Origin of the sequence: Streptomyces prunicolor NBRC 13075 (genome assembly GCF_000367365.1) — a bacterium.
GTDB classification, from domain to species: Bacteria; Actinomycetota; Actinomycetes; order Streptomycetales; family Streptomycetaceae; genus Streptomyces; species Streptomyces prunicolor.
In genome coordinates, this window is the sequence record NZ_BARF01000047.1 from 1 (window position 1) to 57671 (window position 57671).

Here is a 57671-nt window from a genome sequence, read left to right on the forward strand (position 1 = left end):
CCGGCACCCCGCCGAACAGCGGGGCCGCGATGTTGGCCAGGCCCTGGCCGAACAGTTCGCGGTCCGGGTCGTGCTTCTGGCCCACCGTCATGCCGTCCGCGACGGAGGCCGACAGCAGGGACTCCAGCGCAGCGAGCGCCGCGACCGCGACCGCCGGGGCGAGCAGGGAGCCCACCGCGCCGAGGTCGAGGAAGGCGAGGGAGGGCGCGGGCAGTCCGGATGGCAGGTCACCGATCGGCTTCGCCGCGTCCAGGCCGACTGCCTGGGCAACCACGGTGGCCGCGATCACCGCGAGGATGGAGAAGGGAATCGCGGGCCGCCACCGGGCGCCAATGAGCATGAGGGCGGCGACCGCGACCGCGAAGGCGACGGCGGTCCAGTTCGGGTTCTTCGCGAACTCCTCCAGGGCACGCCAGGTCACCACCAGGACCCGGTCGCCCTCCGGCTTGGGCACCCCGAGCGCGTTCGGGATCTGCTGGAGACCGATCACGCAGGCGATGCCGAGGGTGAAGCCCTCCACCACCGGCGCGGGCACGTACTGCATGTACTTCCCGGCCCTCAGCAGGGCCAGGGCGACGAGCATCAGGCCCGCCAACAGCCCCACCGTCAGCACTCCGGACGGTCCGTGCGCGGCGACGATCGGCACCAGCACCACCGTCATCGCGCCCGTCGGCCCCGACACCTGCAGATTCGAACCGCCGAACACCGCGGCCAGCGCACCGGCAACGACCGCGGTCGCCAACCCGGCCTCGGCGCCCAGCCCTGAGGAGACACCGAAGCCGAGCGCGAGCGGCAGCGCGACGACCGCCACCGTGAGACCGGCCAGCAGATCCCGGCGCGGGTCGCGGCGCGTCTCCGCCAGATCCGAACGACCCGGCAGCAGCTCGGCGATCCTGCCCCGGATCCGGGTGAAGGCGATGGTCATCGTGCGACGACCTCGGTTTCACGCAGCTCGGCGAGCAGTTCGCTGCGCCCGGACAGCAGCTCGGTCAGGATCCGGCGCGCCGCCCCCATCAGGTCCGCCACGTCCCCGCCGGCCAGCTCGTAGACGACCGCCGCCCCCTCCCGCGTCGAGGTGACGATCCCGGAGCGGCGCAACACGGCCAGCTGCTGGGAGAGGCCGGCGGGCTCCACCTCGATCGCGGCCAGCAGGTCCCGCACCGGCAACGGCCCGTCCTGCAGCAGATCCAGAACCCGTATCCGTACGGGATGTCCCAGCATCCGGAAGAACTCGGCCTTGGCCTGGTACAGCGGAACGGACACGACTCCTCGACTTCCCCGACAGCGCCCCGGCCGGGGCAGGCGAAGACTGCGCCCGCGACTACCTGCGAACACAGACAACACAGCATCTAACCAATTGCTAAATTTGGCAATTCATCACCACGCCGATGCCGGGACATTCCAGCGAACGAGGGGGTCAGCCCTTCTTGACCACGCTCGACTTGAGCTGCATCGCCCCGAAACCGTCGATCCTGCAGTCGATGTCGTGACCGTCGGCCCCGTCGACCAGCCGGATGTTGCGCACCTTCGTACCGGCCTTGATACCCGAGGGACTCCCCTTGACCTTGAGCGCCTTGACCACGACCACGGAGTCGCCGTCCTGCAGCACATTGCCGACGGAGTCCCTGACAACCCTCCCCCAGCCTTCGGCCGAGGGGACCCCCATCGCGGGAGCGCCGGAGTCCGCGCCACCTTCGGCGAGCACCCATTCATGGCCGCACTCTGGGCACACCACCAGGGCGTTCATCTCGTAGGTGTACTCACAGGAGCACTTCGGACAGGGAGGGAGAGTCTCGATCATCCCGGCAGCGTATCCGGCCCACACCACGCAGGATCCCCTCAGCCAACGCGCGGAAACGACCGCCACAGAGCTCACCAGCGGAGGAGGAGCAGGCATGAGATCCGTTGCTCACAGCCGGAGGGTGAACCAGGTGGTCTTTCCCTGGTCGGTGGGGCGGACGCCCCAGCTGTCGGCGAGGGTGTCGACGAGGATGAGACCCCGCCCGGACTCCTCGTCCTCGGCGGCCAGCCGAGGCTGGGGCAGGTGAGGGCTCAGGTCGCTGATTTCGACAGCGAGTTCGGTGGCGGTACGGCGCAGGTGCAGGACGAGGGGACCCTCCGCGTGCTGGACGGCGTTGGTGAGCACCTCGGAGACCAGGAGCCTGGCATCGTCGGCCCTGTGCACGCAGTCCCATGAGGTGAGGGTCTTGACCACGAAGGAGCGGCCCTCGGACACCGTGGGAGCGGTGGCCGGGAGTTCCGCGGTGGCGGTGGCCAGCGGGGCGGCGGGGAACTGGGCCAGCAACAGGGTGACGTCGTCGTTGTGGCCCTCGGCATCGGGCAGCAGCGTGGCCAGGACGTGGTCCGCGACGGATTCCAGACCGGTGTCGGAGGCGAAGGCGTCGCTGAGGGCTGCGGTCAGTACGTCGATCTGGTATTCGATGTCGCTGCCGGGTGTCTCGACCATGCCGTCGGTGTACAGGACGAGGACGGCGCCGGGCGGGATCGCCGCGGTTGACTGCTGGTAGAGGACGTCGCCGACACCTAGCGGTGCGTTGACGGGCGCCGGAAGCCTACGGGTGCCGGCGCCGGGGCCCGCGACGAGCGTGGGCAGATGGCCGGCCGAGCAGGTCGTCACGGAACCGGCGTCCGGGGCGATGACCAGGTAGCAGCAGGTGACCAGTTGGTCGGGGACGTCGAGGTCGGCGACGACCGCGTCCAAGGCCTGCATGAGCTGGCGGGGCTGCATCCCGGTCTTGGCCAGGGCGTGGGCGGCGGAGCGCAACTGCCCCATCACGGAGGCCGCTTCCAGGCCGCGGCCCATGACGTCGCCGATCAGGACCCCGACCCGGCCGGCCCCCAGCGGGATGAGGTCGAACCAGTCCCCGCCCACGCCCGCGCCCTGAGTGGCGGGCAGGTAGCGGCTGGCAGCGGCCAGACCGGGAATGGCCGGCGGGGTACCCATCAGACTGCGCTGCAGGGTGAGGGCGATGTGCTTCTGCTGCTCGTACAACTCGGTAAGTTCGGCCTCGGCACGTTTGCGGTCGCTGATGTCGCGGACGATGGCGCAGGCGCCGATGACCGTGCCGCTGGTGTCGCGGGTGGGCCACAGAGTGACGTCGACGTCGAGCATCCTGCCGCTGCTGGTGAGCCGGAGCGTTTCGAAGTGCTCGATCTTCGCGCCCTTGCGCAGCTCCTCCAGCAGGTGAATGATCTCGTCCCTGCGCTCCGGCGGCGCCAGCATGGACACGTGGCGGCCGATGGCCTCCTCAGCGGTGTAGCCGTACAGCCGCTGTGCGGCGGTGTTCCAGTAGGTGATGCGGCCGTCGAGGGTCTTGGCGAGGATCGCGTCCTGGGAGGACTCGACGAGAGCGGCGAGTTCGTTGATGCGGGCCTCGGCGGCCTTGCGTTCGCTGACGTCGCGGACGGCGGCGGAGACAAGGAGGCCGTCGGTGGTCTCCAGAGGACTGAGGCTGATCTCGACGGGGAACTCGCTACCGTCCTTGCGCAGCCCGTGCAGCTCCAGCCCCGCCCCCATCGGCCGCACCTGGCGATTGGTGGCGGCATAATCACCGCGGTGCAGCATGTGATGCGAGCGGAACCGCTCGGGCACCAGCAACTCCACAGGACGGCCGAGGAGTTCCTTGCGCGGGTAGCCGAAGAGAGTTTCGGTCTGTGCGTTGACCAGCTTGATCGTTCCGGCGTCGTCCACGATCACCATGGCGTCCGGAGCCGATTCCAGCAGGCTGCGAAACCTTTCCTCGGCGGCCTTGCGTTCGCTGACGTCGCGGACGGCGGCGGACACGAGCAGGCCGTCGGCGGTCTCCAGAGGACTGAGGCTGATCTCGACGGGGAACTCGCTACCGTCCTTGCGCAGCCCGTGCAGCTCCAGCCCCGCCCCCATCGGCCGCACCTGCCGGGTGCCGGTGTATCCGTCGCGGTGGACGCCGTGCTGGGCACGGAACCGGCCGGGAATGAGTATCTCCACCGGGCGGCCGAGGAGTTCTGCCCGCTGATACCCGAAGAGCGTCTCCGTCTGCGCGTTGACGAGTCTGATCGTCCCCGAGTCGTCGACGATCACCATCGCGTCCGGGGCCGCTTCCAACAGCCCCCGGAACCGGTCCTCCACCCGGGGCGACTCGTCATCACGAAGCCGTACGGCACAGTGGCGGTGTGTACACCCGTTGGTTCCGGCTCCGCCGGAGACCGCTGCTGTAATCGTGTCGCCCATATCGGCCCCAACCGGCTGGCTGCTGTGGTGAATCGGGCAATCTCACCGCATCCCGGCCACATCCACTCTCAGGTGTCGCTTACTGGCTCCGCAATGGCCCAACTCGCCCACTCGCGACCGAGTATCGGTCACCGTCTTCCGACACTCGGGACGGGCAACGCGAACCGCTGTCCAACAGCCACGGCCACGCCCTCCTGCTGGCCCTGACCGCCTTCGCCTCAGTCGTCACCAGGACCACGCACATGCTGTTGAGACCGTCCCCCGGTGGGGACGCGGCCGTCGTAGAAAACCCGTCAACGCTGCGGCTCCCCGTGCTCGGCCTCGCCGCCTGCACTGCCCTCGGCACCACCACTGGCCCGCTGGGCGACCTGCTCACCCAGGCCGCCGCCGTACGTCCGCACAGTCTCGCCCTGACTGGTCCTCGCTTAAGTCGTGCGCAGCCGTGAGATGGCTTGTTGCAGATCGTCGAAGGCGCGTTCTTCCTCCCGAGGGCTGACGCGGGAGGCGGCAAGGACGCTGTCACGCGCCCTGCGGATACGGGCATAGGCGTCGAAGCAGGTGAGGACCTCCTGGATCACGATCTCCTGCGGCATGGAAGGAGGCGGAGCGGAGGGATCGTTTCGGGATGGCATCGCCAGACTCTTGTCTCGTTGCAAAGCTACGGGTCAGGAAGAAGCGGTGTGTCCGTGAGGTGCTGCATGCCCAACTGCCGGAGAACATGCAGGCCGCGGGGCGAGGCACGGCTGATGAAGAAACGCGTGCCGGACCGGCGCGCGGTGGCTGCGGCGGCCAGGAGCAGCGCGCCGGCCTCCGGGGCGAGACAGGTGACCTCGCCGAGGTCTACTTCCAGGATGCTCGGGGCCCGGGCGAAGGCTCTCAGGAGTTTCCTCCGGACGCGAGGCGCCCTGCTGGAGGTCAGGTCTCCACGCAGCCGGACGACTGTCCGGGCACGTTGGCGGCGAGGGGGCATGAGCGGCAGGGCCAGCCTTCCGGGCGCGACGGATACGTCGCCGACCAGACTTCCCGGCACACCACCCACCCCTGAGCGGCAAGGTGAGCTGTCATCACAGTACGCGCGGCCACGGTCACCAGCACAGGATCGGGGTGGACTCAGATGAACGGCGCTACGAGCGGAGCCCACTCCTACCGGTGGCGTGGGGGATGGGGTGGTAGGGACGGCATAGTGGTGAGGCCGGGGGCCGTCTCGGGCCAGACCAGCAGAACTGGGCAGGGAGCGTGGTCGACGACGAAGCGGCTGGCGGGACCGAGGCTGTGCGGACCGAGGTGGCTGCGGTCGCCGTCGCGGGCCAGGATGAGCAGGTCGGCACCCTCCGCCGCGGCGACAACCTCGCGTTCCATGCGGCCGGTGCGCTCGCTGCGGGTACAGGGGCGGCCGAGCCGCTCGGCGGCGGCCTGGAGGAGCTGGGCGGCAGACGTGGCGGCGAGGTGCTCCAGGCGGGTGCCGGGGTCGCTCCCCCAGCCTTCGGCCGGGCGGTGCCCCCAGGGCTGGCCGCGGCCGAGCAGGCCAGCGAAGGCGCCGTACGCCGCGCCCGGGATGTCGGCCGGGGTGACGTGGAACAGGATGATGTCGGCGTCCGCCGGGGTGTGGGCGCGGGCGGCGTCCACGCAGGCGGACCAGGTGCCCTCGACGATCCAGACCACCACGGTCATGGGGTCGGCCTCCTCCGATCGCGGCCAGTGAGGCCCACAGTGCCGGCACCGCGGCGCCCAGGCTCGCCGGAACGGCATACAGGCCGAGCCGGGTGAACTCCTTCAACTCCACCTCGCCGTCGTGGGCGTGGACGATACGCCGCCACAGCAGGGTCGCCAGCGAGCCGGCGTAGGTGAGATTGGGGCCGATGTTCACCCCCACCAGCACGGCGAGGACGGCGCCGGGCCCGGACGGAGCCGTCAGTGGCAGCAGTACGAGTACCGCGGGCAGATTGTTGATCATGTTCGCCAGTACGGCGGCCAGTACGGCCAGACCGAGCAGGGCGGGCAGTGCGGTGCCGCCGGGGATGAGCTGCCCCAGGGCCGTGTCGAGCCCGTTGTCGACGACCGCCCGCACCACGATGCCCAGCGCGAGGACGAAAGCGAGGAAGGGCACCGAGGCCGAGCGCATCAGCACCTTCGGGGTGGTGCGGCGCCGAAGCAGGGCGCGTACGGCGAGGGCCAGGGCGCCTGCCAGGGCAGCCCAGGCCGGATCGATACCGAGCGCGGAGGTCAGGACGAACCCGGCCAGCGTGCAGCCCACGGTGACCAGGGCGAACAGCGGCAGTTCGGGCGGGTCAGCGGCGGGTGGGGCCTGCGCCCCGGCATCCAGGTCGGTGGTGAAGAACCGCCGGAAGACCGCGTACTCGACGCAGATCGCGGCCAGCCAGGGCAGCGCCATCAGCGTGGCGAACCTTGTGAAGCTCAGCCCGCTGGCCGCGAATGCCAGCAGGTTCGTCAGGTTGGAGACCGGCAGCAGCAGGGAGGCCGTGTTGGACAGGTGGGTGCAGGCGTACACGTGCGGTTTGGGGCGCGCGCCGAGCCTGGCCGCGGTGGCGAACACCACCGGGGTCAGCAGCACCACCGTGGCGTCGAGGCTGAGCACCGCGGTAATCAGCGAGGCGGCCAGGAACACCTGGGCCAGTAGGCGGCGTGGCCGGCCCGCGGCCGTGCGCGCCATCCAGGCCCCGCAGGCGTGGAACAGCCCCTCGTCGTCGCAGATCTGGGCGAGGACCAGGACCGCCGCCAGGAAGCCGATCACCGGCCCGAGCCGTCCGGCCTCGGCCACGGCGTCGTCCCAGGAGATCGCCCCGGTGGCGATCACCAGCACGGCGGCCGGGACGGCGACCACCGCCTCCGGCCAGCCGAAGGGGCGGACGATCGCGCAGGCCAGCACCAGCATCAGCAGCGCCACGGACAGCGTCTCCGCGAGCGAGGCGTTCAGAATCGGGTCCTTCCGTGCAGCGGCGGACGGGCCGCCGGTGAGTCACGGCGAAGGTATCCCGCCGAAGTAAGACGTTCCCGCCTTGTGCCGTCCCCGCGGCAGCGGCTGCCCGTCGTCAGGCGTGGTGCGGCAAGGCGGGCCATCGGGCTGTCCGAGAGTCAAGGGGACGTCAATTCCCTGTGGTTCAGGTGGGGTTGCAACGAAACGCGTTGACATGACCATGCTTGCGCAGCAGAGTGGCGGCGTCCTTCAGCACGTCCTGCACGACGTTCGGTTCGGCCGGGCTCCGCCCGCCCTCATGGTGCGGACGTGTACGAGGCATGCTCCCGACCCCACTTCGCGACGCACCGATGCCGGACGTGCCCCTCCGCGAAAGGGAACGGATCATGTCCCTGGCATCACTGCTCCACCGGCTGGCGAGACCCGGCCTGGTGACGGCGGCCCTCGCCGCCGGCTTGCTGGCGCTGTCGACGACCACCGCCAGCGCCGCGCCCGCTCTCACCCAGATCAGCGCCGATCCCTACACCAACTCCACCAGCCAGCACGCCACGGAGGTCGAGCCCGACACCTTCTCCTACGGCTCCACCATCGTCTCCGCCTTCCAGGTCGGCCGGTTCAACGACGGCGGCTCCTCCAACGTCGGCTTCAGCACCTCCACCGACGGCGGCGCCACCTGGACCAAGGGCTTCCTGCCCGGGATCACCACGCAGGCGGGCGGCACCTTCCAGCGGGTCAGCGACCCGGCGGTGGCCTACGACGCCAAGCACAACACCTGGCTGATCTCCACCATCCCCATCACCTCGTCCGTCACCGTCCCCGAGGTCTTCACCAGCCGCTCGACCGACGGCGGACTGACCTGGAGCAACCCCGTCATCACCGCGACCGGCTCCAGCCTCGACAAGAACTGGATCGTCTGCGACAACACCGCCACGAGCGCCTTCTACGGCAACTGCTACACCGAGTACGACAACAACGGCGACGGCGACCGTCTGAAGATGACCACGTCGAGCGACGGCGGTCTCACCTGGGGCGCCTCGAAGAACACCGGCAACAACGCCACCGGCCTGGGCGGCCAGCCCGTCGTCCAGCCCAACGGCACGGTGATCGTCCCGGCCTCCAACGCCTCCGAGACGTCGATCCTCGCCTTCCGGTCCACCAACGGCGGCAGCACCTGGACCTCGACCACCACCATCGCCACCGTCAGCACCTTCACCGTGCGCGGGAGCCTGCGCAGCGGCCCGCTGCCCTCCGCCGAGATCGACGCGGCCGGGAAGGTGTACGTCGTATGGCAGGACTGCCGCTTCCGCGCCAGCGGGGGCTCCTGCACCTCCAACGACATCGTCATGGCGACGACCACCAACGGCACCACCTGGTCAGCGGTGACCCGCATCCCGATCGACGCGACGACCAGCACCGTCGACCACTTCATCCCCGGCCTCGCCGTCGACCCGGCCACCTCGGGCACCACCGCGCACCTGGCGCTGGCGTACTACTACCACCCGGTCGCCAACTGCACCGCCGCCACCTGCCAGTTGGACGTCGGGTACGTCTCCTCGACCAACGCCGGCAGCACCTGGACGGCGCCGACCCAGCTGGCCGGTCCGATGACCCACTCCTGGCTGGCGAGCACCACGCAGGGCACCATGGTCGGCGACTACATCTCCACCTCCTTCTCCGGCGGAACCGCCCACCCCGTCTTCGCCGTCGCCTCGGCCCCCAGCGGCTCGGTCTTCAACGAGGCGATGTACACGCCGGCTTCGGGCCTGACCGCAGCGGCAGGCACCGCCGCCGCCACGACCGCCACCGCACGTGACAACGCCTTCTCTGCCCGCCTGGCCGCGATCGCCTACGCGCAGTGGCTGGCCAACGGCGGCACCGGAGGCGGCGAGGACAGCCCCTGACCGACAGCCTCCGATCGCAGCAGCCGCCCCGGCAGGACTTGCCGGGGCGGCTCCACGCCACCTCCCCTTCGTGCAGCAGGGACCTTGAGCGGGACGTGGCGTCGACGGACGTCTCACGCTCGGGGCCGTTCTGCACGAGTACCGGCAGGTCCTGCCGCCGTATCACTCGGCCCGGCCGCGACCGCGTCCTCCGGCAAGCGCCACGAGGACGACAGGACGGACGAGGACCCCGACGATCACACCGCCGACCGCCGCTTCGCCGTGGTACGGGCAACGGGCACCTCGGGCGAGACTGTCATCGCGGCGTCCTGCGCCCCGGCGAGGGCATCCGTGCCAGATGTCACTGCGGCGCGTCCTCGGCCACAGTTCGGTTCCTGGCGCGTCCGAGGTGAAGCGGAGAGCGTCAGCGGAGCCCGAGCCGAAGGGGATGGTGACGATGGTGAACCGTGGATCGCGACGGCGTCGGGCACTCGCCCGGGCAGGCGGGTGGCCGGCCGCGGTCAGCACGGGTGCCGACGGGGTACCGAACACCGATCGACTTTACGAACCCATTACGAGCCCAAGAGGTTCCGTGAGACCCCGCATCCGTACTGCTGTGGGTGCGGGTTCCGCACCGGACAGGAGACACCGTGCTCGTTTCACGGAAAGCGGCGGGGACTCTCTTCGTGGGTGGTGCGCTCAGCCTCACCCTCGGGTCGCTCCTCTACCCCGCCATGCTCGGAGTCCAGAAGGTCAGGAGTGCGCCCGAGCGGGTCATCGCCACCCCGGCGACCGGACCGCTGACGGAAGCCGACCGGGACTTCGTGGTCAAGGTGCGCTCCGCCGGGCTGTGGGAGTACCCCGTTGGCCAGACAGCGTTGAGGAAGGGCAGGACCAAGGCGGTCAAGACCGCGGGGAAGCACCTGATCGACGGGGATGCCTCGCTGGACGCCGCCGCCCGCAGAGCTGCCGGCCAGTTGGGCATCACGCTGCCCAACCAGCCGTCGCCACAACAGCAGGGCTTCGTAGCCAAGTTGAACGCGGACAGCGGCAAACAGTTCGACACCGACATGGCCACCCTCCTGCGCGCGACGGACGGCCAGATCCTCTCCACGATCGCGAGCGTCCGCACCACCACGAAGAACACGCTGGTCCGCGCCCTGGCCGACCAGGCCAACGGCATCGTCCTGGACCTCATCACGGTCCTGGAGAAGACCGGTCTGGTCGACTTCGACCAGGTCCTCTTCCAGGAGACCACCGCGCCCACGCTCCCGGCCCAGGACATAACCCCGCCGCCCCCGGCCGTGACACAGCCACAGGTCGTTCTCACGCCGCCGGCGAACAGCACGCTCTCACCGAGTCCGTCGGTGCGATAGGGACGCGGGCCGCACCTCCTACGCCAACCGGCCGTCGTGTCCGGCCTCAGCCTCCCGCCGTCCTCTGAGGTGCGCTGCTGGTCAGCGCCCTCTCCGGGCGGCAGCTCGGCCGTGCCGGAGAGGCCGGCCCGCACCTTCCAGCGAGTCAGCGACCCGTCGGTGGCCTCCGCGGTCAGTTCGGCGAGGGCGCAGCCTCTGGAGCCGAGGGCGCGTTGCCGGAGGCAGAGAAACCGGCCCAGGCCGACGGACGGGTTCGTGCCGATCATCACCACTGGTGAGCACCTCGGCGCCGGGAGCGGCCGGCGTTGGTTCCGCGAACGCGCGGTCGATAGACCCGTACCCCATGATCCCGGTTTGCGGCTCACGCCGGACCAGGCGTCAACTTCCGTACCAGTCGGGGCAGTTCTGGCGTATCAACAGGCCCCGTCGAGCCGTTGTCCGATCGTCGCGGGTCAGTCTCGAAGAGACTCCCCGCGAGTGAGGGCTGCACGCCTACGGTCCGGACACCGAGGCGGGTCGGCAGCACCGGTCCGCCGCAGTCAACGCAACACAAGAGGAGGCGCTGTGGCGAGTGTGGAAGTGTCGCTGAAGGAGATGATGGCCGGGATCGAGGGGGCGTTGGGGGCCGCCGTCGTCGACTACACCAGCGGAATGGCGCTGGGCACGCTGGGCGGCAGCAAGACCCTGGACCTGACGATCGCCGCAGCCGGCAACACGGATGTCATCCGGGCCATGGTGCGCACCATGGAGCAGCTGGGCCTCAAGGGCCAGATCGAGGACATCCTGATCACGCTGGACAGCCAGTACCACCTGATCCGTCTGATCACCGGCCGCAGCGGCAACGGCCTGTTCCTGTACCTCGTACTCGACAAGGCCCGCTCGAACCTGGCGATGGCCCGCCACCAGCTCAAACACGTGGAGGGACAGATCGAGATTTAGCTCGGCCCGGCCTCCAGAAATCACGCCTGCCCATGATGTGAAGACTTCTTCAACTCATCACATCAACATGAACGCAATATGTGGTCGTACAGGGTCCTGAGCGTGAAGGAAGGGTCGGGCATCCGAGGGCGGCCTGTGGTGCGACGCCGCCCTCGGATGCCGCCACATCCCGCGAGCCGCACTCCCACCCACTCGGCAAGCAGCGAGCATCCATACAGGTCACCCAATACGGAACCGGGGGGCGGTTTGACGAGCACGACGAACTCACCCGCGCTCACACTCGGGGTCGCGTTCTCGGCGGCGACGACCTGCGCCTCGTGCTGCCGTACCGGACGGCGACTGCGTCCGGCGCGATAACGGTGTCAACCATCGTGTCGCGTACGTCGCTTCGGGGGACGGGCGAACTCCACGGCTACCTCGGTGTCGCGTCCACGTCCACACCGGCGACGCTGCGCCGGTCCGCACGCCGACCGTATGACGCCTGTGACCGGGTCACCCACAAGTACCGGCGATGCGTGAATCGTGACATCACGTTCGGATCCACCGACGGGTCGAAGAGGGCGGCAGGCCAGCTGTCCCGCTGTCCTGCTGTGAGAAAAACGCGTTGAGCGGCGGCCCCTCGGGGCTGCCGGCGCCCGGGGCCTGCCCCCGAGTGTCGAGCAGGTAGCGGCACCCTAGACGCTGCCATCGACACTGGCCGAGCAGTGCAGCCGAGCCCTACCCGGCCGCCCCTCTCCCGCAAGCTCAGCGCTGCACAATGCGTGTGCGGACGATAACCCGCGAAGGGCCCTTCGGAGACGGCAAGGGCCTGAATCGCTGCGCAGCGACTTCACGCTCCACCCGGGGCGCCCCGCCCAAATCGAGCAGCAAACGATCCAGCTCACCAGCCGGAAGACGCTCCAGCATCCGGACCATCACCCCCATCTCGTCTCCGACCGACGTCACCGCTCACCCGCGAGGTCAAGATCCTTCTTGCTCGGCTCGGCCACACCCTCAGTACTCCGAGGACGCCGCCAGGGGTGCGCGATCGGACCGGACACGGCCCGCCACCACGCCTCCGCCGACAGCCTCCCCGCGGGCTCGAACGGCTCACCCGGCCGCGGGAACGCCACCGCCTGGCCTGCCTCCTCCGCCTCGTACTTCGTCCACTCCCCCGGCTCCGCCCACGCGTGCAGGGACAGGTTGAAGGTCCCCCAGTGGATCGGCAACAGCACCCCAGCCGGACCACCTCCCTGCAGGTCAAGATGGGCCTGCACCCCCTGGGCCGGCGACATGTGAATGTCTGGCCACGCCCCAGGAAGCGGCGTATAGTCCGTGTGATTCTTGGGCCAGAACTCGCTGTACGCGCCGATCTGGATCATCGTGGCGTCGAACGGGCCGTGTGCGGCACCGATGTCCTTGAAGCCCTCGAAGTAGCCGGTGTCGCCGCTGTGGTAGATCCGGTGCTCGTCACCGGCGACCACCCAGGAGGCCCAGAGGGTGTGCTGGGTGTTGCGCAGGCCGCGGCCGCAGAAGTGGCGGGCCGGGGTGGCGGTCAGGGTGAGGCCGCCGACCTTGGTCTCCTCGTGCCAGTCCAGCTCGCGCAGCCGGTCGGCGGACACGCCCCAGTGCTCCAGGTGGGCGCCGACGCCCAGCGGCACGGCGAACAGGGTGTCCGTGTCGGCCAGCGCCTTGATCGTGGGCATGTCCAGGTGGTCGTAGTGGTCGTGCGAGATGACCACGACGTCGACCGGGCCGAGCGCGGCGATCGGCAGGGGCACCGGGTGCAGCCGCTTGGGTCCGGCGAACGGGAACGGGGAGCAGCGCTCGCCCCAGACCGGGTCGAAGAGGACCCGGTGGCCGTCGATCTCCGCCAGCACGCTGGAGTGCCCCATCCAGGTCAGCCGCAGCCCGGTGGCGGCTGGCTTGGCCAGGTCGGCGAGGGTGGTGGCGTGTACCGGCAGCACACCGTTGGGGGCGCGGAGGGCGCGCTGCTCCTTGTCGAGATAGGACTTGCCCATCTCGCGCATCGTGCCCCCGGAGGGGCGGACGTTCGTATTGCCCCCGGGGTTCTGGAAGACCCCGTCCTTGAAGTGGGGTGATCTGCGGATGCGCGCCAGGCGCTCGCCGCTCGGGTCCGCGCCGAAGGCCGCGGGCCGCAGCTCACGGAGCCCGGAGCTCAGGGTACGGATTCCGGTCACGATTCCTCCAGGTGGAGTCGGTCAGGCTTCCATTATGGTCGACCCCTCTGACAACGCCGGTGGATCGGCATCCCGGAGCCCGCATTCCAAGGAAAGACCAAAGTTGCGCCCCGGAGGTTGACACCACGGGGTGGCGGTCCTCAGCACGGGCCGGGACTCGATCTTCCGTTGACAGGACGCGACACCGCTTCCGATACTGACTCGCCGTTCAGTACCCGGCCTTCCGGCCGACGCCGCGAGGAGTCCCCATGACCGCCCCCTTGATGTCGCTCACCTGGACCGACCACGTCACCGGCCGCCAGGGCTTCCTGGTCGTCGACCGGCTGGTGCGCGGGGTGTCCAGCGGCGGACTGCGGATGCGGCCGGGCTGCACGCTCGACGAGGTGGCGGGGCTGGCCCGCGGCATGACCATGAAAGAGGCCCTGCACTACGACCCGGAGGGCCGCTACGTCCCCCTCGGCGGCGCCAAGGGCGGCATCGACTGCGATCCCCGCGACCCGGTGTCGTACGGCCTCCTCGTGCGCTACCTGCGCGCCATGCGGCCGTACATCGAGAGCTTCTGGACGACGGGTGAGGATCTCGGGCTCAGTCAGGACCTGGTCGACAGGGCCGCCGTGGAAGCCGGGCTCGTGTCGACGATCCAGGCCGTGTATCCCTTGCTCGACGACGAGACGGAGGCGCGGCGGCGGCTCGCGGACGCCTTCGCGGTCGAGGTGGACGGCATCGGTCTCGACGAGCTGGTCGGCGGCTGCGGGGTCGCCGAGTCGGTGCTCGCCGCACTGGACCGGGCGGGCGTGCCGTACGCGGGGACGCGGGTCTCCGTGCAGGGGCTGGGCACCATGGGCGGGGCCACGGCATGGTTCCTCACGCGCGCGGGGCTGACGATCGTCGCCGTCGCCGACGTCAAGGGCACGATCGTGAACCCGGCCGGACTCGACGTGGACGCGCTGCTCGCGGCCCGGGACGGGTACGGCACCGTGGACCGTTCCGCGCTGCGCCCCGGCGATCGCGAACTCCCCGGCGAGGACTGGCTGTCCGTAGAGGCGGAGGTGCTGGTTCCGGCGGCGGTGTCGTACGCGATCGACACCACGAACCAGCAGGGGATCACCGCCCGTTGGATCGTCGAGGCGGCCAACATGCCTGTACTGCCCGAGGCGGAGGAACTGCTCTCCGCGCGGGGGGTGACCGTGCTGCCGGACGTGGTCGTGAACTCCGGGACGAACGCCTGGTGGTGGTGGACCCTGTTCGGCGACATCGGCCCGGACGCGGACGAGGCGTTCGCCCACACCCGGCGTGCGATGCGTGCCCTGATCGACCGGATGCTGGCCCGCGCGGAGGCCGACGGCACCACACCGCGTGCCGCAGCGCACGCCATCGTCGCGGAGCGGCTCCCGGTCATCGCGGAACGGTTCGGCTGGTACCGGTGACGTACGGGACAACGCCCCTATGGGCAACGGCTTAGGGTGACCGCGTGGCGAGAGTGCGGTTGGGCGTGGCGGAGCGGCGGGCGGAGTTGCTGCGGGCCGCCGTCGAGCAGATCGAGGCGCGAGGGGTCGCTGCGGTCAGGATCGCCGACGTGGCCTCGGCGCTCGGGGTGAGCAACGCGCTGGTGCTCTATCACTTCTCGACCAAGGAGAAACTGGTCGCCGCCGCGTTCACGTTCGCCGCCGAGGACGACCTCGCCCATCTGCGCAAGCTGCTCGACCGCCGCACGACCGCGCTGCGCCGACTGCGGGCCGCGCTGCGCTGGTACGCGCCGACCGGGCAGGCCAAGGGCTGGCGGCTGTGGATCGAGGGCTGGGCGGCGGCACTGCGCGAACCCGCCCTCCTGGACGTCACCCTCGATCTCGACCGCCAGTGGAAGCAGGCCCTCTCCGAGGTCATCGCCGAGGGAGTGACCGCGGGCGAGTTCCACTGCCCGGACCCGGCCGGCACCGCCCTGCGCCTGACAGCCCTGCTCGACGGACTCGCCGTACAGATGACCGCCTACGGGGGCGCGGTGTCGCGGGCGCGGGCCCTGGAGTGGGTCGACGAGGCGCTCGCACGGGAACTCGGCCTGGAGCGGGCGGCGTTGACCGCTCTCTGAGCCGTTCCGGAAAAGGCCGTCTCTTCGAGGAGACGCCTCCCGAAAAAGCCGCCTCTCCGAGGGGTCACCCCCTCACCCAGCACCTCGGCACCCGTCACCGCGTCGTCCCGTCAGGCCACCCGCTCGATCCGCATCTTGATGTCGTCCGGAGACAGCGCGCCCTTCGCCTCCACATGGTCCCCCGAGGACTCGCCCCGCAGTCGGCGCCCGATCCACGGCACCAGGTACTCGCGCGCCCAGTGCACATCGTCGCGCCGGACGTCGAGCGTGCCGCGCGGCGGCAGCGGGGGCCAGGGCTGGTCCGGGTCGGCCGGGACCTCGACGCCGAGGACCTGGCCGGCGCGGAGCGCCACGCGCGTGTGCCCCTCGGGAGAGAGGTGGAGCCGGTCGCCGTCCCAGGCCCGCCGGTCCTGGACCGTCTTGAGGGACCACAGGTCGAGCACCGGGCAGCCGTAGCGGTCGGCGATGGCCCGCACATGTCCGTTGTAGGTGGCGATCTTGCCGCGCAGATGCTTGAGCACGGGCACGCCGCGGGTGTCGAAGCCGGTCGTCACCATGACGGTGCCGACGGCGGCGGTGAGGTCGGCGACCGCGCGTTCGAAGCGCTCGGCGACCTCGTCGGGGTCGGTGCCCGGACGGATGATGTCGTTGCCGCCCGCGGCCAGGGAGACCAGGTCGGGCCCGATCTCCTTGGCCCGCGTGAGCTGGTCCTCCACGATCTGGTCGAGCAGCTTCCCGCGCACGGCCAGGTTGGTGTACTCGAAGTCGCCCTCGGGCCGCCGGTCCGCGAGCAGTACCGCGAACCGGTCGGCCCAGCCGACCATCGCCCCGTCGGGCCCAGGATCGCCGACGCCCTCGGTGAAGCTGTCCCCCACCGCCACGTACGACCCGATCACTGATCTGTTGTCACTCTTCGAATCGTTAGCCACGGCAACCATAATTCACCCTGAGCTGTGACCTACGCGATCGTATTTAGGGGTTGACGGGCGGTGATATAAGCCACTCGTAAAGGGTTGTCCAAAGTCGGAATAACCCTCTGATCAGGGGCGTTGACCCCGGAACTGCCCGGCGCCGGGCTCCGGTGTCAGCCGACGGTGACGCCGTGCGAGCGCAGGTAGGCGACCGGGTCCACGTCCGAGCCGTAATACGGCGTGGTCCGGATCTCGAAGTGCAGGTGCGGGCCGGTCACGTTGCCGGTCGCGCCGGAGAGGCCGATCTGCTGGCCCTCGGTCACCGTCTGACCGGCCGAGACCGACAGCTGCGACATATGGGCGTACTGCGAGTACTCGCCGTCCGCGTGTCGGATGACGACCTCGTTGCCGTAGGCGCCGTCGTAGGCCGCCGAGACGACCGTGCCCGCGGCGACCGCCTTGACGGTGGTGCCGGTCGGGACGACGAAGTCGACGCCGGTGTGATAGCCGCTGGACCACATGCTGCCCGCGACGTGATAGCCGGTGCCGATGGTGCCTCCGGTCACGGGAAGCGTGTAACCGGTGGAGGTACTGGTGCTGTTGTCGCTCTGCGCGGCCGAGCTGCTCTTCGACGAGGACGAGGAGGCGGAGGACGACGAGGACGAGGAAGACGAAGTACCGGACGACTTGGACGAAGTGCCGGTGTCCGTCCCGCCCGTCGAGGCCTTCTTACCGAGGGAGAGCTTCAGGCCCGGGTGGATCAGCGACGGGTCCCCGCCGATGACCTCGCGGTTGTCCTGGTAGATCTTCTTCCAACCGCCGGTGACGTCCTGCTCCTCGGCGATCTTCGCGAGCCAGTCGCCCGCCTTCACCGAATACGTCTTGACGCCCGCGGTTTTGGCGGTCGCCACCTTCTCCGTCGCCGCCTTCTCCACCGCCGGAACGGACTGAACGGCCTTTTCCGGAGCGGAAGTCGAAGGGGCGGCATGAGCGCCTGCGGCCCCCACGAGCGGAAGGGCGAGCGCGGCACCGCCGGTTCCGGCTACGGCTATCGAGCGGGTGAGGCGCTGGGCCTTCGGGCGGCGGTGCTTACCCTTCGCGGGCATGACGAATTCCTCTCCGGCGCCTGCGAGGTGAGCTGTCGGGTGCGAGCTGGAGATGCCCGGCCGCGCGCTGGTCGCGGCTTTACCCCAAGCCCGTTCCGGAGACCGGAACAGGCGTCTTACCTGTGGGTCCCCCGCTCCTGCCGCTTTCGGGTGGGTGGGTACGGAGTCCGGTCGGCGGCAGGATTGGGCGTCCGTCCGGATTGGTGGCGAACGTAAGCGAGGAAGACGCAAAGGGACAAGCAGGAGGTTCCACGGATTTGCGTTTCTTGTGATTGCCTGTGGGAATTCACAGTCACCCTCCGTGAATTCCCCGGGCCTCGACTCCTCAATTCCCCAGCAAAAGCACGTCAATTACGTGAACATGACGAACGACCCACGGTCACGAATATGACGCTGCTCACGTACACGCCCCTCAGGTCCCCTTATTCCAGAGCGAGTTGGAACGAAGGCTGCAATTAGGACAGAAGGATCAGATGCGACGCAGCCGGAGAACCGTCGCATCAAGGTCACCGCGCAGCCCGGTGCGCAGACCGTGGTGCAACAGCACGGCCCCTCGGTGGACTTCACCCGTTTCGAGGCATTCGTACGACGCTGTCGGGTCGAGCCCGCGCAGCCGGAGCGCCGGCAGCGGCTCGCCGTAGTGCTGCGCCTGGAGCAGGGCGAGGACGACGGTCTCGTCGCCGCGCACGTACTGCACGGCGCTGAGTCCGCCGCTCGGCGGGCGCAGCCGGTGGAGGTCACCGTGCTGCACGAGCGGCCGGATCTCCTTGTAGAGATCCACCCACCGGCGGGCCTCGGCGAGCTCCTCCTCGGTCCACTCCGAGAGGTCGCCGCCCACCCCGAGCACCCCGGCCATGGCGCTCACGAACCGGAAACGCAGGCTGCTGACCCGGTCGTTGAGCTGGGTGTTGGGGCTGTCGGTGACCCAGGCGGCCATCACGCGCGCGGGGTGGATCTGGCTGAACCCGTGCTGGATGGCGAGCCGGTCGAGCGGGTCGGTGTTGTCCGAGGTCCACACCTGGTCCGTACGGCTCATGATGCCGAGGTCGATCCGGCCGCCGCCGCCGGAGCAGGACTCGAAGGCGACGCCCGGGTGGGCCGCCCGCAGCCGGTCCAACAGGCCGTACAGGGCGTGCACATGGTCGACCCAGAGGCGCTGCGGATAGGCGTCACCGGGCCACCCGGCATCCGTGAAGCAGCGGTTGAAGTCCCACTTCACATAGTCGATCGGGGCGCTGGAGAGCAGCCCGTCGAGCTGCTCCCAGAGATACTCCTGGACGTCCTCGCGGGCCAGGTTGAGGACGAGCTGATTGCGGAACTCCGTCCGCTTTCGTCCCTCTTGGTACTGCACCCACTCCGGGTGCGCGCGGTACAGGTCGCTGTTCGGGTTGACCATCTCGGGCTCGACCCAGATGCCGAACTGCATGCCGTGCGCGTGGACACGGTCGGCGAGCGGCTTGAGGCCGGCGGGGAAGCGGTCCGGGTTGGGGGTCCAGTCACCGAGCCCCGCGCGGTCGCTGGTGCGGGCGCCGAACCAGCCGTCGTCGACCACGAACAGCTCGACCCCGACCGCCGCCGCACGCTGCGCGAGCGCCTCCTGCTGCTCCTCGGAGATGTCGAACTGCGTGGCCTCCCAGGAGTTGTAGAGCACCGGCCGGTCCTGGTCCGCGTCCGGGATGACGTACGTCCGCTGGTAGTCGTGCCAGGTGCGGCTGGCGCCGCCGAAGCCGGCGTCGCTCCACAGTCCGGCGAAGACGGGGGTCGTGAAGGACTCCCCCGGCGCCAGGAGGAGCAGCCCGGAGTCATCGTACCCGGCACCGCCGCCGATCTGCACGCGCGCGTCCGGGAGTTGGGCCACGGCGATCCGCCAGGACCCCGACCAGCCGAGGGCGCAGCCGTAGACCTCGCCGCGCTCCTCGGTGGCGTCGAGGTCGAGCGCGACCCAGGGCAGATGCTGGTGCCCGGTGTGTCCGCGCCGACTGCCGATGACCTTCTCACCGTAGGCGAGGTCGGAACGCACCAGCCGCGACTCGGCGGCCCACCGCCCGTGCAACTGCGACAGCCGCCACCCCTCCCGCTCGGGCAACGTCCACACGGCGGAGTCGGCGCGCAGCAGCTCCAGTGCCTCGTCCCCGTCGTTGTCGAGGCTCGTCCAGCGCTCTACGACGTCACCGCGCGTCCGGTAGTGCAGCGTGATCGCGAGGCCGGTGTCCCGGAAGCGCAGCCGCAGTTCGTCGCCCTCGGTGTCGTACCGCTCGAAGGTCCACTCCGTGCCGCGGCGCTCGGGGGTGCGCACGGACAGGGCGGGGCGTGCGAAGCGGGGGCCGCCCTCGACGGGGTACTCCTCGCGTCCGTCGAGCGGGGACTCGAAGGAGGAGCCCACGGGCAGTGGGCGGGCGGCGAGTTCCTCGGCGTCGGCGAGCGCGATCACCGGCCCCCAGTGCAGGTGGAGCAGCTCGTCGTGCTCGGTGAGATGGACGGCGTAGCTGCTTGTGGGGCCCGACAGCACCCACGTACGGCCGTTCTCGGCGATCTCCAGCATCAGGCCCCTCACAGATTCGAACAAGTCCACTCAAGCAGCAACATCATCAATGGCCGGGGCCTGCGAGGCAACGCCTGTGGACAACTCAGAGCCTGTGGAATCGATGTCGTATCGTCGGAAGCGTGCCCGCCGGTGAGCCGCGTCGTCGGGCCGAGTGGGAGGAGTCCTCGTGACGCAGCAGATTCCGTCGACCGAGCCGGAGTTGTCCGGAGTGCGCAATTTCCGGGATGTGGGCGGACTGCCGACGGTGGACGGACGGCGGGTGCGGCACGGGGTGCTGTTCCGCAGCGGTCATCTGGCGCACGCGACCGACGAGGACGCGGCGTTCCTCACCTCCCTCGGGCTGCACACGATCTTCGACTTCCGCAACGCGTCGGACCAGAAGCTGGAGGGTCCCGACGTCGAGCTGCCCGGCGTGCGCAATGTGAATCTGCCGCTGTCCGACCCGGCGGACGGCTCCGAGTTCTGGAAGATGGTCCGCGACGGCGAGACAGACCAGCTGCGCGGGATCCTCGGCGACGGCAAGGGCGCCCACCGGATGATCACCTCGTACCGCACGATCGTCACGGAGCGCACCGCCGAGCACTCCCAGGTGCTGCACTCGCTCGCGGAGGACAGCGTTCCCGCGCTGATGCACTGCGCGGCGGGCAAGGACCGCGCGGGCCTGTCGATAGCCGTGACGCTGCTCGCCGTGGGCGTGGAGCGCGAGGCGATCGTGGCCGACTACCTGGAGTCGAACGCGAAGCACCGTCGCTACAAGGTGCGCCGCAGCGGCTCCTCCGCCTCGGCCTACTCCCCCGAGGTGATGGAGCTCCTCAGCCCCCTCTTCGACGCCCGCGCCGAGTATCTGACGGCGGCCTTCGAGACCGTCGAGGAGACCTGGGGCGGTGTGGACGCCTATCTGGAGCAGGGGTTGGGGATCACCCCGGAGACCCGGGAGCTGCTGCGCGAGCGCCTGCTCGACTGAACCGGCCGCTGCGGCGGGCTACTTGGCGCCCACGGAGAACAGCAGGTAGATGAAGGCCGCGAAAACGTGGCCGACGGCGATGTAGATGATGAGCCGTACCCATAGGGCGCGCGGGAACTTGTCCTCGATGTTGTTGCCGCTCATGGCGTCTCTCCGGTGATCGGGCCCAGGCACAGGGTGGCCGTGGGGCTCTGCAGCAGGGTGTGGACGAACAGGACCTCGACACCGGTCTCGTCGGCGGCGGCGAGCCGGTGCGGGGTGAGCGAGTCGAAGTGCGCGCTGTCGCCCGGTGCGAGGACGTGCGCGGTGTCCCCGAGGCGCAGCCGCAGTCGGCCCTTGAGGACGTACAGCCACTCCTCGCCGGGGTGCACGCGCACGATGTCGCCCTGGGAGCCGTGCGGGATGCGCACGCGCAGCGACTGCATCCCGCGACCGGGCGCCCCGGCCTGCCAGTAGGTCCAGCCGCCCGCCCGGGTCGGTTCCATGTCGGCGGCGCGTACGACCGCGTCCCGGTCGGTGACCGTCTCGCCGAGCAGATCCGAGACTGTCGTACCGTAGATACGGGCCAGCGCGAGCAGCATCGGCAGCGAGGGCTGGCGCAGCCCGGTCTCCAGCCGGGAGAGATGAGCGGGCGAGAGTCCGGCGGAGCGGGCGGCGACCTCCAGGGTGAGGGAGGCGCGGCGACGCAGGGCGCGGAGCTGCGGAGCGACGGTGGCCGACAGGTCGTCGGCCGGTCCGATCTGCGATTCTGGCCCGGTCGGCGATTCCGGCTCGGTCTCGGAAGAGCTCATGCCTCCATTGAGCCGCAGGCTTGCCTCTGCGGCAAATTTCTTGCCCCAGAGGCAAAAGCCCACGACGCCCGGCCGAGACCTCGGCTACCGGTCGGCGATCCCCGTACCGGTTGACCGCCCCTACCTGTTCGCCACCGCCTGCTTCACCAGCGTCTTGCTGAAGTCCCACATCAGCCCGCCACCACTGTGCGCGTCGTCCATCACAGCGGTGAAGGCGTCCACGAACCGGTCCACCTCACGCTCGCCGATGATCAGCGGCGGGATCAGCTTGATGACCTCCAGATGGTCGCCGGAGACCTGGGTGAGGATCCGGTGCCGCTGGAGCAACGGCACGACCACCATCTGCGCGAACAGGCCCTTGCGCGCGGCCTGGAGCATGGTCCAACGGCTGCGCAGCTTCAGCGACTTGGGCCTGCCGAACTCGATGCCGATCATCAGGCCCCGGCCGCGCACATCGGCGAGCAGCTCGTACTTGTCGACCAGCGCGGCGAGCCGGGTCCTCAACTGGTCCCCGGTGGCACGGGCGTTGGCGACGATCTGCTCGTTCTCCATGACCGAGAGCACGGCGAGCCCGGCTGCCATGGCCTGCGCGTTGGACCCGAAGCTCGCCGAGTGGACCAGCACCCGGTCCATGGACGAGTAGACCTTCTTGAAGATCCAGTCCTTGCCGAGGGTCGCGCCGACCGGCACATAGCCGCCGGACAACGCCTTCGCCACACACACCAGATCCGGCTCCACGCCCTCCTCGTGCTGGTAGGCGTAGAAGTCACCGGTGCGCCCCAGACCCGTCTGCACCTCGTCGGCGATGAGCAACGCCTTGTGCTGATGCAGGAGTTCCTGCGCGGCGCGCAGATAGCCGGGCGGGGCCTCGTGCACGCCCTTGCCCTGGATCGGTTCGACGACGAGGGCGGCGACATCGCCCTTTTTCAACTCCCGTGCCAGGGCGTCGAGATCACCGAGCGGTACGGCCGTGTCCGGCAGCAGCGGGGCAAAGCCGTCCCGGAAGCCGTCCTCGCCGTTGACCGACAAGGAGCCGGTGGTCAGGCCGTGGAAGGCGTGGTCGCAGTACAGGACACGGGGTTTCCCGGTGGCGTACCGGGCGAACTTCAGCGCGGTCTCGACCGCCTCCGTACCGCTGTTGCCGAAGAACACCCGGTCCAAGTGCGGGCTGTGGGTGAGGAGTTGCTCGGCGAGCAGGCCGGGCAGCGGCTGGCAGTCGAAACGGGTGAGGTCGGCGAGCTGGGCATCCAGGACGTCGTGCACCGCTTTGCGGACGACGGGGTGGTGGCGGCCCAGGCCCATCACCCCGAACCCGGCGAGCATGTCGAGGTAGTCGTTGCCGTCCGCGTCCCAGAAGTAGGCGCCCTCGCCCCGCTCGTAGACCTTGTCGAAGCCGATGGTGTGCAGCATGCGCGGGAGCTGGTGGTTCAGGTACTTGGCGTGCAGCTCGTAGCGCTCGGCTCCGCGCTCGGCCAGCAGCGCGGTGAGGTCGAACTCCTTGGTCATTCGGGTTTCTCCTTGGCTGTGCCGGCGTTCGCGTCCTTGACCGCCAGGCTTGCGCTGATCCGTCCGGCGACCTCGACGGGTGTGAGGCCGATGTCGGCGAGCACCTCGCCGCGTTTGGCGTGCGCGAGGAACTGCTCCGGGATGCCGAACCGCCGTACGGGGACGTCGACTTCGGCGTCACCGAGCGCCAGCGCCACCGCGGCGCCGACGCCGGAGGCGCGGCTGTTGTCCTCCACGACGGCCACCAGGCGGTGTTCGGCGGCGAGGCCGGGCAGCGCCGGGTCGACGGGTTTGACCCAACGGGGGTCCACCACCGTGCAGTTGATGCCCCGGGCTTCGAGGAGCTCGGCGGCCTGGAGGCAGACGGGCGCCATCACGCCCACCGCGACGAGCAGTACCTCGGGGGTCTCCGAGCCCCGGTGCAGGACGTCGAGGCCGCCCACACGGTCGATCGCCGGGATCTCCGGTCCGACCGACTCCTTCGGGAAGCGGACCAGGGTAGGCGCGTCGTCGACCGCGACCGCTTCCCGTAGCTGGGCCCGGAGTTGGTCGGCATCACGCGGGGCGGCGATCCGCAGGCCGGGCACGACCTGGAGGATGGACATGTCCCACATACCGTTGTGTGACGCACCGTCAACTCCCGTCACCCCGGCGCGGTCCAGGACGAACGTCACCCCGCAGCGGTGCAACGCCACGTCCATCAGGAGTTGGTCGAAGGCACGGTTGAGGAAGGTGGCGTAGACGGCGACGACGGGATGCAGACCGCCGGTCGCGAGGCCCGCCGCCGAGACGGCCGCGTGCTGCTCGGCGATGCCGACGTCCCACACCCGGTCCGGGAACCTCGCGGCGAACTTGCCGAGGCCGACCGGGTGCAGCATGGCCGCCGTGATGGCCACGACGTCATCCCGCTCCTCCCCGATGCGCAGGATCTCGTCGCCGAACACACTGGTCCAGGAAGGGCCGTTGGAGGGTACGAGGGGTGCGCAGGTGAGCGGGTCCATCACGCCGACGGTGTGGAAGTGGTCCTCCTCGTGGGCGAGGGCGGGTTCGTAGCCGCGGCCCTTCTCCGTGAGGCAGTGGACGAGGACCGGGCCGTGGAAGCGTTTCGCGCGGCGCAGTGCCGACTCGACGGCGCCGATGTCGTGTCCGTCGATCGGGCCGACGTACTTGAGGCCCAGGTCCTCGAACATGCCCTGCGGGGCGAACGCGTCCTTGAAGCCCTTCTTCGCGCCGTGCAGCGACTCGTAGATCGTGTTGCCGACGACCGGGGTGCGCAGCAGGACACTCTTGCCCCAGGCGAGGACCTGCTCGTAGCTGTCGGTCGTGCGCAGGGTGGCCAGGTGGTTGGCGAGGCCGCCGATGGTGGGCGAGTAGGAGCGTTCGTTGTCGTTGACGACGATGATCAGCGGCCGGTCCTTCGCGGCGGCGATGTTGTTGAGCGCCTCCCACGCCATGCCGCCGGTGAGCGCGCCGTCGCCGATGACCGCGACGACATGACCCTTCTCGCCCTGCACCTGGCGGGCCTTGGCGAGTCCGTCGGCCCAGCCGAGCGCGGTGGAGGCGTGGCTGTTCTCGATGACGTCGTGCTCGGACTCCTCGCGCGAGGGGTAGCCGGACAGGCCACCCTTGCTGCGCAGCTTCGAGAAATCCTGACGACCCGTCAGGATCTTGTGTACGTAGCTCTGGTGGCCGGTGTCCCAGAGGATGCGGTCAGTTGGAGACTCGAAGACCCGGTGGAGGGCGATGGTCAGTTCCACCACGCCCAGGTTGGGCCCGAGGTGTCCGCCGGTCCTGGCCACCGCATGGACCAGGAACTCCCTTATTTCTTCGGACAGTTCGCCGAGTTCCGCCTCGGACAGCGACTTCAGGTCGCGTGGTTGCCGGATGCTCTCCAGGATCGTCACGTCGGGCCCCCTTCGGTCCGTGCTGTTTCAGCTCACGGTGACGGCCGGCTCCCCCGCCGCGACGCCGTCCTGCTCCATCTGTTCGGCGATCTTCATCGCCTCCTCGATGAGGGTCTCCACGATCTTCGACTCGGGCACGGTCTTGATGACCTCGCCCTTGACGAAGATCTGACCCTTGCCGTTGCCGGAGGCGACTCCCAGGTCCGCCTCCCGCGCCTCACCGGGTCCGTTGACGACGCAGCCCATGACCGCGACGCGCAACGGCACCTCCATGCCTTCCAGGCCCGCCGTGACCTCGTCGGCGAGCTTGTAGACGTCCACCTGGGCACGCCCGCAGGACGGGCACGACACGATCTCCAGCCGCCGGGGCTTGAGGTTCAGCGACTCCAGGATCTGGAGGCCGACCTTGACCTCCTCCACCGGCGGGGCGGACAGCGACACCCGGATCGTGTCGCCGATGCCCTCGCTGAGCAGTGCCCCGAAGGCGACCGCCGACTTGATCGTGCCCTGGAAGGCGGGACCGGCCTCGGTGACCCCGAGGTGCAGCGGATAGTCGCTCTGCGCGGCCAGCTGCCGGTAGGCGTTGACCATGATGACCGGGTCGTTGTGCTTCACCGAGATCTTGATGTCGCGGAAGCCGTGCTCCTCGAAGAGCGACGCCTCCCACAGGGCCGACTCGACGAGCGCCTCGGGCGTCGCCTTGCCGTACTTCTGGAGCAGACGACGGTCCAGGGAACCGGCGTTGACCCCGATCCGGATCGGCGTGCCGTGGTCCTTGGCGGCCCGCGCGATCTCCTTGACCTTGTCGTCGAACTGCTTGATGTTGCCGGGATTGACGCGAACCGCCGCGCAGCCGGCCTCGATTGCGGCGAACACGTACTTGGGCTGGAAGTGGATGTCCGCGATCACCGGGATCTGCGACTTGCGCGCGATGGTCGCCAGCGCGTCCGCGTCGTCCTGCGTGGGGCAGGCGACGCGGACGATCTGGCAGCCGGACGCGGTGAGTTCGGCGATCTGCTGGAGGGTGGCGCCGATGTCCGACGTACGGGTCGTGGTCATCGACTGGACCGAGACGGGGGCCCCGCCCCCGACCGCCACCGATCCGACCTCGATGCGTCGCGACACACGTCGCTCGGCGATCGGCCGGACCGGCATCTCGGGGACGCCCAGGGATACGGCGGTCATGACGTCAGTCGCGGTTTCCGGCGACGGTCTCGCGCATGGCCCGCAGGGACTCCTTGAGGGAACCCATGGTGGCGAGGACGGCGGTGGGCTCGTAGCCGCAGTGCGCCATGCAGTTGGCGCAGCGCGGGTCCTTGCCGCGGCCGTACTTGTCCCAGTCGGTCTCCTCGATCAGCTCCCGGTACGTCGGGACGTACCCGTCGCTCATCAGGTAGCAGGGGCGCTGCCAGCCGAAGAGCGAGTAGTTCGGGATCGCCCAGGCCGTGCACGGGAAGTCGACCTTGCCCTCCAGGAAGTCCAGGAAGAGCGGGGAGTGGTTGAGCCGCCACTTGCGCCGGTTGCCGCCCGCGAAGGCCTTCTTGAACAACTCGCGGGTCTGTTCCACGCCCAGGAAGTGCTCCTGGTCGGGCGCCTTCTCGTAGGCGTAGGCGGGCGAGATCATCATCTCGTCGACCTTGAGGTCGTCGTTGAGGAAGTTGAGCACCTCGATGATGGTCTGCGGGGTGTCGGTGTTGAAGAAGGTCGAGTTGGTGGTGACCCGGAAGCCGCGTTTCTTCGCCTCCTTGATCGCCTCGACGGCCTCGTCGAACACGCCCTCCTTCGCCACGGACTCGTCGTGCCGCTCGCGCAGCCCGTCGATGTGCACCGCGAAGGCGAAGTACGGGGAGGGCTTGAACTTGTCCATCTTCTTGCGCAGCAACATGGCGTTGGTGCAGAGGAAGACGTACTTCCTCTTCGCCACCAACTGCCGCACGATCTCGTCGATCTGAGGGTGCATCAGCGGCTCACCGCCGGCGATGGACACCATCGGCGCACCGGACTCCAGCACCGCCCCGACGGCCTGGGCCACCGGCATGCGCTGCTTGAGCACCCCGGCGGGGTGCTGGATCTTGCCGCAGCCCTCGCACGCGAGGTTGCACGCGAAGAGGGGTTCAAGCTCCACGATCAACGGGAACTTGTCCCGCTTGCGGATCTTCTGTTCGGCCAAGTATGTAGCGACCTTGATGGTCTGGCGCAGCGGCATGGCCATCTGGCTCACCTCCGAGGGAGCAGCAAAGAACGGTGCCATTCGAAAAAAGCGGGAAGAACGGAACGAAGAACGCGGAAAGCCGATATTCCACCGCGCACCGTGCCGATCCGGACGAGTTCATGTTCAGGAGCGTCCACGACCACCCGTACGGCCGCAACCGGGCGCGCGCCCGTACGCACGGCGCTCAGCAGCGTGGCCGCCGACTCCATGTCGACCGCGATCGCGCCGGTCGCGAGCAGATCCGACCGTTCCTGACCGCGGACGATGTGATCGGAGCCGGTCAGCGGGCCGGTGTGGACGGTGCGTCCGGGCAGGGCCCGCACCAGTTCCTTGACGAGCAGCTCGGTACCGACGCACGGAACGGTTCCGCGCGCCTGTCTGGTCTCCTCGGCGACCACGAGGTCACCGGGATGCATACCGGGGGCCAGGCCGGCGCAGAAGCCCGTGGCCAGTACGGCGGCCCCGTCCAGCGCCGGATCGGCGAGGCGCCGCGTGACGGCCTCCTCGGCCGCCTGGGGCCCCATCCCCGTCCTGAGGAAGGTGACCGGCCCGTCGGCGCCGGAGCGATCGCCCGCGCGCAGGGCGAGGTGCTCGATGCCGAGCGCGCAGGCGATCAACAGCGGCGGTCCGGCGGGCTGTGTGCTCATCAGCCCCCCTTGGTCGGAGAGAACGGCGTCTGAGAGAACGGTTCTCCGTGCACGAAGCGCCCGAGCGCGGTGAGCGGGAACACCTGCCGGTAGAGGTGGTAGTTGATGGAGAAGTCCCACGGGAAGCCCGTTCCCGTGAAGTAGGGCTCGTCCCAGGACCCGTCCTCCCGCTGGGTCGTCGCGAGCCACTCGATGCCGCGCTCTACGGCCTTGGAGTCGCGCTCCCCCGCCGCGAGCAGGGCCATCAGGGCCCAGGCCGTCTGCGAGGCGGTGGAGGCGCCCCGGCCGCTCCATTCCTTGGCGTACTTGTAGGAGCGCAGGTCCTCGCCCCAGCCGCCGTCGTCGTTCTGTACCGTCTCCAGCCAGGTGACCGCGCGCCGGATCGCCGGGTGCGAGCCGGGGATCCCGGCCGCGGCGAGCGCGGGCACCACGGACCCTGTGCCGTATACGTAGTTGACGCCCCAGCGGCCGAACCACGAGCCGTCCGGCTCCTGTTCGGCGAGCAGCCACTCGATGCCGCGCCGGGTGCGCGGGTCGTGGGCGAGGCCCTCGACGGCGAGCATCTCGACGACGTGCGCGGTGACGTCCGCCGACGGCGGGTCGATGACCTCGCCGAAGTCGCAGAACGGCAGCCGGTTGGGGAAGGGGCTGGTGTTGTCGACGTCGAAGGCGCCCCAACCGCCGTTCTTGGACTGCATTCCGAGGTTCCAGCGGACCGCGCGTCCTGCGGCCCGGTCCAGGCGTTCCGGGTCGTGATGTCTGACCCGGCGCAGCGCGAGCACGACCTCGGCGGTGTCGTCGATGTCGGGGTAGTTGTCGTTGTGGAACTCGAACGCCCAGCCGCCCGGCGGCAGTTGGGGTCGCTTGACCGCCCAGTCGCCGGGGCGGACGATCTCCTCCCCGAGCATCCAGTCGGCCGCCTTGACCAGTTGGGGGTGGTCGGCGGGCACGCCCGCGTCGGCGAGCGCGATGGTGGCGAGGCAGGTGTCCCACACCGGGGACTGGCAGGCCTCGATCATCCGGGCCCCGTCCTCGCGCCAGACCGCGAACCGGTCCAGCGACTCAAGTCCCGCGCGCATCACGGGGTGTTCGAGGTCGTAGCCGAGCAGGTGCAGGGCGATCACCGAGTACACGGCCGGCGGCTGGATGCCGCCCCAGCAGCCGTCGTTCTCCTGCCGCTCGATGATCCAGCGCGCGGCCGATTTCATGGCCGCCCCGCGCAGCTTGCGCGGCGCGACCTTGCGGTAGAGGTGCAGCGCCTTGTCGAGCCGCTGGAAGGCGCCGTCCCAACTCGCCACCCGGGCAAGGGGCTTGACCGGGTTCGGGTTGTCCGCGTCGGTGTGCAGCTCGTCGAGCGGGAAGGGCGCTGGCCGTACCGGCCGCTTCGCGGAGACCACCGTCAGCGGCACGATGGTCTGGCGGGCCCAGCATCCGAAGTCGTAGATGTTGAGCGGCACCCAGGTGGGGAAGTACAGGAGTTCCGGCGGGAGTTCGGGCAGGTCGTCCCACTTCCACCAGCCGAACAGCGCGAGCCAGATCCGGGTGAAGACCCGGGCCGCGGCGATCCCGCCCCGCTCACGGACCCACGCGGACGCCTTCGCCATGTACGGGGCGTCCGGCGCGTCCCCGGCCAGCCGGAGGGCGACGTACGCCTCGATGGTGGTGGAGAGTTCACCGGGTCCGCCGTAGAAACTGGCCCAGGCGCCGTCCTCGCGCTGCTCGCCCCGGATGAAGAGTGCGGAGGCCTGGGTCGTCGACTCGTCGCGGATACCCAGGAACTGACGGAGCAGCAGATCCTCGGCGTCCATCGTGACGTTCGTCTCGAGGTCGCCCTTCCACCAGCCCTGGGCGTCCTGCTGCGAGAGGAGGAAGTCGGTGGCGCGTTGTACGGCGAGTACGGCGGCGTCGTGCACCCCGGCCGCCACGGGGGTGTTGATGTCGGTTTCGCTGGCCGCGGCAACCCGGGGCTGCATGGCCCCGGTGCTTCCGTCGGTCGTCGCTGTCATGGCTTCCCCTTCGTGCAGTGGCATGTCTCTGCTGTGGGTCCGCCGTCGGCCGGTACTCGTATCTCCGCAGCACCGGCCGGCGACTACGCGAGGGTTATTCGACCGATAGTGATCATCTCTTTCGTACGACGACGAAGTCGGCGAGCGCCGTGAACTGCGCCCGAACGCGGTCGGGCATGTCGATGGCGTCGAGGGCCTCGATGGCGATGGTGTGCTGACGGCGTGCCTCTTCGGCGGTCCACTCGCGGCCGCCGGCCTCCTCGATGAGCGCGGCGCGGGCCGCGAACTCCTCCTCGGAGAAGTTCTCGAAGTCGCTGCTCTTGGCGTCGGCGGCGAGGATCTCACCGAGCCGCTCGGAGGCGGGTCCGCCCGCCGCGAGCGCCGCCACCACGGGCAGGGACTTCTTGCGCTGGCGCAGATCGCTCCAGGTCTGCTTTCCGGTCGCCTCCGGGTCGCCCCAGATGCCGAGGAGGTCGTCGACGGCCTGGAACGCCAGGCCGAGGTGGTGGCCGTACTTCTCCAGGACGTCGGCGGTGCGGTCGTCCGCACCACCGAGCACGGCCCCGATGGAGGAGGCGCAGGCGAGCAGGGCGCCGGTCTTGTTGCCCTCCATCTCCAGGCACTCCTCGACGCTGACGCGGTCGCGGTGCTCGTAGGAGATGTCCTGCGCCTGGCCGTCGATGAGGGCGCGGGTCGCGGTGGTGAGGCGGCGGGTGGCGCGGCCGGCCTCGACGGTGCCGAGCTCCAGCAGCACCTCGTTGGCCAGCGCGAACAAAGCGTCGCCGACCAGGATGGCCTGGGAGGGGCCGTGCACCTTCCACACGGTGTCGCGGTGCCGGCGCTGCTCGTCGCCGTCCATCAGGTCGTCGTGCAGCAGCGAGAAGTTGTGGACCAGCTCGACGGCGACGGCGCCGGGGATGCCGGTCTCGGGCGAGGCGCCGGTGACCTCGGCGGAGAGCACGGCGAGCGCGGGGCGTACGGCCTTGCCTCCGTCGCCGGCCGCCGGGTTGCCCTCGGCGTCGATCCAGCCGAAGTGGTAGGCGGAAACGGTGTCCATGGGGGAAGCCAGCCGGTCCACGGCCGCCCGCAGTACCGGTGTGGCAAGGGTCCGGCCGCGCTCCAGGAGCGCGGACACGTCCACCGCGTCGGCAGCCGTCTCGGCCGGGGGCACAGTGGGCACAGTCTCTCCTCTTGTCGCGGTACCGAAGGTGCGGGGGTCGCCTGCCGCCTGCTGATCGAGCATCACGCCGCCTCCTCGAAGCCGAAGAGATGACGGGGGCGGGGCCGGCCCAGGGCGGTGAGTGCGGCGTCCGCCGCGCTCACCCCACTGCGGACCGCACTCTCCATGGTCGCGGGCCACCCTGTGGCGGTCCACGCTCCGGCCAGGTACAGGCCGGGGGCTTTGGTGCGGGCGCCGGGCCGCAGCCGTCCGACGCCGGGGGCGGGAGCGAACGTCGCCGTGCGCTCCCTGGTCACGAAGAAGTCCCTCACCTCGGCGCCGCGCGCGCCGGGCAGCAGCCGCTCCAGCTCGGGGAGGTAGCGCTCCCGCAGCTCGGCCACGGGCGCGTCGATCTCGTCGTGCACGGCGGACTGGGACAGCGCCAGGTACTGGCCGTCCTTCAGCCCGGACGCGTCGGTCCGGTCGAACACCCACTGCACCGGGCTGCCCAGCGCCGCGAAGAACGGCCGGGTGAGCACCGTGCGGTCGTAGACGACATGGACGTTGAGGATCGGCGAGTAGTCGATCGCCAGCAGCCGCTCAGGGTCGTCGAGGGCGCCGTCGGGCAGCAGATCGTGGGCCTCGCGCTGCGGTACGGCGAGGACGACGGTGTCGGCCTCGATGGCCTCGCCGGGAACCTGAACGCTCCAACGCCCGTTTTCGTCAGTAGAGATGGAGGTGACGCGTGTACGGACTTCGGTGCGCACGCCCGCGGAGTCGAGCGCCTTGCGGGCGAGCCGGTCGTGCAGTTCACCCAGCGGGACGTGTGCCCAGCCGATGTCGGCCGCGCCCGGGTCGGAGAGCAGACCGGTCTTGAACACCATCGCGGCCAGCGCCAGCGAGGAATCGCCCGCGACCGCGTTGAGGGTGGCGACCCCCACCAGGTCCCACAGTGCCTCGACGGCACGCGCCGACTGACCGTGTTCGGTCAGCCAGCTGCCGAAGTTCTGGGCGTCCAGCGCGGGGTCGGCGAGGTCGAGCGCTTTGAGCGCGAGCGCGGCACGTCCTACTTTGGCGCGCTCCGCGAGCGAGAGATGCGGGTACGTCGCGAGGCTGCGCCCCAGATGCAGGGGCACCGGCAGCGGGTCGCGCCGCAGTCTGCCGAGCCGGCGCCCCTCGGGGCGGTTCGCGTCGAGTACCGGCACGTCGAGACGATCCTGCAGCGGAGCAAGCGCCGCGCCCTCGATGCGGTCGAGGAACCAGCGGTAGGCGGTGCAGCAGCGCAGATAGACGTGCTGGCCGTTGTCGACGGTGAGGTCGCCGCGCTGGAAGGAGAAGGCGAGCCCGCCCAGGCGCGGGCGGCCTTCGAGCAACGTCACGCGGACTCCGGCGTCGGCGAGCGCGAGCGCGGTGGTGATGCCGGCGAGCCCGCCGCCGATCACGACGGCATGCCGTCCGGCCGGTCCTGTCGCCGGCTCGGCGGGCAGCCCTTCGGGCCGCGTCCCGTCGCTCATCGTGCACTCCCCCCTGCGCGCCCGCCGCGGCGCTCCAACCAGCCACGGCAGACCGTTGCAGTCAGGGACGCCGCTTCGCACCGGAGGGTTGCGTGCCGCATTTCTCCGGCGCCATCGCCTTGGCCCACTTCGTCCATCAGGTGCGCCTCCTGAGGGTGCTCCGCGCGACATGCCGGGCGTCCAGGCCGGACAGGCCGCGCACCGCGACGTAGGCCTTCTCGCGGCCGGGCAGGGAGACGCGGCCGCGCAGGACGGCCTCCGGCTCGCGCTCGATGCGGTCCAGCAGACGGCGGTAGATGCCGGCCATGGCGGCGACGCAGGCGCCGCTGCGGCGGTCGAGCATGGGCAGCAGCCGGTAGCCCTCGGCGAAAAGAGTGCGGGCCCGGCGCACCTCGAAGTGCACGAGACCCGCGAAGTCGGAACCCTCCGGCGGCGTCGGCCCGTTGAACCCGGCCGAGCAGCCGAATTTCGCGAGGTCGTCGGCGGGCAGATAGGTACGGCCGTCCTCGGCGTCCTCGCGGACGTCCCGCAGGATGTTGGTGAGCTGGAGCGCGAGCCCCAGCGTGTCGGCGTACTCCGAGGCGCGCTCGACTCCGCGCGCCCCCGGCTCGGTGCCGAACACGCCGAGCGAGAGCCGTCCGATCGCGCCCGCGACACACCGGCAGTAGACCTTCAGGTCGTCCCAGGTCTCGTAGGTCTCGCCCTGTACGTCCTTCAGGACGCCGTCGATCAGCTCGTCCAGGCCGTCGAGCGGGACCGGAAAGGCCTCCGCCGTGTGGGCGAGGGCGACCGCGACCGGGTCGGTGTCGTCCTCCTCGACCTTGCCTTCGCGAACCCGGGTGAGCAGCGCCCGGGTGTCCTCCAGACGCGCCGACTTGACCTCGGTCGGCAGTGTGCCGTCGCCGATGTCGTCGACGCGTCGGGAGAACGCGTACAGCGCCGACATGGCGCGGCGCTTGGGCGTAGGCAGCAGTCTGATGCCGTACGCGAAGTTACGTGCCTGCTGACCGGTGACGGCCTCGCAGTAGCTGTAGGCGGCGAGTACCGGTGCGGACATGTGCGGTGCAGACTCCACGCTGCGGATCACCCCTCTCCTCGCAGAGTCACGCCCACCTCACGCAGCAACTGGATCTTGCCGGGTTTGGGCGGGCCGGGAAGTACGTCGTATTCAGCGGCGACGATCGCTCGGATCGCCGCCCTTCCCCCCGCCACGAACCCCGCGAGCAGCAGCCTCAACCTGCCGTGGACGCTACCCACCAGGGGGGCGCCTTCATTCAGGAGATCGCGGGCGCGTTCTGCTTCGTATGCAACCAGCGCGCGCACCGATGCGCCCGCGGAGGGCGTGGCGAGATCCGCTTCCTGGACGTGAAAGCGCTTCATGTCCTGGGCGGGCAGGTAGATGCGGTCGCGGCCGAGGTCCTCGGCGACGTCCTGCAGGTGTTCGACGATCTGAAGTGCGGTACAGATCGCGTCGGAGTGCCGGACCCGCTCGGGGGTCTCGGTGCCGGTGACGCCGAGAACCAGGCGGCCGACCGGGTTCGCGGACAGTTCGCAGTAGGCGACGAGATCGTCGTAGGTCTCGTAGCGCGTGACGAGCTGGTCCTGGCGGTTCGCGGCGATCAGGCCGAGGAAGGGCTCGGGGGTCAGCGCGCACCGGCGGACGGTCGGCTGAAGGCGGCGCAGCAGCGGGTGGCTCGGAGTGCCGTCGAAGACGCGGTGCAGGTCGGCCTCGAAGGCGTCGAGGAGGAGCAGGCGGTCCTCGGCGTCCTCCGGTGACACGCCGAGGAGGCGGGCGTCGGCGCCGCCGGGGGCCAGATCGCCGTCTCCGATGTCGTCGACGAGGCGGGCGAATCCGTACACCGCCATGAGATCGGTGCGCCAGGCCCTGGGCAGGAAGAAAGGCGCCACGGGGAAGTTCTCACCCGCGGCCTTGTCGAGTGTGCCGCGCTCCGGATCACCGGTGGCGGCGGAGCCGGTTCCCGTCACCGCTCACTGCCAGGGGCGGGGACGGCGCATGCTTCGGTGAGCTGGGGAGTTTCCGTAGCCATTGCCGTCACATCTCCCGTTCTACACTGCCGACCCAATACACACTATTTCGGACACGCCGCCCAGTCGTCCGCACGGTTAAACGCAGGCTTACCCGTAGAAGGGTGTCGCGCACTATCGCCCCACTTGCCGCTATTCGGCACCGGTACAGCTTACGTTGTACAACGCAGCGAGGTTCCTCGGGGTGTCCTGCACATCACAACAACACACCGATTGGCGTCAAGATTCCTTGGGCCGGGCCGAGTTGACGTTTCCTTTGCAGACGCGGAGCCCCGCCGGAACAGTTCCGGCGGGGCCCGGGGAAGCGTTCTGGGCTTTTGCGCCCGTATGCGAGTGGACTACTTGCCCGTGAACTTCTCGTACTCCTTGAGGACCTCGTCGGTCGGGCCGTCCATCCGGAGTTCGCCGCGTTCCAGCCACAGCACGCGGTCGCAGGTGTCGCGGATCGACTTGTTGTTGTGACTGACGAGAAACACCGTGCCCGCGGACTTGCGCAGTTCGCGGATGCGCTCCTCGGAGCGGACCTGGAACTTGCGGTCGCCGGTGGCCAGCGCCTCGTCGATCATCAGGACATCGTGGTCCTTGGCGGCGGCGATGGAGAAGCGCAGCCGGGCCGCCATGCCGGAGGAGTAGGTGCGCATCGGGAGGGTGATGAAGTCGCCCTTCTCGTTGATGCCGGAGAAGTCGACGATCTCCTGGTAGCGCTCCCTGACCTGCTCGCGGGACATGCCCATGGCGAGCCCGCCCAGGATGACGTTGCGCTCGCCGGTGAGGTCGTTCATCAGGGCCGCGTTCACGCCCAGCAGCGAGGGCTGGCCGTTGGTGTAGACCCGGCCCTTCTCGGCCGGGAGGAGGCCGGCGATGGCGCGCAGCAGGGTCGACTTGCCGGAGCCGTTCGAGCCGATCAGGCCGACGGCCTCGCCGCGGTAGGCGACGAAGGAGACGCCCTTGACGGCGTGCACCTTGCGCACCCCGCGCTCCTCGCCGCGCTTGACTATGCGGCTGAGGGCGGAGGTGGCGCTCCCCTTGCCGGTCTTGGCGCCGTGCACCCGGTAGACGATGTGCAGTTCGTCCGCGATGACGGTGGGGACCAGGTCCCTCGGGGTCTGCTCCAGGTTCTGCTCAGCCACGGCCGTACCTCTCCTCCGCCTGCCAGAAGTACACGAAGCCGCCGACGAACAGGACCACGGCCCAGAAGGCGGCGATGGCCCACACGTGCGGCGGCAGGTTCGACGCGCCGTAGCCGTCGATGATCGCGAAGCGCATCAGGTCCATGTAGACGGCGGCCGGGTTCACCTGCAGCAGGCGGACGAACACCTCGGAGCGGCCCTCCATCATCGTGCTGATGGAGAACATGACGCCCGACGCGTACATCCAGGTGCGCAGCATGAACGGCATCAGCTGGGCGAGGTCCGGGGTCTTGGCGCCCATCCGCGCCACGATCAGCGCGAGCCCGGTGTTGAAGAGGAACTGGAGCACCAGGATCGGGACGATCAGCAGCCAGGACAGGCTGGGGTAGCTGCCGAAGCCGACGACGATGATGAACAGCACGATCATCGAGAACAGCAGCTGCTGGAGCTGCTGGAGCGCGAAGGAGATCGGCAGCGAGGCGCGCGGGAAGTGCAGCGCGCGCACCAGGCCGAGGTTGCCGGAGATCGCGCGGACGCCCGCCATGATCGAGCTCTGCGTGAAGGTGAAGACGAAGACGCCCGTGACCAGGAACGGGATGTACACGTCCCGGGACATGCCGCGGCTGGCCTTCAGGATGACGCCGAAGATGAAGAAGTACACGGCCGCGTTCAGCAGCGGTGTGGCCACCTGCCAGAGCTGGCCGAGCTTCGCCTGGCTGTACTGGGCCGTCAGCTTCGCCTGGGAGAAGGCCAGGATGAAGTGCCGGCGTCCCCACAACTGGCGGATGTACTCGGCGAGTCCGGGACGGGCACCGCTCACCGTCAGCCCGTACTTGGCGGACAGCTGCGCCGCCGTGAGGCCTTCGTCGGGCGACGGACGCGGGCTCACCGCGACTCCGCCGTCATGCGTTGTCTCACTCAAGGGTGGATGCCTTCATTTTCGGATTCGTCTTACGACTGTCTTGCGTTCGTCTTACGGAATTGTGCTACAGGAACTGACACGTATCCGCCGCCGGGTACGGTCCGAGGGGTCGTCCGCGCGTCCCGAGCTTGTCAGATGACCGGAGGACGGCCCAGTCGCGTCAGGCGCCACACCGTACGCCACCGCATGGGCCGGCGCGGTCCGCACGGAGTGGTCCAGCCCTCCTTGAAGCCGCCGAACCAGGCCTGCAGGGCCGGGCGCGAGGGCCGGCGCAGGAGGGTGAGCAGCAGCCATACCCCGAGGTAGACGGGGACGAGGGGCGCGGGGAGGTTGCGGCGGGCCAGCCAGACCCGGTTGCGGGCGACCATGCGGTGGTAGACCGCGTGCCGCGAGGGCGCGGTCGTCGGGTGGTACAGGACCATGTCGGACCGGTAGTCGATCATCCAGCCCGCGTCGAGGGCCCGCCAGGCGAGGTCGGTCTCCTCGTGGGCGTAGAAGAACTCGTCCGGGAGTCCGCCGACCTCGGCGAAGACCTTCGTGCGGACGGCGTTGGCGCCGCCGAGGAAGGTGGTGACCCGGGAGGAGCGCATCGGGTCGGAGGCCCGCAGCCGCGGGACGTGGCGGCGCTGGGTGACGCCGGTCTCCGGGTCGGCGATGCGGAAGCTGATGATGCCGAGTTCGGGGTCGGCGGCGAAGGCCTGCCGGCACAGCTCGGCGGTGTCGTGCTGGGCGAGGAGCCCGTCGTCGTCGAGGAACATCACTATGTCGACATCGCGACCGCCCGGCCCGAAGGCGTCCAGGCCGATGTTGCGGCCACCGGGGATGCCCAGGTTCTCGGGCAGTTCGACGGTCCGGACGCCCGCGGGGACGTCCGGGACGGGCGAGCCGTTGCCGACGACGACCGCCTCGACCCGGTCGCCGTCCTGCTTGGCGACCGAGTCGAGCAACGCCCGCAGTTCGTCGGGGCGGTTGCCCATGGTGATGATCACCGCGCCGACCTTCATGCCGTTCACTTCAGCCTGCTCGACGCGAGGATCGACACCAGGTGCAGCAGGGTCTGGAGCAGCGCGATGCCGGCCAGTACGGCGACGCCGAGCCGTGAGTAGACCAGGTCGCCGCGCATCTGGTCCACGATCGCCAGGACCAGGATCAGCAGGGTCGCCTCGATGCCGAGGATCAGCCGGTGGAACTTGAAGGCGGCGGCGGCCCGACGGGCCAGCGCCATCCCGGAGGAGCGCATCTCGGCGGCGGACTCCTGGACCGGTGCCTTGCCGGTCTGGTGGCGGGCGACGCCGACCAGGTCGGTCTCGGCCTTGATCAGGATCGCGCCGAGCGCGGCCAGCGTCCCGAGGAACGCCCACAGCCAGTCGATGCGGCCGCTGCCGAACAGGTCGGCGGCGCGCAGCCCGAAGCCGACGAGCACGGCGGCGTCGGTGAGATAGGCGCCCACCCGGTCGAGGTAGACCCCGGCGAGGGAGTACTGCTTGCGCCAGCGGGCGATCTCGCCGTCGACGCAGTCCAGCAGCAGGTACATCTGGACGCACACCACGCCGAGCACGGCGCCCGTGATCCCCGGCACCAGCAGCGCCGGGGCCGCGAGCACCCCGAAGACGGTCATCAGGTACGTGAGCTGGTTGGGCGAGACCCTGGTGTTCACCAGGTAGCGGTCCACCCGCAGGGACACCTCACGCATGTAGAGGCGTCCCATCCAGTGCTCACCGCTGCGCCGGTCCTTCACCCCTGCGGGGTGGACGACGGGACGGAGTTCAGCTACCGATGGCCTTGACATAGTCGGCGTAGATGTCCTTGATCTGGTCGGTTTTCAGGTCGAGGTGTTCGAGGATGGTGTAGCGGCCGGGGCGGGTCTCCGGAGCGAACTCCACGGCGCGGACGAACTCGTCCACGGTGAAGCCGATCTCCTCCGGCAGCACGGGCAGTCCGTGCCGGCGCAGTACCTCGGCCATGTAGGCCGATTCCTCGTGGGCTCCGCGCAGGTACATCGCGAAGGCCGCGCCCAGTCCGCACTGCTCGCCGTGGGCGGCGGCGCGTTTGGGGAAGAGCAGGTCGAAGGCGTGATTGATCTCGTGGCAGGCGCCGGAGGACGGGCGGGAGTCGCCCGACACCGACATGGCGATACCGCTGAGGACGAGCGCCTCGGCGAGCACCTGGAGGAAGGCGTTGTCGCCGACCCCGCCCGGGTGCCGCAGCACGGCCTCGCCGGCCTGACGGGCCATGGCCGCGGCGAGACCGTCGATCTTCTCGCCCTTGACGCGGTTGGCGAGCTCCCAGTCCGCGATCGCGGAGATGTTGGAGATCGCGTCCCCGATGCCCGCCCGCACGAAGCGGACCGGTGCCTCGCGGATGACGTCCAGGTCGATGACGACGGCGATCGGGTTCGGCACGCCGTAGGAGCCGCGGCCCGCGTCGTTGTCGAGGGTGGCGACCGGTGAGCACAGGCCGTCGTGCGCGAGGTTCGTCGGTACGGCGACCAGGGGCAGGCCGATGCGTGCCGCGGCGAACTTGGCGCAGTCGATGATCTTGCCGCCGCCGAGGCCCACGACCGCGTCGTAGTGACCGGCCTTCATGTCGCCGGCCAGCTGGATCGCGTCGTCGAGGGTGCCGCCGCCGACCTCGTACCAGGTGGCACCGGGCAGGCTCGGCTCCAGGCGGGCGCGCAGCCGGGCGCCGGAGCCGCCGCTGACCGCGACCGCGAGCCGGCCGGAGTGCGAGATCCGCTGGTCGGCGAGGACACCGGCCAGGTCGTCGAGGGCACCCGGGCGGATGTCCACGACGACGGGCGAGGGAATCAGCCGGGTCAGTACAGGCACGCGATCTCACGCCCCTTGGCCAGATCGTCGTGGTTGTCGATCTCGACCCACTTGATGTCGCCGATCGGGGCCACGTCGATCCGGAAGCCGCGGTTCACGAGCTCCTGGTAGCCGTGCTCGTAGAACTGCTGGGGGTCGGTCTCCCACACCGTCTTGAGCGCGTCGGCCAGCTCGGACATGGCGTCGCCCTCGATGAGGGTGACGCCGATGTACTCGCCGGTCGCCTCGGCGGGGTCCATCAGCTTGGTGATCTTCGTCATGCCCCTGGCGGGGTCGACGACGACCTTCATCTCCTCGTCGGCAAGGGACTTGACGGTGTCGAGGGCGAGGATGATCCGCTTGCCCTCGCCGCGCGCCGCGAGCAGCGTGCGCTCGACGGAGACCGGGTGGACGGTGTCGCCGTTGGCGAGGATCACGCCGTCCTTGAGGGCGTCACGTCCGCACCACAGGGAGTAGGCGTTGTTCCACTCCTCGGCCTTGTCGTTGTCGATGAGGGTGAGCTTGAGGCCGTACTTCGCCTCAAGGGCCGCCTTGCGCTCGTACACGGCTTCCTTGCGGTAGCCGACGATGATCGCGACCTCGGCCAGACCGATCTCGGCGAAGTTGCCGAGGGTGAGGTCCAGGACCGTCGGTTCGCCCTCTATGCCCGCGGGCCCCACCGGCACCAGCGCCTTGGGAAGGCTGTCGGTGTAGGGGCGCAGACGCCGTCCGGCGCCGGCCGCCAGCACGAGGCCGATCATGCGGGTTCTCCTTCATCGTGTACGGCGGGTGCCCCTGCGGACACCCAGAAGCGGATGCTCTCGACGAGCACCAGCAGGGCCACTGCCACGGCGAGGACCGTGAGCGCGACCGGGAACTGCGACGCGGTGAGCGCGGCGGCGAGAACGGTGACGAGCAGCGTCCGCCCTTCGTGCCCCCCGATGGCGCGCACCAGCCAGGCCGGGGACGCCCCGGCGTTGCCGCGGATGCGGTACACCGTGTCGTAGTGATGGTAGGCGACGGCGGCCACCAGGCCGAAAGCCGCCGGAAGCGCTCCGTTTACCTCTGCTTCAGCCGCGAGGATCAGGACGGTGCAGTATTCCGCCGCCCGGAAGAGCGGAGGGACCAGCCAGTCGAGGGCGCCCTTGAGGGGGCGGGACAGGGCCTGGCCGGCGGCGATCGCGTAGACGAAGGCGCCCGCCACGGGGGCCCAGGCGGCCCCGGAGAAGAGGGTCGCCACGAGAACCGCCGTACCGGCGAGCGCGATCAGGAACGGTGCGCCGAGGCGGGCGGGGCTCACGCGGGCCACGAACGACGCGATCGGCCCGTTGTCCGCGAGGTCCGCCAGTGCCCGCGCCGCCCGGTCCGTCCGGGTCGCCTTGCGGGTCAGCGAGCGCAGCACCCGGCCCGCCGTCGTGTACGTCGCCGCGAAGGCGCAGCCGACGAGGAGGACGTAGAAGGTGATCCGGGGGGTGGTCACGGCCGTGAGGACGGCGATCATCGCCCATCGTTCGCCGATGGGCAGCACTATCATCCGGCGCACCCAGACCGTCCAGCCGACGCTGTCGAGCTTGTCGGAGAGGGCGGCGGTGGGGCTGGTGTTGGCGGTGGCGTCGTGGTTGGCCTCGTTGAAGGAGAAGTCCACGACGTGCCGGCAGGTCTGCAGGATCATCGCGCCGAGCGCGAGCGCCCACACGTCGTCGCCGCCGCGGGCCGCTCCCAGCGCGAGGCCGGCGTAGTAGGCGTACTCCTTGGCGCGGTCGAAGGTGGCGTCGAGCCAGGCGCCGAGCGTGGAGTACTTCAGGGCGTAGCGGGCGATCTGTCCGTCGACGCAGTCGAGGACGAAGGAGAAGAGGAGCAGCACGCCGGCCGCGACGAATCCGACGCGGGTGCCGGTGGCCGCGCAGCCCGCCGCGACGATCGCGGTGAGCAGGGAGGCGGTGGTGACCTGGTTCGGGGTGAGGCCGCGACGGGCGCACCAGCGCGCGATGTAGCGGGAGTACGGGCTGATGAAGTGGGTGGTGAAGAAGCCGTCGCGGGACTTCACGGCCGACTTCAGGCGTACGGCCTCGTCGTCGACGGCGGCGACGGCCTGGCGTGCCTCGTTGCGGGTCTGCGGGTCGGTGGGGACGGTGGCGACGAGGCTGCCCAGTTCGGGGCGGTGCACGGCGCAGCCGTCGGCGTCGAGGGCGGTGACGACGCGGTCGGCGAGGTTGTCGAGGAGGGTCGTGCCGCCGCCGGCCGAGTGTTCGCGGGCGACCGCTCGGGTCAGCGCCTGGCGGCCGGCGGGCTGGGCAGTGACGGCGCCCGGTACCGCGGCGAGCGGGAAGCGGGGGTCGGTGAGGCCGAGGCGCAGGGCGTGCGGGTGGCCCACGAAGCGGGCGTCCACGACGGCGACGCGCTGGTCACCGGGGACCGCCGCGAGGAGCGTCTCCGCCTCGGTGGTGTCGGCGGCGGTCCGGACGTCGAAGCCGAGCGACCGCAGGTCGCCCTCGATCGACGATCCGGGGACCGGCTGACCGGTGAGGATGGCGGTCGGCAACCGAACTCACTCCCTGGGTCCGGCGCTCGGGCGCCGGTCATGTGCATGGTGGTGGCGCCCTTCGGGTGGCACCCGGGCGGCATGTCGGCAGAGGCTATCGGATGCTCTCAAGCCCGTGTTCACCGGCCGTTCATGGGCTGATCAACAGGGTCTGAGGCGCCTCCGCCGAGATCATCATCGGGGATTCGGGCCCCGGCCGACAAACCGCACCTGCCAGACCGGGCATCACGGGACATTGCGGAGGCGTACTCCGTGTCGGCATAGGGTCAATGCCCATGACGTGGCTGATCACCGGCGGAGCCGGATACATCGGGGCCCATGTGGCACGGGCGATGGCGGACGCCGGGGAGCGTGTCGTCGCCCTCGACGACCTCTCGGCGGGAAACCCCGCGCGCCTCCCGGCGGACGTCCCGCTCGTCAACGGCTCCTCACTCGACGGTGACCTGCTGAAGCGGGTGTTCGCCGAGCACGGGGTGACCGGGGTCGTGCATCTCGCGGCGCGCAAGCAGGTCGCCGAGTCCGTGGCGCGGCCGACGTACTACTACCGGGAGAACGTCGGCGGCCTCGCGACCCTCCTGGACGCGGTCGCCGGCGCGGGCATCGAACGGTTCGTGTTCTCGTCCTCGGCTGCGGTCTACGGCGACCCGGGCGTCGACCTGATCACCGAGGACACCCCGTGTGCGCCGGTGAACCCGTACGGCGAGACCAAGCTCACCGGCGAGTGGCTGGTCCGGGCGGTGGGCGCGGCGCACGGCATCGACACCGTGTGCCTGCGCTACTTCAACGTGGCGGGCGCCGCCGCGCCGGAACTGGCCGACACCGGGGTCTTCAACATCGTCCCCATGGTCTTCGACCGGCTCACCCGCGACGAGGCCCCGCGGATCTTCGGCGACGACTATCCGACGCCGGACGGCACCTGTATCCGCGACTACATCCATGTCGCGGACCTGGCCGAGGCGCACCTGTCGGCGGCCCGGCGGCTGTCCGACGGCGGCGCGAGCGGCGATCTGACGGTCAACATCGGCCGTGGGGAGGGGGTTTCGGTGCGCGAGCTGGTCACGGTGATCGGCGAGGTCACCGGGGACCGGCGGCCGGCCGTCGTCGAGGGGCGGCGTCCCGGGGACGCGCCGCGCGCGGTCGCCTCCGCCGAGCGGGCCGCCGTGGAGCTGGGGTGGACGGCTCGGCGCGGGGTGCGGGAGATGGTGGACTCGGCGTGGCAGGGGTGGCGGCTGCACCACTCCAGGTGAACTTAGGCTGCCCTGACCTGCGATTTGTTTGCGCAGGTCAGGGCACATGACAACGGTGTTCAGTGCCGCGTTGCCCGATACCCCCCACCCGTAGTTCACTGGGGTTCCGGGCAGTCATCAGGAGGGCGGCGTTTCATGGGGGCAGGGCACGACCACGGGCACTCGCACGGCGCTCCCGTCACCGGTACGGCGACGGCCGCGTACCGGGGCAGGCTGCGGGTCGCGCTGGGGATCACGATCACCGTGATGGTGGTCGAGGTCGTCGGCGGACTGCTCGCGGACTCCCTCGCGCTCATCGCGGACGCGGCCCACATGGCGACGGACGCGCTGGGCCTCGGCATGGCGCTGCTCGCGATCAGCTTCGCGAACCGCCCCGCGACCGGCAACCGCACCTTCGGCTACGCCCGCGGGGAGATCCTCGCCGCGCTCGCCAACTGTCTGCTGCTGCTCGGCGTCGGCGGGTACGTCCTGTACGAGGCGATCCAGCGGTTCGTCACGCCGGCCGACACCGAGGGCGGGCTGACCATCGTGTTCGGCCTGATCGGCCTGGTCGCGAACATGATCTCCCTCACGCTGCTGGTGCGCGGCCAGAAGGACAGCCTGAACGTGCGCGGCGCGTTCCTGGAGGTGGCCGCGGACGCGCTGGGCTCCCTGGCGGTGATCATCGCGGCCGTGGTGATCCTGACCACGGGCTGGCAGGCGGCCGACCCGATCGCCTCGCTCGCCATCGGCCTGATGATCGTGCCGCGCACGCTGAAGCTGCTGCGCGAGACCCTGGACGTGCTGCTGGAGTCGGCCCCCAAGGACGTCGACATGCAGGACGTGCGCGCCCACATCCTGGGCCTGGACGGGGTCGAGGACGTCCACGATCTGCACGCCTGGACGATCACCTCGGGCATGCCGGTGCTCTCCGCGCACGTGGTCGTCCGCACGGACGTGCTCAACGCCATCGGCAACGAGAAGATGCTCCACGAACTCCAGGGCTGCCTCGGCGACCACTTCGACGTCGAGCACTGCACCTTCCAGCTGGAGCCCCGCGGTCACGCGGAGCACGAGGCGAAGCTCTGTCACTGAGGACTGAGGACCGACGACTGACGGAAGCCGGGACGACTGACGGAAGCCGACGGAATCTGAGGGAAATCGACCAGGTCGGACGGAACGCAACCGTCCGGCGCACACTCATGTCCACACTCGCGCGACCCCACCCCCGGGCGGTTCCGCCGTCGCCGCGCCGGGCACGATGAACTGCCGGGAGTGCCGGATTCGTACGGCAGACTTGGCTCGTAGACCGAAGTGAAGGATGGGTATGCCGATCACACCTGCCACCGCGACGCACAGCTCGTCGAACGGCACCGCTGAAGCGATCTTGCTCGAACTGGTCGACGAGAACGGCGTGACGATCGGTACCGCGGAGAAGCTCGCCGCCCATCAGCCGCCGGGGCAGCTGCACCGCGCCTTCTCCGTCTTCCTCTTCGACGAGCAGGGCCGACTGCTGCTCCAGCAGCGGGCGCTCGGCAAGTACCACTCCCCCGGTGTGTGGTCCAACACCTGCTGCGGTCACCCCTACCCCGGCGAGGCGCCCTTCGCGGCGGCGGCCCGGCGGACGTACGAGGAGCTGGGGGTCTCCCCGTCGCTGCTCGCCGAGGCGGGCACGGTGCGCTACAACCACCCGGATCCGGACTCGGGCCTGGTGGAGCAGGAGTACAACCACCTCTTCGTCGGCATGGTGCAGTCGCCGCTGCGGCCGGACCCGGAGGAGGTGGGCACGACCGCGTTCGTGACCCCCGCCGAGCTGACGGAGCGGCACGCGAAGGACACCTTCTCGTCCTGGTTCATGACGGTGCTGGACGCGGCCCGTCCGGCGGTCAGGGAGCTGACGGGCCCGTCCGCGGGCTGGTGACCTCCTCGCCTACGGCACCTGCGCGGGCTTGAGCGGCAGGGCGGCCCAGATCACCTTGCCGCCGCTCGCCGTGTGCTCGACGTCGCAGACGCCACCCGCCTCCCGGGCCACCTCGCGCACCAGGAGCAGTCCCCGGCCGCCGGTCTCGTCGTGGTCGGCCACCAGGGCGGTCGGGCGGTAGGGGTGGTTGTCCTCGACGGACACCCGCACCCACTCGGCGCCGACGGCGACCTCCACGGCGAGGGTCGGCGACAGCAGCACCGCGTGCCGGACCACGTTGGTGACCAGCTCGGAGACGATCAGCAACAGCCCCTGCAGCAGCTCGTCCGAGAGGGGCACGCCCTGCCGGAAGAGCAGGTCCCGTACGGCGTGTCGCGCCTGCGGGACGGAGGCGTCGACGGCGGAGGCGGTGAACCGCCAGACTCCCTCGTACGGCAGCGGATCCGGCGGGGCGGGGGCGGGGAGGGGATCCGGGGGATCGTCCCTGCCGCCTTCTGGGCGGGGGCCTGACCCACGCCCGTGGTTCTCCATCGTCCGGTCGCCACCCTTGCGCTCGATTGTCACCACCCCACGAGTGTTGGCAACGACCCGCGCCACCCCGGACTACTGAACAGAAGTCAGCAGTTATCGGACGCTTTCCGATCGTTGCCGCACGGCCCGGTCGACAGTGGGATCGCCCCTGTTCCCCTTGTGCCGACTTCGCGAACACTTCGGCTTGTCCGTAGCATCCGGCGCATGGAGCCCCGCCTGCTGCACGGCGTCACCGACGCGGTCGCCACCGTCACCGTCCACCACCCCGGCAAGCGCAACGCGATGACCGCCGAGATGTGGCGCTCGCTGCCGCCGCTGCTCGACACCCTGGCCGCCGATCCGGGCGTACGGTCGCTCGTGCTGACCGGTGCGGGCGGGACGTTCTGTGCCGGGGCCGACATCTCGACGCTGCGGGAGTCGCCGGGTGAGGCGCAGGGACTCGCGGTACTCGCGGAGGAGGCGCTGGCCGCGTTCCCGAAGCCGACGCTGGCGGCGATCCGGGGTCATTGTGTGGGCGGCGGGGCGCAGTTGGCGGCGGCCTGCGATCTGCGGTTCGCGGAGGAGGGCGCGCTGTTCGGGGTGACTCCGGCGAAGCTCGGCATCATGTATCCGGCGTCCGCCACCCGGCGGTTGGTGTCGCTGGTGGGACCGGGGACCGCCAAGTACCTGCTGTTCTCCGGCGAGTTGATCGACGCGGAGCGGGCGCTGCGCACCGGTTTCGTCGACGAGCTGCTGCCCGAGGGCGAACTCACCAAGCGGGTCGCGGAGTTCACCCGGGTACTGGTCTCCCGCTCGCAGTTGACGCAGGCCGCAGCGAAGGAGTTCGCCAACGGCCGTACGAACAGGGACGGTTACTGGGCCGAGCAGATGCGCGGCAGCGGCGACACCGCGGAGGGCGTCACCGCGTTCCTGGAGCGCCGGGCACCGCACTTCACGTGGACTGCGTCAGGGGCTGCTTCTACTGATTCAGGATGAAGCGGCTGCTCGCGCGGAACTGGGCCTGGTTTTCCGGTCGGCGCAGGAATGCGGTCGTTTCCTCGCGCTGCGCACGATGGCCGCGATGACGGCACCCCGCCTTTCCCGCCCATCCGGCGCCCACCCCTGGAGCCCGTACCAACCAGTCGGTAACGTGACCGTCATGACTACTGCCGCCGTCGATCCCCGTGCCGGGCGCCGCTGCTACAACGCGCTCAACTCCCTGCACTCCACGCTCTACTTCTCGCCCGACCTGGGGAGGGAACTGACGGCCCTCGGGGTCAAGGACTCCCAGGCCATCAACTTCGCCGTGCGGGCGGCGGCGATGGGGCCGGTCGGTCCTGGCACGGTGACGGCGACCTTCTACAACTACAAGTACGACCTCGTGGCCCGGCATGTGCCCGCCGTGTGGGAGATCGTCTCCCCGGAGCAGGTCCTGCACGCACGCACGCGTGCCGTCGACGCGACCCTGCGGCGCCTGTTGGACGACGCCGTGGTGGAGTCGGAGGAGATGGCGGAGGCGGCGCGGCTGGCGCTGCGGGCCGCCGAGGCGTGTGCGCGCCCCGCCCGGCCGCTGTACGCCGCCCACGCCGATCTGCCGCTCCCCGAGGAGCCGCATCTCGCCTATTTCCACGCGGCCACGCTGCTGCGCGAGCACCGGGGTGACGGTCACCTGGCCGTCCTGATGTCCGCCGGGCTCGACGGCCTGGAGGCCGTGGTCACCCACACCGCGACCGGCAAGGGCATGACCCCGAAGTGGGTGTTCGGCACGCGCGGCTGGAACCAGGAGGAATGGGACGCCGCCTCGGGACGGCTCCAGGAGCGCGGGCTGCTCGACGGGGACGGCGAGCTGACGGAGGCGGGTGTCGCGCTGCGCGCCGAGATCGAGACGGAGACCGACCGGCTGGACCGGGCCCCGTACGAGCATCTGGGCGCCGAAGGGGTCGTACGTCTGACCGAACTGGGGACCGGGTTCGCGCGGCTCGCGCTCGCGGCCGGGGCGTTTCCGCGGGATCTGCTCGGGAAGCGGTAGCCGGCGGACCCGCAGGACAGCGCCCTGATCCCCGGTTGTCGGTGTCACCTGCCACAATTGCCGCGCAACCTCAGTGGAGAAGGCGGTACGGGCGTGACGACACCCCTCGTAGGGTCCATCGAAGGCAGGATCGCCGAGGAGCTCGGCGTACGGGAGCGGCAGGTGAAGGCTGCCGTCGAGCTGCTCGACGGCGGTTCGACGGTGCCCTTCATCGCCCGCTACCGCAAGGAAGCGACCGAGATGCTCGACGACGCGCAGCTGCGCACGCTCGAGGAACGGCTGCGCTATCTGCGGGAGTTGGAGGAGCGGCGGACCGCGATCCTCGAATCGGTGCGTGAGCAGGGCAAGCTCACCGAGGAGTTGGAGGCGCAGATCCGGGCCGCCGAGACCAAGGCGCGCCTTGAGGACATCTACCTGCCCTACAAGCCCAAGCGGCGGACGAAGGCCCAGATCGCGCGCGAGGCCGGCCTGGAGCCGCTCGCGGAGGGCCTGTTGGGCGACCCGTCCGTGGCACCGCTGGCCGCGGCCGCCGCGTTCGTCGACGCCGACAAGGGTGTCGCCGATCCGCAGGCCGCCCTCGACGGCGCCCGGGCGATCCTCACCGAGCGGTTCTCGGAGGACGCCGACCTGATCGGCGAGCTGCGCGAGCGGATGTGGGGGCGCGGGCGCCTCGCCGCGAAGGTGCGGGACGGCAAGGAGGAGGCGGGCGCCAAGTTCGCCGACTACTTCGACTTCTCGGAGCCGTTCACCGCACTGCCCTCGCACCGCATCCTCGCGATGCTGCGCGGCGAGAAGGAGGACGTCCTCGACCTCGTCCTGGAGCCCGAGGAGGACACCGAGGGGCCTTCCTCCTACGAGGGGATGGTCGCCCACCGCTTCCAGATCCTCGACCGGGGCCGTCCGGGCGACAAGTGGCTTCAGGACACGGTCCGTTGGGCCTGGCGCACCCGCATTCTCGTGCACCTCGGCATCGACCTGCGGCTGCGGCTGCGTACGGCGGCCGAGGACGAGGCGGTCAACGTCTTCGCCTCGAACCTGCGGGACCTGCTGCTCGCCGCACCGGCCGGCACCCGCTCGACGCTGGGCCTCGACCCCGGTTTCCGTACGGGTGTGAAGGTGGCCGTCGTCGACGCCACCGGCAAGGTCGTCGCCACGGACGTGATCTACCCGCACGTCCCGGCCAACAAGTGGGACGACGCCCTCGCCAAGCTGGCCCGCCTCTCCGCGCAGCACTCGGTCGAGCTGATCGCGATCGGCAACGGCACGGCGTCCCGCGAGACCGACAAGCTCGCCGGTGAACTCATCACCAAGCACCCGGAATTGAACCTCACCAAGGTGATGGTGTCCGAGGCCGGCGCGTCCGTGTACTCGGCGTCCGCGTTCGCCTCCGCGGAACTGCCCGACATGGACGTGTCGTTGCGCGGCGCCGTCTCCATCGCGCGCCGACTCCAGGACCCGCTCGCCGAGTTGGTGAAGATCGACCCCAAGTCGATCGGTGTCGGCCAGTACCAGCACGACCTGTCCGAGGTGAAGCTGTCCCGTTCGCTGGACGCGGTGGTCGAGGACTGTGTGAACGGCGTCGGTGTCGACGTCAACACGGCCTCCGCGCCGCTGCTTTCACGCGTCTCCGGCATCACCTCCGGCCTCGCGGAGAACATCGTGTCGCACCGCGACACCAACGGCCCGTTCAAGTCGCGCACGCAGCTGAAGAACGTGGCGCGGCTCGGCCCCAAGGCGTACGAGCAGTGCGCGGGCTTCCTGCGCATCCGGGGTGGCGACGACCCGCTCGACTCGTCCAGCGTGCACCCCGAGGCGTATCCGGTGGTGCGGCGGATGGTGAAGACGGCGGGCAGCGAGGTGGCCTCGCTGATCGGCAACACGTCCGTGCTGCGCTCGTTGAAGCCGACGGAGTTCGTGGACGAGACGTTCGGTCTGCCGACGGTGACCGACATCCTCAAGGAGCTGGAGAAGCCGGGGCGTGACCCGCGGCCCGCGTTCAAGACGGCCACGTTCAAGGACGGCGTCGAGAAGATCTCCGACCTCGCCTCCGGGATGGTTCTGGAGGGGGTCGTCACGAACGTCGCCGCGTTCGGGGCGTTCATCGACATCGGGGTCCACCAGGACGGTCTGGCACACGTCTCCGCCCTGTCGAAGACGTTCGTCAAGGACCCGCGCGATGTGGTGAAGCCGGGTGACATCGTCAAGGTGAAGGTCCTCGACGTGGACATCCCCCGGAAGCGGATCTCGTTGACGCTGCGGCTCGACGACGAGGCGGTGGCCTCCGGCGGGGAGCGGCGGCAGCAGGGTGGGGGCGGCGAGCGTCGGCAGCAGGGCGGGGGGCGTCCGCCGCAGCAACGTCAGCAGCGGCAGGGTGGCCAGGGCCAGGGTGGTGGATCGCGGCAGGCGGCTCCGCCGCCGGGGAACAGTGCGATGGCTGATGCTCTGCGGAAGGCGGGGTTGCTGGACCCGGGCAAGAAGGGCAAGCGCTGACGGCTTCGCCGGTCAGGTTGTGGGGAGCTGCGGGCCGGTGGGGGCCGGTCGCGCAGTTCCCCGCGCCCCTGGGGTGTGGAGGCTGGGCGGCAGAAATCGGTGGACGTGGATCGTCTCGCCGACAGACTGGGCGGATGATCTCACCGGACTTCAAAGCCGACCTGCGCGTCTTCCTTCAGGACTCCCGTGACGCACTGCTGTGGAAGCTCGACGGGCTGTCGGAGTACGACATCCGGCGGCCTATGACGCCGACCGGCACCAATCTGCTGGGGCTGGTCAAGCATCTTGCCGGGGCCGAGGCGTTCTACTTCGGGACGGTCTTCGGGCGACCGGTCGACGGGCCGGGGTTGTGGATCGCGGGGGACGCCGAGCCGAACGCGGATCTGTGGGCGACCCCGGACGAGACACGCGAGCAGATCGTCGGCGACTATCGGCGGATCTGCGGGCACTCGGACGCGACGATCGAGGCACTCCCCCTGGACGCGGTCGGCCGGATGCCCGGTGAAGAGGGCCACGAACTCACCCTGCACCGCACCCTCGTCCACATGACGTACGAGACATCCCGGCACGCCGGCCACGCCGACGTCGTACGGGAACTCATCGACGGGACGGTGGGGCAACGGGCCGGGGGCACCAACATGGCTCCGGGCAACGCGAGTTGGTGGGCGCAACACCGGGACCGGGTAGAGCAGGTCGCAAAAGAGGCCGAGCGCCTCAACTCCGGTGCGAACAACGCCCCTTAAGGGGCGCGGGGAACTGCGCGACCAGGCACAACGGACCCGCAGTGAACGAACGACCCAAACCTCACCGCTGCTCAGTCACCTTCCCGTCCGCCACCTCCAACCGCCGAGTCACCTGAACCGCATCCAACATCCGCCGATCATGAGTGACCAACAGCAGCGTGCCCTCGTAGGCGTCCAGCGCCGACTCCAGTTGCTCGATGGCAGGCAGGTCAAGGTGGTTCGTAGGCTCGTCCAGGACGAGGAGATTCACCCCGCGCCCCTGAAGCAGCGCCAGTGCGGAACGGGTCCGCTCCCCCGGTGACAGCGTCCCCGCCGGCCTCATCACGTGGTGAGCCTTCAGCCCGAACTTGGCCAGCAGCGTGCGGACTTCGGCCGGCTCCGTGTCCGGCACGGCCGCGCAGAACGCGTCGAGCAGGGACTCCGTACCGTGGAACAGCTGCCGGGCCTGGTCGACCTCGCCCACCAGGACACCCGAGCCGAGCGCCGCATGCCCCGCGTCCAACGGGATACGCCCGAGCAGCGCGCCGAGCAGCGTCGACTTGCCCGCACCGTTCGCGCCGGTCACCGCGACCCGGTCCGCCCAGTCGATCTGGAGGGACACCGGCCCGAAGCTGAAGTCGCCGCGTCGTACCTCGGCGTCCCTCAGGGTCGCCACAACCGCACCCGAGCGCGGCGCGGACGCGATCTCCATCCGCAGCTCCCACTCCTTGCGGGGCTCCTCGACGACATCGAGGCGTTCGATCATCCGCTGCGTCTGCCGCGCCTTCGCCGCCTGCTTCTCGCTCGCCTCGCTGCGGAACTTGCGGCCGATCTTGTCGTTGTCGTTGTTCGCCTTGCGGCGGGCGTTCTTGACGCCCTTGTCCATCCAGCCGCGCTGCATCTGCGCACGGTCCTGGAGCGCGGAGCGCTTGTCGGCGTACTCCTCGAAGTCGTCGCGGGCGTGCCGACGTGCCACGTCCCGCTCCTCCAGGTACGCCTCGTAGCCGCCGCCGTAGAGGTTGATCTGGTTCTGGGCCAGGTCGAGTTCGAGGACCTTGGTGACCGTGCGGGTGAGGAACTCGCGGTCGTGCGACACGACGACCGTGCCCGCGCGCAGGCCGGAGACGAAGCGTTCGAGGCGCTCCAGGCCGTCGAGGTCCAGGTCGTTGGTGGGCTCGTCGAGGAGGAAGACGTCGTAGCGGGAGAGGAGGAGGGAGGCCAGTCCCGCGCGTGCCGCCTGGCCGCCGGACAGGGACGTCATCGGCTGGTCGAGGTCGATCGCCAGGCCCAGCGAGTCGGCGATCTCCTCGGCCCGTTCGTCGAGGTCCGCGCCGCCGAGGTCGAGCCAGCGTTCCAGGCTCGTCGAGTACGCGTCGTCGGCGCCGGGTGCGCCGTCCACCAGGGCCTGGGTGGCCTCGTCCATCGTGCGTTGCGCCTCGGCGACTCCCGTGCGGCGGGCCAGGAACTCGCGCACGCTCTCGCCCGGGCGCCGCTCGGGCTCCTGGGGGAGGTGACCTACGGTCGCTGTCGGCGGAGAGAGGCGCAGTTCGCCCTCTTCCGGTGCGAGCAGGCCGGCGAGCATGCGGAGCAGGGTGGACTTGCCCGCGCCGTTGGCACCGACAAGGCCGATCACATCGCCGGGGGCGACGACGAGGTCGAGCCCGGTGAACAGGGCGCGGTCGCCGTGTCCGGCGGCGAGATTCTTGGCGACGAGAGTGGCAGTCATCAGACCGTCGATCCTAATCGGTCCCCTTCGCCGTCCGCGCCGCGGATTTCCCCCGCCCGCGCCACGGTTTTCAGCGCGCCATCGCCTCCACCAGCACGCTCCCGGTCGTCCGGGCCACGACGAAGGACTCGCCCCTGACCGCCTTCGCGTCCAGGGAGATGCGGTGGCTGCCGGGTTCCAGGACGCCGTCGAAGACGTCCTGCGTGTGGCTGCGGTAGAGGCGGTCGAGACGGTACGCCGTGACGCGCACCCGGCACGGTGAGGTGACCTCGATGCCCGCCTCGCCGTCGGCGGCGACCAGGCGGGTCAGCCGGTGCTGCTCGGCGGGGCGGCGGTCCAGGGCGTGTTCGATCTGGGCGACGAGGAGCGGGACGATGGGGGCGAGGCCGTCGACGTACGCCACATCGACGCCCGCGCGGTCGAACGCGGCCTGTACGGCGGCCCGTTCGGCCTGGGTGACGGCCCGGCCGAAGGCCACGGCGCCGTAGCCGCGCAGTTCGTCGGCGGGGACGTGGGTCGCGTCGCCGGTGATGTCAGCGCCGATGCCGATGGCGCGCAGAGCGGCGGCGAGCTTGGCGAGGACCGCTACGCGGGCGCCGATCAGCAGGACCCGGCGTTTGGCGACGGGGGCCTCAGTGCCGTCGATGAGGGAGTCGAGGGCCGCGCGGTACTCGGCTCCGGCGAAGCGGAAGGGGCCTATGCCGTGGTAGCCGTTGCGCTCCAGGTCGGCGTGTTCGTCGGTCTGCCAGGCGAAGTCGCGCCAGATGAAGTCGGCGCCGTCCCGCTGGATGACGGCGGTGACGGCGCCGCAGGCCAGGTCCTCGCACTCGGGGCAGCCGTAGATGACGTAGCGGCCGCCCTCCAGTGGGGCGTCCGTCTCCAGGAGGAGGCTGCGGATCTGGGCGGTGAAGATCGCGGGCGGGACGTCGGAGGCGAGCGGGGAGACGGCGTCCAGGTCGGTGAGCTGGAACAGCAGCGGGCGGCCGTCGACGATGAAGTCGACGAAGTCGCGGTGCACCTGGTAGCCGCCGTCCGCGAGGACTTCACCGGCACGCATCGCCGGTGCCAGGCCGAAGGCCGCGTATTCGGCAGACATGCTGTGAGTATCCCCAGCGCGAGGGCGATGTGAGCACGGCATGGGGTATTCCGCTACCGTCCGCGCATGGAGACCGGTGTGAACGGCGATGTGATCGTGGTCGGCGGGGGCGTCATCGGGTTGACGACGGCCGTCGTGCTGGCGGAGCGCGGTGCCCGGGTGCGGGTGTGGACGCGGGAGCCTGTCGAGCTGACGACCTCGGCGGTCGCGGGCGCGCTGTGGTGGCCGTACCGGATCGAGCCGGAGGCGCTCGTCGGTGAGTGGGCGCTCCAATCGCTCGCCGTGTACGAGGAGTTGGCGGCGCGGCCCGAGGAGACCGGCGTACGCATGGTCGAGGGTGTACAGGGCGAGACGCGGCTGGACGAGCTGGGGCCGTGGGCGGCCCGGGTACCGGGGCTGCGGGAGGCGCGGGTCGAGGAGTACGCGGGCGGTGGGCTGTGGGCGCGGTTGCCGCTGATCGACATGGCGGCCCATCTGCCGTGGCTGCGCGGGCGGTTCCTGGAGTTGGGCGGGACCGTCGAGGAGCGGTCGGTGGTGGATCTCACGGAGGTACCGGCGTCCGTCGTGGTCAACTGCACGGGGCTCGACTCGCTGGACCTCGTGCCCGATCCCTCGGTGCGGCCGGTGCGCGGGCAGTTGGTCGTCGTGGAGAACCCGGGGATCACGACCTGGCTGACGTCGGTCGGCCACTCGGCGGACACGTCCACGTACTTCTTCCCGCAGCCGGACCGGCTGATCCTGGGCGGTACGGCCGAGGAGGACGCCTGGTCGACGACGCCCGACCCCGCGACCGCCGAGGCGATCATCGCCCGCTGCGCGGCGATCCGACCGGAGATCGCCGGGGCACGCGTACTGGCACACCGGGTCGGGCTGCGGCCGTCACGGCCTTCGGTGCGGCTGGAGCGTCAAGTACTGCGGGACGGGCGGGTGTTGGTGCACAACTACGGTCACGGTGGGGCGGGGATCACGGTGGCGTGGGGGTGTGCGCGGGAGGCGGCGGGGCTGGTGGGAGCGGCTTGAGGAGTTCGGCCGCCTTCCCGGCCTGGGCGACGTGGGCAATGTGCAAATTTCGACCTCCTCGCCCCGCCTGCGCGACGGAGGCGGCCAGAGGAGTTCAGCCTCCCCAGCCCGTCTACCCGACGGGGGCGGCGGAGCCCACTCGCTCCGTCGCCCCCGTCGAGCCGTCAATCGACGGTCAGTTGCCCGGTACCCGCTGAGTGGATCGCGGTGACCGTACGCCGTCGAGAGTCGTGACCGACGGTGTCCTGGCACCGGCACCCGCCGTGGCCTTCGTGAACGCCGACGCGCCGCCGACGAGCGGGAGTTGGGCCGAGGTGCGGGACAGGTCCAGGGTGAGGGTCGGGGTGCTGGACGGCGGATCGATGAGGTCCTTGTCCGTGCCCGCGACGATCAGGGCTAGGCGGTGCCCGGCCGGGACGACGTGGTCGGTCGCCGCCAGGTCGAGGGTGATGGTGTACGCCTTGTCCGGGGTGAGCGGTACGCCCTTCGTGGCGGAGGCGTAGTTGCCGAGGTCGGCCCAGCCGCGGCTGACGACGTTGTAGTCAACTGCCTTGGTCTTGGCCTGGGTTGCCAGGAAGCAGGCGCTGTCGCCGACCGTGCTCTCGCCCCAGCAGGTGCGGTTCGTGAGCGTGGTGATGCCTTCGGCCGAGTCGGCGTAGTCGCGGATGGTGTCGGGGCCGACGTCGACAAGCACGGCCGAGAGATGGGCCGTTGACGTGGTGGGGGTCGCGGTGATCGTCACCTTCGAGGAGCCCGACAGGCGCAGGTCCTTCGTGAGGGGTCCGGTGACGAAACCGGCCTTGTCCGCGGTCGACTTGTCGATCGCGGCGGCCCAATCGGTGTCGCTCTCCTGCGGGTTGTCCGTGAACGTCTCGGTGCCCGCGCCGGTGCGGAGGCCGAGCGTGCCCACGCCCGCCTGGGTGCCCTGCGCCGGGTGGAGGGTGGTCGTCGCGGTGCCGCTCGGCGGCCAGGTCGCCGACGTGACCCACTGGTCGGGGTGGCGTTCGACGTCGGCCATCGGCTGCCGGTCGATTCCGTTGTCGTAGCCGAGGAGTTCGTGGTCGAACCAGCGGTGCAGGGTGTCCACGAAGTCGGCGCGACGGTAGTCGAAGGGGTCGACGTGGCCGGTCTGGGAGAGCCAGATCTTGCGCTCGACGCCGTTCTTCGCGAGGGCGTCCCACCACTGGCCGAAGTTCTTGGTGCGGACGTTGAGGTCCTGCATGCCGTGCACCAGGAACACGCTGGCCTTGACCTTGCTCGCGTCCTTGACGTAGTCGCGCTCGGTCCAGAACGGTGTCCAGTCGCCGGTGCGCGGGGCTCCGTCGACGATCTTCTGCTGGACGGCGGCGCACTTGGCCTGCGCGTCGGGGCTGTCGACGTAGCCGGAGAGCCAGTCCGGGCCGGAGTCGTAGAGCGGGGCGCCCTTGGCGAAGTAGTAGTCGTACCAGGAGGAGATGGCGCTGATCGGGACGATCGTCTTCAGGCCCTTCACACCGGTGGCGGCGACGCCGTTGGCGATGGTGCCGTCCCAGCTCTTGCCGATCATTCCGGTCTTGCCGTTGGTCCAACTCGCTTGTGTGCGTGCGGTTCCGGTGCGTGTCGTGTACGCCTTGGCGCGTCCGTTGAGCCAGTCGACGACGGCCTTCGCGGACTGGATGTCGGAGCGGCCGCCGACGTCGATGCAGCCGTCGGAGCGGTTGGTGCCGGCGACGTCGACGCCGACGAAGGCGTAGCCGCGCGGCACGAAGTAGTTGTCGTAGAAGAGCGGCATCTGGACAACGTTGCCGCTCGCGTCGTACGTCTTCAGCTGGCTCTCGTTGCCGCGGCCGCAGCAGGAGTAGTAGGGGCTGGCGTCCATGATGACGGGGACTTTGCGGCCCTGTCGGGCGGGTTCGCTCGGCCGGACGATGTCGACGGCGACCCGGTCGGTCTTTCCGTCACCGTCGCCGTCGAGTCCGGTGTCCACCCAGACGGCCTCGTGGATGGCCTTCGCGTAGGAGTAGACCGGTTGGCTCTCCTGCGGGGCGCTCTGGGCCGCTGTCGGGGTGAGGAAGGCGGCCAGGAGGGCGGTGATCCCCGCGGTCGCGAGCGATCTCCAGATCGTGAAGCGCGTGCGTTTCGGCATGCGCGGACGGTACATCGGTCAACTCCCGTGCTGGAAGAGGCACTCGGGGTCCTTCGGGGGGCATGACGGCCGAATGGCGATCGTGTGACAGGAGGGGCCGTGGACAGGCGCGGGGCCACAGGGGGTGAATAGGCTCCGTACAGACTTCGTGGACCGACCCCTACGGCTCTTCGACCTTCGTGGACCCCCACGGCTCTCCGAACTTCTCGTGGAGCCCTACGACTTGGAGTTCTCGTGCACCGCAGAATCATCGCGCCGGGCGCACTCGCGGCGGCCTCGCTCATGCTGGCGATCCCGGCGTCGGCGGCAAGCTACTCCCCCGGCGCTCCGGGCATCGGCGACCCCTACTACCCGGCGTACGGCAACGGCGGATACGACGTCTCGCACTACGACCTCAGGCTTCAATACCAGCCCACCACCGACGAGTTGGCGGGCACGGCGACGATCCTCGCGAAGACCACGCAGGA

At 70.0% G+C, this 57671-nt stretch carries 50 protein-coding genes, 1 pseudogene and 1 riboswitch (1 of these 52 running past the window's edge); of the genes and pseudogenes, 15 read left to right on the top strand and 36 right to left on the bottom strand.

Features of this window, described 5'->3' with window-relative positions; all coding sequences use genetic code 11:
* From SPR02S_RS20200 to SPR02S_RS60310, 8 genes and pseudogenes are all read right to left on the bottom strand, one after another.
* Window positions 1-925 (bottom strand): SulP family inorganic anion transporter (locus SPR02S_RS20200; RefSeq protein ID WP_019058805.1); only part of this gene is annotated, 925 nt, incomplete at its 3' end.
* Complete coding sequence (locus tag SPR02S_RS20205; RefSeq protein WP_019058806.1) at window positions 922-1263, bottom strand: ArsR/SmtB family transcription factor; 342 nt, start codon at window positions 1261-1263, stop codon at window positions 922-924. The genes SPR02S_RS20205 and SPR02S_RS20200, both read right to left, overlap by 4 nt.
* 154 nt (window positions 1264-1417) lie before the next feature.
* Window positions 1418-1801, bottom strand: a complete 384-nt coding sequence (locus SPR02S_RS20210) for a zinc ribbon domain-containing protein YjdM (RefSeq protein ID WP_019058807.1) — start codon at window positions 1799-1801, stop codon at window positions 1418-1420.
* A gap of 108 nt (window positions 1802-1909) precedes the next feature.
* Window positions 1910-4231: a SpoIIE family protein phosphatase gene (locus SPR02S_RS60305; protein WP_078622947.1), complete on the bottom strand. Its 2322-nt coding sequence runs from the start codon at window positions 4229-4231 to the stop codon at window positions 1910-1912.
* A gap of 425 nt (window positions 4232-4656) precedes the next feature.
* Window positions 4657-4824, bottom strand: a complete 168-nt coding sequence (locus SPR02S_RS63160; protein WP_019058809.1) for a hypothetical protein — start codon at window positions 4822-4824, stop codon at window positions 4657-4659.
* 65 nt (window positions 4825-4889) lie between these two features.
* Window positions 4890-5261, bottom strand: coding sequence for an STAS domain-containing protein (locus tag SPR02S_RS56010; protein WP_158697847.1), 372 nt, complete (start codon window positions 5259-5261; stop codon window positions 4890-4892).
* Between the two features lie 113 nt (window positions 5262-5374).
* Entirely contained in the window at window positions 5375-5902 is a 528-nt protein-coding gene (locus SPR02S_RS20235) for a universal stress protein (RefSeq protein ID WP_019058811.1), read from the bottom strand.
* A 7-nt stretch (window positions 5903-5909) separates the two neighbouring features.
* A pseudogene (locus SPR02S_RS60310) lies at window positions 5910-7124 on the bottom strand (SLC13 family permease); the annotation flags it as partial.
* Window positions 7125-7552: 428 nt separating this feature from the next.
* Here SPR02S_RS60310 and SPR02S_RS20245 point away from each other — a divergent pair.
* The 3 genes from SPR02S_RS20245 to SPR02S_RS20255 all read left to right on the top strand — a co-directional run bounded on the left by SPR02S_RS20245 (window position 7553) and on the right by SPR02S_RS20255 (window position 11361).
* Window positions 7553-9067, top strand: coding sequence for a sialidase family protein (locus SPR02S_RS20245; RefSeq protein WP_106436985.1), 1515 nt, complete (start codon window positions 7553-7555; stop codon window positions 9065-9067).
* 665 nt (window positions 9068-9732) lie between these two features.
* On the top strand, window positions 9733-10422 hold the full coding sequence (locus SPR02S_RS20250) for a DUF4142 domain-containing protein (protein WP_019058814.1): 690 nt from the start codon (window positions 9733-9735) through the stop codon (window positions 10420-10422).
* A 564-nt stretch (window positions 10423-10986) separates the two neighbouring features.
* Window positions 10987-11361, top strand: a complete 375-nt coding sequence (locus SPR02S_RS20255; protein ID WP_019058815.1) for a roadblock/LC7 domain-containing protein — start codon at window positions 10987-10989, stop codon at window positions 11359-11361.
* A gap of 941 nt (window positions 11362-12302) precedes the next feature.
* On the opposite strand, the gene SPR02S_RS20265 is transcribed toward SPR02S_RS20255, so the two are convergent.
* Window positions 12303-13541 carry an MBL fold metallo-hydrolase gene (locus SPR02S_RS20265; protein WP_019058817.1) on the bottom strand — a complete coding sequence of 413 codons (1239 nt, stop codon included), beginning with the start codon at window positions 13539-13541 and terminating at the stop codon, window positions 12303-12305.
* A gap of 248 nt (window positions 13542-13789) precedes the next feature.
* Here SPR02S_RS20265 and SPR02S_RS20270 point away from each other — a divergent pair, with 248 nt between their 5' ends.
* Window positions 13790-14968 (top strand): glutamate dehydrogenase, encoded by a 1179-nt coding sequence (locus tag SPR02S_RS20270; protein WP_019058818.1) that lies wholly within the window; start codon window positions 13790-13792, stop codon window positions 14966-14968.
* A 44-nt stretch (window positions 14969-15012) separates the two neighbouring features.
* Window positions 15013-15627 (top strand): TetR/AcrR family transcriptional regulator, encoded by a 615-nt coding sequence (locus SPR02S_RS20275; protein WP_026150715.1) that lies wholly within the window; start codon window positions 15013-15015, stop codon window positions 15625-15627.
* A 110-nt stretch (window positions 15628-15737) separates the two neighbouring features.
* Here SPR02S_RS20275 and SPR02S_RS20280 read toward each other — a convergent pair whose 3' ends face one another.
* The 3 genes from SPR02S_RS20280 to SPR02S_RS20290 form a co-directional block, all read right to left on the bottom strand.
* Entirely contained in the window at window positions 15738-16523 is a 786-nt protein-coding gene (locus SPR02S_RS20280; protein ID WP_019058820.1) for an SGNH/GDSL hydrolase family protein, read from the bottom strand.
* Between the two features lie 188 nt (window positions 16524-16711).
* Window positions 16712-17644 (bottom strand): M23 family metallopeptidase, encoded by a 933-nt coding sequence (locus SPR02S_RS20285; RefSeq protein WP_019058821.1) that lies wholly within the window; start codon window positions 17642-17644, stop codon window positions 16712-16714.
* A 4-nt stretch (window positions 17645-17648) separates the two neighbouring features.
* Window positions 17649-17811: riboswitch (cyclic di-AMP (ydaO/yuaA leader) on the bottom strand.
* 302 nt (window positions 17812-18113) lie between these two features.
* Complete coding sequence (locus tag SPR02S_RS20290; protein WP_019058822.1) at window positions 18114-20186, bottom strand: alpha-galactosidase; 2073 nt, start codon at window positions 20184-20186, stop codon at window positions 18114-18116.
* A 169-nt stretch (window positions 20187-20355) separates the two neighbouring features.
* On the opposite strand from SPR02S_RS20290, the gene SPR02S_RS20295 reads away from it, so the two are divergent.
* Window positions 20356-21153, top strand: coding sequence for a tyrosine-protein phosphatase (locus SPR02S_RS20295; RefSeq protein ID WP_019058823.1), 798 nt, complete (start codon window positions 20356-20358; stop codon window positions 21151-21153).
* 18 nt (window positions 21154-21171) lie between these two features.
* On the opposite strand, the gene SPR02S_RS56015 is transcribed toward SPR02S_RS20295, so the two are convergent.
* The 20 genes from SPR02S_RS56015 to SPR02S_RS20390 form a co-directional block, all read right to left on the bottom strand.
* The gene (locus tag SPR02S_RS56015) at window positions 21172-21297 is read right to left on the bottom strand and encodes a DUF6126 family protein (protein WP_019058824.1); all 126 of its coding nucleotides are present in this window, start codon (window positions 21295-21297) and stop codon (window positions 21172-21174) included.
* Entirely contained in the window at window positions 21294-21944 is a 651-nt protein-coding gene (locus tag SPR02S_RS20305; protein ID WP_019058825.1) for a helix-turn-helix domain-containing protein, read from the bottom strand. The genes SPR02S_RS56015 and SPR02S_RS20305 overlap by 4 nt, the downstream gene beginning before the upstream one ends.
* 120 nt (window positions 21945-22064) lie before the next feature.
* Window positions 22065-23450, bottom strand: coding sequence for an aspartate aminotransferase family protein (locus SPR02S_RS20310; protein ID WP_019058826.1), 1386 nt, complete (start codon window positions 23448-23450; stop codon window positions 22065-22067).
* Window positions 23447-25354, bottom strand: coding sequence for a 1-deoxy-D-xylulose-5-phosphate synthase (gene dxs / locus SPR02S_RS20315; RefSeq protein WP_019058827.1), 1908 nt, complete (start codon window positions 25352-25354; stop codon window positions 23447-23449). The genes SPR02S_RS20310 and dxs overlap by 4 nt, the downstream gene beginning before the upstream one ends.
* A gap of 27 nt (window positions 25355-25381) precedes the next feature.
* The gene (gene ispG, locus SPR02S_RS20320; RefSeq protein ID WP_019058828.1) at window positions 25382-26539 is read right to left on the bottom strand and encodes a flavodoxin-dependent (E)-4-hydroxy-3-methylbut-2-enyl-diphosphate synthase; all 1158 of its coding nucleotides are present in this window, start codon (window positions 26537-26539) and stop codon (window positions 25382-25384) included.
* Window positions 26540-26543: 4 nt separating this feature from the next.
* Entirely contained in the window at window positions 26544-27566 is a 1023-nt protein-coding gene (hpnH, locus tag SPR02S_RS20325) for an adenosyl-hopene transferase HpnH (protein ID WP_019058829.1), read from the bottom strand.
* A gap of 5 nt (window positions 27567-27571) precedes the next feature.
* Window positions 27572-28213, bottom strand: coding sequence for a 5'-methylthioadenosine/S-adenosylhomocysteine nucleosidase family protein (locus tag SPR02S_RS20330; RefSeq protein WP_019058830.1), 642 nt, complete (start codon window positions 28211-28213; stop codon window positions 27572-27574).
* The gene (shc, locus tag SPR02S_RS20335; protein ID WP_019058831.1) at window positions 28213-30219 is read right to left on the bottom strand and encodes a squalene--hopene cyclase; all 2007 of its coding nucleotides are present in this window, start codon (window positions 30217-30219) and stop codon (window positions 28213-28215) included. The genes SPR02S_RS20330 and shc overlap by 1 nt, the downstream gene beginning before the upstream one ends.
* 112 nt (window positions 30220-30331) lie before the next feature.
* Window positions 30332-31399, bottom strand: coding sequence for a polyprenyl synthetase family protein (locus SPR02S_RS20340; RefSeq protein WP_043258396.1), 1068 nt, complete (start codon window positions 31397-31399; stop codon window positions 30332-30334).
* Window positions 31400-31461: 62 nt separating this feature from the next.
* Window positions 31462-32892, bottom strand: a complete 1431-nt coding sequence (gene hpnE / locus SPR02S_RS20345) for a hydroxysqualene dehydroxylase HpnE (protein WP_019058833.1) — start codon at window positions 32890-32892, stop codon at window positions 31462-31464.
* Window positions 32889-33029 carry a DUF6380 family protein gene (locus SPR02S_RS66160; protein ID WP_373283330.1) on the bottom strand — a complete coding sequence of 47 codons (141 nt, stop codon included), beginning with the start codon at window positions 33027-33029 and terminating at the stop codon, window positions 32889-32891. The genes hpnE and SPR02S_RS66160 overlap by 4 nt, the downstream gene beginning before the upstream one ends.
* Complete coding sequence (hpnD, locus tag SPR02S_RS20350) at window positions 33029-33979, bottom strand: presqualene diphosphate synthase HpnD (protein WP_026150716.1); 951 nt, start codon at window positions 33977-33979, stop codon at window positions 33029-33031. The genes SPR02S_RS66160 and hpnD overlap by 1 nt, the downstream gene beginning before the upstream one ends.
* Window positions 33976-34878, bottom strand: a complete 903-nt coding sequence (hpnC, locus tag SPR02S_RS20355; protein WP_019058835.1) for a squalene synthase HpnC — start codon at window positions 34876-34878, stop codon at window positions 33976-33978. The genes hpnD and hpnC overlap by 4 nt, the downstream gene beginning before the upstream one ends.
* A 398-nt stretch (window positions 34879-35276) precedes the next feature.
* Window positions 35277-36068: an ABC transporter ATP-binding protein gene (locus SPR02S_RS20360; RefSeq protein ID WP_019058836.1), complete on the bottom strand. Its 792-nt coding sequence runs from the start codon at window positions 36066-36068 to the stop codon at window positions 35277-35279.
* Window positions 36061-36990, bottom strand: a complete 930-nt coding sequence (locus SPR02S_RS20365) for an ABC transporter permease (protein ID WP_026150718.1) — start codon at window positions 36988-36990, stop codon at window positions 36061-36063. Before SPR02S_RS20365 ends, SPR02S_RS20360 begins: the two co-directional genes overlap by 8 nt.
* Window positions 36991-37121: 131 nt before the next feature.
* Entirely contained in the window at window positions 37122-37994 is an 873-nt protein-coding gene (locus SPR02S_RS20370) for a glycosyltransferase family 2 protein (protein WP_043258397.1), read from the bottom strand.
* Window positions 37995-37999: 5 nt separating this feature from the next.
* Complete coding sequence (locus tag SPR02S_RS20375; RefSeq protein WP_078622948.1) at window positions 38000-38779, bottom strand: CDP-alcohol phosphatidyltransferase family protein; 780 nt, start codon at window positions 38777-38779, stop codon at window positions 38000-38002.
* The gene (locus SPR02S_RS20380) at window positions 38757-39818 is read right to left on the bottom strand and encodes an iron-containing alcohol dehydrogenase family protein (RefSeq protein WP_019058840.1); all 1062 of its coding nucleotides are present in this window, start codon (window positions 39816-39818) and stop codon (window positions 38757-38759) included. The genes SPR02S_RS20375 and SPR02S_RS20380 overlap by 23 nt, the downstream gene beginning before the upstream one ends.
* Window positions 39806-40558 carry a phosphocholine cytidylyltransferase family protein gene (locus SPR02S_RS20385; protein WP_019058841.1) on the bottom strand — a complete coding sequence of 251 codons (753 nt, stop codon included), beginning with the start codon at window positions 40556-40558 and terminating at the stop codon, window positions 39806-39808. Before SPR02S_RS20385 ends, SPR02S_RS20380 begins: the two co-directional genes overlap by 13 nt.
* Window positions 40555-42339 (bottom strand): DUF5941 domain-containing protein, encoded by a 1785-nt coding sequence (locus SPR02S_RS20390; RefSeq protein ID WP_019058842.1) that lies wholly within the window; start codon window positions 42337-42339, stop codon window positions 40555-40557. The genes SPR02S_RS20385 and SPR02S_RS20390 overlap by 4 nt, the downstream gene beginning before the upstream one ends.
* A 275-nt stretch (window positions 42340-42614) precedes the next feature.
* Between SPR02S_RS20390 and galE the strand changes: the two genes are divergently transcribed.
* The 3 genes from galE to idi all read left to right on the top strand — a co-directional run bounded on the left by galE (window position 42615) and on the right by idi (window position 45486).
* Window positions 42615-43586: a UDP-glucose 4-epimerase GalE gene (gene galE / locus SPR02S_RS20395; RefSeq protein ID WP_019058843.1), complete on the top strand. Its 972-nt coding sequence runs from the start codon at window positions 42615-42617 to the stop codon at window positions 43584-43586.
* A gap of 135 nt (window positions 43587-43721) precedes the next feature.
* Window positions 43722-44660, top strand: coding sequence for a cation diffusion facilitator family transporter (locus tag SPR02S_RS20400; RefSeq protein ID WP_019058844.1), 939 nt, complete (start codon window positions 43722-43724; stop codon window positions 44658-44660).
* A gap of 232 nt (window positions 44661-44892) precedes the next feature.
* Window positions 44893-45486 (top strand): isopentenyl-diphosphate Delta-isomerase, encoded by a 594-nt coding sequence (gene idi, locus SPR02S_RS20405; protein ID WP_019058845.1) that lies wholly within the window; start codon window positions 44893-44895, stop codon window positions 45484-45486.
* Between the two features lie 9 nt (window positions 45487-45495).
* On the opposite strand, the gene SPR02S_RS20410 is transcribed toward idi, so the two are convergent.
* Window positions 45496-46017, bottom strand: coding sequence for an ATP-binding protein (locus SPR02S_RS20410; RefSeq protein WP_019058846.1), 522 nt, complete (start codon window positions 46015-46017; stop codon window positions 45496-45498).
* A gap of 204 nt (window positions 46018-46221) precedes the next feature.
* Here SPR02S_RS20410 and SPR02S_RS20415 point away from each other — a divergent pair, with 204 nt between their 5' ends.
* From SPR02S_RS20415 to SPR02S_RS56020, 4 genes are all read left to right on the top strand, one after another.
* A complete protein-coding gene (locus SPR02S_RS20415) occupies window positions 46222-46992 on the top strand; it encodes an enoyl-CoA hydratase/isomerase family protein (protein WP_019058847.1) in 771 nt (256 codons plus the stop codon).
* Window positions 46993-47155: 163 nt separating this feature from the next.
* Window positions 47156-48025 (top strand): SCO6745 family protein, encoded by an 870-nt coding sequence (locus SPR02S_RS20420; RefSeq protein ID WP_019058848.1) that lies wholly within the window; start codon window positions 47156-47158, stop codon window positions 48023-48025.
* A gap of 93 nt (window positions 48026-48118) precedes the next feature.
* Entirely contained in the window at window positions 48119-50515 is a 2397-nt protein-coding gene (locus SPR02S_RS20425; RefSeq protein WP_019058849.1) for a Tex family protein, read from the top strand.
* A 134-nt stretch (window positions 50516-50649) separates the two neighbouring features.
* Window positions 50650-51258: a DinB family protein gene (locus tag SPR02S_RS56020; RefSeq protein ID WP_019058850.1), complete on the top strand. Its 609-nt coding sequence runs from the start codon at window positions 50650-50652 to the stop codon at window positions 51256-51258.
* Window positions 51259-51319: 61 nt separating this feature from the next.
* Here SPR02S_RS56020 and SPR02S_RS20435 read toward each other — a convergent pair whose 3' ends face one another.
* Both SPR02S_RS20435 and SPR02S_RS20440 read right to left on the bottom strand, forming a co-directional pair.
* A complete protein-coding gene (locus tag SPR02S_RS20435; protein WP_019058851.1) occupies window positions 51320-52963 on the bottom strand; it encodes an ABC-F family ATP-binding cassette domain-containing protein in 1644 nt (547 codons plus the stop codon).
* A gap of 70 nt (window positions 52964-53033) precedes the next feature.
* Complete coding sequence (locus SPR02S_RS20440) at window positions 53034-54059, bottom strand: hypothetical protein (RefSeq protein ID WP_019058852.1); 1026 nt, start codon at window positions 54057-54059, stop codon at window positions 53034-53036.
* A 66-nt stretch (window positions 54060-54125) separates the two neighbouring features.
* Here SPR02S_RS20440 and SPR02S_RS20445 point away from each other — a divergent pair, with 66 nt between their 5' ends.
* The gene (locus SPR02S_RS20445) at window positions 54126-55079 is read left to right on the top strand and encodes an FAD-dependent oxidoreductase (RefSeq protein WP_019058853.1); all 954 of its coding nucleotides are present in this window, start codon (window positions 54126-54128) and stop codon (window positions 55077-55079) included.
* A 175-nt stretch (window positions 55080-55254) separates the two neighbouring features.
* Here SPR02S_RS20445 and SPR02S_RS20450 read toward each other — a convergent pair whose 3' ends face one another.
* Window positions 55255-57204, bottom strand: a complete 1950-nt coding sequence (locus SPR02S_RS20450) for a Xaa-Pro dipeptidyl-peptidase (protein ID WP_026150719.1) — start codon at window positions 57202-57204, stop codon at window positions 55255-55257.
* Between the two features lie 234 nt (window positions 57205-57438).
* On the opposite strand from SPR02S_RS20450, the gene SPR02S_RS20455 reads away from it, so the two are divergent.
* Window positions 57439-57671, top strand: partial view of a M1 family metallopeptidase gene (locus SPR02S_RS20455; protein ID WP_019058855.1) — the start only. The gene runs 1255 nt beyond the window's last position; the window shows 233 of its 1488 coding nt (coding positions 1-233); its start codon is at window positions 57439-57441; its stop codon lies off the right edge, out of view.

Excerpts from the sequence above, each read along its gene's own strand:
- SPR02S_RS20450 (WP_026150719.1), bottom strand. The coding sequence starts at position 57,204 with ATGCCGAAACGCACGCGCTTCACGATCTGGAGATCGCTCGCGACCGCG.
- SPR02S_RS60305 (WP_078622947.1), bottom strand. The coding sequence starts at position 4,231 with ATGGGCGACACGATTACAGCAGCGGTCTCCGGCGGAGCCGGAACCAAC.
- SPR02S_RS20330 (WP_019058830.1), bottom strand. The coding sequence starts at position 28,213 with ATGAGCACACAGCCCGCCGGACCGCCGCTGTTGATCGCCTGCGCGCTC.
- SPR02S_RS20210 (WP_019058807.1), bottom strand. The coding sequence starts at position 1,801 with ATGATCGAGACTCTCCCTCCCTGTCCGAAGTGCTCCTGTGAGTACACC.
- SPR02S_RS20420 (WP_019058848.1), top strand. The coding sequence starts at position 47,156 with ATGACTACTGCCGCCGTCGATCCCCGTGCCGGGCGCCGCTGCTACAAC.
- galE (WP_019058843.1), top strand. The coding sequence starts at position 42,615 with ATGACGTGGCTGATCACCGGCGGAGCCGGATACATCGGGGCCCATGTG.
- shc (WP_019058831.1), bottom strand. The coding sequence starts at position 30,219 with ATGACAGCGACGACCGACGGAAGCACCGGGGCCATGCAGCCCCGGGTT.
- ispG (WP_019058828.1), bottom strand. The coding sequence starts at position 26,539 with ATGACCGCCGTATCCCTGGGCGTCCCCGAGATGCCGGTCCGGCCGATC.
- SPR02S_RS20435 (WP_019058851.1), bottom strand. The coding sequence starts at position 52,963 with ATGACTGCCACTCTCGTCGCCAAGAATCTCGCCGCCGGACACGGCGAC.
- SPR02S_RS20440 (WP_019058852.1), bottom strand. The coding sequence starts at position 54,059 with ATGTCTGCCGAATACGCGGCCTTCGGCCTGGCACCGGCGATGCGTGCC.
- hpnE (WP_019058833.1), bottom strand. The coding sequence starts at position 32,892 with ATGAGCGACGGGACGCGGCCCGAAGGGCTGCCCGCCGAGCCGGCGACA.
- SPR02S_RS20305 (WP_019058825.1), bottom strand. The coding sequence starts at position 21,944 with ATGAGCTCTTCCGAGACCGAGCCGGAATCGCCGACCGGGCCAGAATCG.
- SPR02S_RS20235 (WP_019058811.1), bottom strand. The coding sequence starts at position 5,902 with ATGACCGTGGTGGTCTGGATCGTCGAGGGCACCTGGTCCGCCTGCGTG.
- SPR02S_RS20385 (WP_019058841.1), bottom strand. The coding sequence starts at position 40,558 with ATGATCGGCCTCGTGCTGGCGGCCGGCGCCGGACGGCGTCTGCGCCCC.
- SPR02S_RS20290 (WP_019058822.1), bottom strand. The coding sequence starts at position 20,186 with ATGCTGGAGATCGCCGAGAACGGCCGTACGTGGGTGCTGTCGGGCCCC.
- SPR02S_RS20370 (WP_043258397.1), bottom strand. The coding sequence starts at position 37,994 with ATGAAGGTCGGCGCGGTGATCATCACCATGGGCAACCGCCCCGACGAA.
- SPR02S_RS20285 (WP_019058821.1), bottom strand. The coding sequence starts at position 17,644 with ATGCCCGCGAAGGGTAAGCACCGCCGCCCGAAGGCCCAGCGCCTCACC.
- hpnH (WP_019058829.1), bottom strand. The coding sequence starts at position 27,566 with ATGGCCATGCCGCTGCGCCAGACCATCAAGGTCGCTACATACTTGGCC.
- SPR02S_RS20415 (WP_019058847.1), top strand. The coding sequence starts at position 46,222 with ATGGAGCCCCGCCTGCTGCACGGCGTCACCGACGCGGTCGCCACCGTC.
- SPR02S_RS20245 (WP_106436985.1), top strand. The coding sequence starts at position 7,553 with ATGTCCCTGGCATCACTGCTCCACCGGCTGGCGAGACCCGGCCTGGTG.
- SPR02S_RS20310 (WP_019058826.1), bottom strand. The coding sequence starts at position 23,450 with ATGACCAAGGAGTTCGACCTCACCGCGCTGCTGGCCGAGCGCGGAGCC.
- SPR02S_RS66160 (WP_373283330.1), bottom strand. The coding sequence starts at position 33,029 with ATGGACGAAGTGGGCCAAGGCGATGGCGCCGGAGAAATGCGGCACGCA.
- idi (WP_019058845.1), top strand. The coding sequence starts at position 44,893 with ATGCCGATCACACCTGCCACCGCGACGCACAGCTCGTCGAACGGCACC.
- SPR02S_RS20270 (WP_019058818.1), top strand. The coding sequence starts at position 13,790 with ATGACCGCCCCCTTGATGTCGCTCACCTGGACCGACCACGTCACCGGC.
- SPR02S_RS20375 (WP_078622948.1), bottom strand. The coding sequence starts at position 38,779 with ATGTCAAGGCCATCGGTAGCTGAACTCCGTCCCGTCGTCCACCCCGCA.
- SPR02S_RS63160 (WP_019058809.1), bottom strand. The coding sequence starts at position 4,824 with ATGCCGCAGGAGATCGTGATCCAGGAGGTCCTCACCTGCTTCGACGCC.
- SPR02S_RS56015 (WP_019058824.1), bottom strand. The coding sequence starts at position 21,297 with ATGAGCGGCAACAACATCGAGGACAAGTTCCCGCGCGCCCTATGGGTA.
- SPR02S_RS20410 (WP_019058846.1), bottom strand. The coding sequence starts at position 46,017 with ATGGAGAACCACGGGCGTGGGTCAGGCCCCCGCCCAGAAGGCGGCAGG.
- SPR02S_RS20400 (WP_019058844.1), top strand. The coding sequence starts at position 43,722 with ATGGGGGCAGGGCACGACCACGGGCACTCGCACGGCGCTCCCGTCACC.
- SPR02S_RS20445 (WP_019058853.1), top strand. The coding sequence starts at position 54,126 with ATGGAGACCGGTGTGAACGGCGATGTGATCGTGGTCGGCGGGGGCGTC.
- SPR02S_RS56020 (WP_019058850.1), top strand. The coding sequence starts at position 50,650 with ATGATCTCACCGGACTTCAAAGCCGACCTGCGCGTCTTCCTTCAGGAC.